The 57,671-nt window shown below is 43.8% G+C and carries 45 protein-coding genes (1 of these 45 only partly in view); 29 read left to right on the top strand and 16 right to left on the bottom strand.

Going from position 1 to position 57,671, the window contains the following annotated elements; genetic code table 11:
- A protein-coding gene (locus ACFFGT_RS03580) for a TonB-dependent receptor (protein WP_377021136.1) crosses the window boundary here: on the top strand, positions 1 to 2,244 show its 3' portion. The gene continues 246 nt to the left of window position 1, outside the view; only the last 2,244 of its 2,490 coding nucleotides appear in the window; its start codon lies beyond the left edge, outside the window; the stop codon is at positions 2,242 to 2,244.
- 133 nt (positions 2,245 to 2,377) lie between these two features.
- Here the strand turns inward: ACFFGT_RS03580 and ACFFGT_RS03575 are convergent, their stop codons facing one another.
- The gene (locus ACFFGT_RS03575) at positions 2,378 to 3,025 is read right to left on the bottom strand and encodes a DUF47 domain-containing protein (protein WP_377021135.1); all 648 of its coding nucleotides are present in this window, start codon (positions 3,023 to 3,025) and stop codon (positions 2,378 to 2,380) included.
- A gap of 293 nt (positions 3,026 to 3,318) precedes the next feature.
- Here ACFFGT_RS03575 and ACFFGT_RS03570 point away from each other — a divergent pair, with 293 nt between their 5' ends.
- The 6 genes from ACFFGT_RS03570 to ACFFGT_RS03545 all read left to right on the top strand — a co-directional run bounded on the left by ACFFGT_RS03570 (position 3,319) and on the right by ACFFGT_RS03545 (position 11,255).
- Positions 3,319 to 3,525, top strand: a complete 207-nt coding sequence (locus ACFFGT_RS03570) for a hypothetical protein (protein WP_377021134.1) — start codon at positions 3,319 to 3,321, stop codon at positions 3,523 to 3,525.
- Between the two features lie 120 nt (positions 3,526 to 3,645).
- The gene (locus ACFFGT_RS03565) at positions 3,646 to 6,057 is read left to right on the top strand and encodes an MG2 domain-containing protein (RefSeq protein WP_377021133.1); all 2,412 of its coding nucleotides are present in this window, start codon (positions 3,646 to 3,648) and stop codon (positions 6,055 to 6,057) included.
- 275 nt (positions 6,058 to 6,332) lie between these two features.
- On the top strand, positions 6,333 to 6,848 hold the full coding sequence (locus tag ACFFGT_RS03560) for a DUF2911 domain-containing protein (RefSeq protein ID WP_377021132.1): 516 nt from the start codon (positions 6,333 to 6,335) through the stop codon (positions 6,846 to 6,848).
- A gap of 190 nt (positions 6,849 to 7,038) precedes the next feature.
- Entirely contained in the window at positions 7,039 to 8,073 is a 1,035-nt protein-coding gene (locus ACFFGT_RS03555) for a DUF3810 domain-containing protein (protein ID WP_377021131.1), read from the top strand.
- A 461-nt stretch (positions 8,074 to 8,534) separates the two neighbouring features.
- Positions 8,535 to 10,739, top strand: coding sequence for a penicillin acylase family protein (locus ACFFGT_RS03550; RefSeq protein ID WP_377021130.1), 2,205 nt, complete (start codon positions 8,535 to 8,537; stop codon positions 10,737 to 10,739).
- Positions 10,740 to 10,766: 27 nt separating this feature from the next.
- On the top strand, positions 10,767 to 11,255 hold the full coding sequence (locus ACFFGT_RS03545) for a hypothetical protein (protein WP_377021129.1): 489 nt from the start codon (positions 10,767 to 10,769) through the stop codon (positions 11,253 to 11,255).
- A gap of 406 nt (positions 11,256 to 11,661) precedes the next feature.
- Here ACFFGT_RS03545 and ACFFGT_RS03540 read toward each other — a convergent pair whose 3' ends face one another.
- Complete coding sequence (locus ACFFGT_RS03540; protein ID WP_377021128.1) at positions 11,662 to 12,795, bottom strand: glycosyltransferase family 2 protein; 1,134 nt, start codon at positions 12,793 to 12,795, stop codon at positions 11,662 to 11,664.
- Positions 12,796 to 12,882: 87 nt separating this feature from the next.
- Between ACFFGT_RS03540 and ACFFGT_RS03535 the strand changes: the two genes are divergently transcribed.
- Together ACFFGT_RS03535 and ACFFGT_RS03530 are read left to right on the top strand one after the other, a co-directional pair.
- On the top strand, positions 12,883 to 13,866 hold the full coding sequence (locus ACFFGT_RS03535; RefSeq protein ID WP_377021127.1) for a sugar phosphate isomerase/epimerase family protein: 984 nt from the start codon (positions 12,883 to 12,885) through the stop codon (positions 13,864 to 13,866).
- A gap of 445 nt (positions 13,867 to 14,311) precedes the next feature.
- Positions 14,312 to 14,749 (top strand): DoxX family protein, encoded by a 438-nt coding sequence (locus ACFFGT_RS03530; RefSeq protein ID WP_377021126.1) that lies wholly within the window; start codon positions 14,312 to 14,314, stop codon positions 14,747 to 14,749.
- 117 nt (positions 14,750 to 14,866) lie between these two features.
- Here ACFFGT_RS03530 and ACFFGT_RS03525 read toward each other — a convergent pair whose 3' ends face one another.
- The 5 genes from ACFFGT_RS03525 to ACFFGT_RS03505 all read right to left on the bottom strand — a co-directional run bounded on the left by ACFFGT_RS03525 (position 14,867) and on the right by ACFFGT_RS03505 (position 20,395).
- On the bottom strand, positions 14,867 to 15,133 hold the full coding sequence (locus tag ACFFGT_RS03525; RefSeq protein WP_377021125.1) for a UBP-type zinc finger domain-containing protein: 267 nt from the start codon (positions 15,131 to 15,133) through the stop codon (positions 14,867 to 14,869).
- Positions 15,134 to 15,149: 16 nt separating this feature from the next.
- Positions 15,150 to 16,811 (bottom strand): FAD-dependent oxidoreductase, encoded by a 1,662-nt coding sequence (locus ACFFGT_RS03520; RefSeq protein ID WP_377021124.1) that lies wholly within the window; start codon positions 16,809 to 16,811, stop codon positions 15,150 to 15,152.
- Between the two features lie 53 nt (positions 16,812 to 16,864).
- On the bottom strand, positions 16,865 to 18,283 hold the full coding sequence (locus ACFFGT_RS03515) for an ATP-binding protein (protein ID WP_377021123.1): 1,419 nt from the start codon (positions 18,281 to 18,283) through the stop codon (positions 16,865 to 16,867).
- 298 nt (positions 18,284 to 18,581) lie between these two features.
- The gene (locus ACFFGT_RS03510) at positions 18,582 to 19,328 is read right to left on the bottom strand and encodes a LytR/AlgR family response regulator transcription factor (RefSeq protein WP_377021122.1); all 747 of its coding nucleotides are present in this window, start codon (positions 19,326 to 19,328) and stop codon (positions 18,582 to 18,584) included.
- On the bottom strand, positions 19,325 to 20,395 hold the full coding sequence (locus ACFFGT_RS03505) for a sensor histidine kinase (RefSeq protein WP_377021121.1): 1,071 nt from the start codon (positions 20,393 to 20,395) through the stop codon (positions 19,325 to 19,327). The genes ACFFGT_RS03510 and ACFFGT_RS03505 overlap by 4 nt, the downstream gene beginning before the upstream one ends.
- Before the next feature lie 283 nt (positions 20,396 to 20,678).
- Here ACFFGT_RS03505 and ACFFGT_RS03500 point away from each other — a divergent pair, with 283 nt between their 5' ends.
- Entirely contained in the window at positions 20,679 to 23,525 is a 2,847-nt protein-coding gene (locus tag ACFFGT_RS03500) for a TonB-dependent receptor (protein WP_377021120.1), read from the top strand.
- Positions 23,526 to 23,845: 320 nt separating this feature from the next.
- Here ACFFGT_RS03500 and ACFFGT_RS03495 read toward each other — a convergent pair whose 3' ends face one another.
- Positions 23,846 to 25,114: a hypothetical protein gene (locus tag ACFFGT_RS03495; protein ID WP_377021119.1), complete on the bottom strand. Its 1,269-nt coding sequence runs from the start codon at positions 25,112 to 25,114 to the stop codon at positions 23,846 to 23,848.
- Positions 25,115 to 25,247: 133 nt separating this feature from the next.
- Here ACFFGT_RS03495 and ACFFGT_RS03490 point away from each other — a divergent pair, with 133 nt between their 5' ends.
- The 10 genes from ACFFGT_RS03490 (at position 25,248) to ACFFGT_RS03445 (ending at position 37,204) form a co-directional block, all read left to right on the top strand.
- Positions 25,248 to 26,123, top strand: a complete 876-nt coding sequence (locus ACFFGT_RS03490; RefSeq protein ID WP_377021118.1) for an AraC family transcriptional regulator — start codon at positions 25,248 to 25,250, stop codon at positions 26,121 to 26,123.
- A gap of 189 nt (positions 26,124 to 26,312) precedes the next feature.
- On the top strand, positions 26,313 to 28,733 hold the full coding sequence (locus ACFFGT_RS03485; RefSeq protein WP_377021117.1) for an ABC transporter permease: 2,421 nt from the start codon (positions 26,313 to 26,315) through the stop codon (positions 28,731 to 28,733).
- A 376-nt stretch (positions 28,734 to 29,109) separates the two neighbouring features.
- On the top strand, positions 29,110 to 29,442 hold the full coding sequence (locus ACFFGT_RS03480; RefSeq protein WP_377021116.1) for an L-rhamnose mutarotase: 333 nt from the start codon (positions 29,110 to 29,112) through the stop codon (positions 29,440 to 29,442).
- Positions 29,443 to 29,453: 11 nt separating this feature from the next.
- Positions 29,454 to 30,806: an alpha-L-fucosidase gene (locus ACFFGT_RS03475; RefSeq protein ID WP_377021115.1), complete on the top strand. Its 1,353-nt coding sequence runs from the start codon at positions 29,454 to 29,456 to the stop codon at positions 30,804 to 30,806.
- A 47-nt stretch (positions 30,807 to 30,853) separates the two neighbouring features.
- Positions 30,854 to 32,515: a UxaA family hydrolase gene (locus ACFFGT_RS03470; RefSeq protein WP_377021114.1), complete on the top strand. Its 1,662-nt coding sequence runs from the start codon at positions 30,854 to 30,856 to the stop codon at positions 32,513 to 32,515.
- A gap of 150 nt (positions 32,516 to 32,665) precedes the next feature.
- On the top strand, positions 32,666 to 33,430 hold the full coding sequence (locus ACFFGT_RS03465; protein ID WP_377021113.1) for an SDR family NAD(P)-dependent oxidoreductase: 765 nt from the start codon (positions 32,666 to 32,668) through the stop codon (positions 33,428 to 33,430).
- 14 nt (positions 33,431 to 33,444) lie between these two features.
- The gene (locus ACFFGT_RS03460) at positions 33,445 to 34,734 is read left to right on the top strand and encodes an alpha-L-fucosidase (protein WP_377021112.1); all 1,290 of its coding nucleotides are present in this window, start codon (positions 33,445 to 33,447) and stop codon (positions 34,732 to 34,734) included.
- A gap of 12 nt (positions 34,735 to 34,746) precedes the next feature.
- Positions 34,747 to 35,598, top strand: coding sequence for a fumarylacetoacetate hydrolase family protein (locus ACFFGT_RS03455; protein WP_377021111.1), 852 nt, complete (start codon positions 34,747 to 34,749; stop codon positions 35,596 to 35,598).
- Positions 35,585 to 36,415: an amidohydrolase family protein gene (locus ACFFGT_RS03450; RefSeq protein WP_377021110.1), complete on the top strand. Its 831-nt coding sequence runs from the start codon at positions 35,585 to 35,587 to the stop codon at positions 36,413 to 36,415. The genes ACFFGT_RS03455 and ACFFGT_RS03450 overlap by 14 nt, the downstream gene beginning before the upstream one ends.
- A gap of 582 nt (positions 36,416 to 36,997) precedes the next feature.
- On the top strand, positions 36,998 to 37,204 hold the full coding sequence (locus ACFFGT_RS03445; protein ID WP_377021109.1) for a hypothetical protein: 207 nt from the start codon (positions 36,998 to 37,000) through the stop codon (positions 37,202 to 37,204).
- An 80-nt stretch (positions 37,205 to 37,284) separates the two neighbouring features.
- Here the strand turns inward: ACFFGT_RS03445 and ACFFGT_RS03440 are convergent, their stop codons facing one another.
- Positions 37,285 to 37,782, bottom strand: coding sequence for a DinB family protein (locus ACFFGT_RS03440; protein ID WP_377021108.1), 498 nt, complete (start codon positions 37,780 to 37,782; stop codon positions 37,285 to 37,287).
- A gap of 628 nt (positions 37,783 to 38,410) precedes the next feature.
- Here ACFFGT_RS03440 and ACFFGT_RS03435 point away from each other — a divergent pair.
- Both ACFFGT_RS03435 and ACFFGT_RS03430 read left to right on the top strand, forming a co-directional pair.
- On the top strand, positions 38,411 to 39,208 hold the full coding sequence (locus ACFFGT_RS03435; protein WP_377021107.1) for a HipA family kinase: 798 nt from the start codon (positions 38,411 to 38,413) through the stop codon (positions 39,206 to 39,208).
- Positions 39,195 to 39,569 carry a DUF3037 domain-containing protein gene (locus ACFFGT_RS03430; protein WP_377021106.1) on the top strand — a complete coding sequence of 125 codons (375 nt, stop codon included), beginning with the start codon at positions 39,195 to 39,197 and terminating at the stop codon, positions 39,567 to 39,569. Before ACFFGT_RS03435 ends, ACFFGT_RS03430 begins: the two co-directional genes overlap by 14 nt.
- A 370-nt stretch (positions 39,570 to 39,939) precedes the next feature.
- Here ACFFGT_RS03430 and ACFFGT_RS03425 read toward each other — a convergent pair whose 3' ends face one another.
- Complete coding sequence (locus ACFFGT_RS03425; protein ID WP_377021105.1) at positions 39,940 to 40,404, bottom strand: hypothetical protein; 465 nt, start codon at positions 40,402 to 40,404, stop codon at positions 39,940 to 39,942.
- A gap of 58 nt (positions 40,405 to 40,462) precedes the next feature.
- Between ACFFGT_RS03425 and ACFFGT_RS03420 the strand changes: the two genes are divergently transcribed.
- The 3 genes from ACFFGT_RS03420 to ACFFGT_RS03410 all read left to right on the top strand — a co-directional run bounded on the left by ACFFGT_RS03420 (position 40,463) and on the right by ACFFGT_RS03410 (position 42,683).
- A complete protein-coding gene (locus tag ACFFGT_RS03420; RefSeq protein WP_377021104.1) occupies positions 40,463 to 40,717 on the top strand; it encodes a hypothetical protein in 255 nt (84 codons plus the stop codon).
- A 49-nt stretch (positions 40,718 to 40,766) separates the two neighbouring features.
- A complete protein-coding gene (locus ACFFGT_RS03415) occupies positions 40,767 to 41,612 on the top strand; it encodes a ThuA domain-containing protein (protein ID WP_377021103.1) in 846 nt (281 codons plus the stop codon).
- A 219-nt stretch (positions 41,613 to 41,831) separates the two neighbouring features.
- Positions 41,832 to 42,683: an alpha/beta fold hydrolase gene (locus ACFFGT_RS03410; RefSeq protein WP_377021102.1), complete on the top strand. Its 852-nt coding sequence runs from the start codon at positions 41,832 to 41,834 to the stop codon at positions 42,681 to 42,683.
- Here the strand turns inward: ACFFGT_RS03410 and ACFFGT_RS03405 are convergent, their stop codons facing one another.
- A complete protein-coding gene (locus tag ACFFGT_RS03405) occupies positions 42,684 to 43,460 on the bottom strand; it encodes a polysaccharide deacetylase family protein (RefSeq protein ID WP_377021101.1) in 777 nt (258 codons plus the stop codon).
- Positions 43,461 to 43,658: 198 nt separating this feature from the next.
- Between ACFFGT_RS03405 and dinB the strand changes: the two genes are divergently transcribed.
- Both dinB and ACFFGT_RS03395 read left to right on the top strand, forming a co-directional pair.
- The gene (gene dinB, locus ACFFGT_RS03400) at positions 43,659 to 44,855 is read left to right on the top strand and encodes a DNA polymerase IV (RefSeq protein ID WP_377021100.1); all 1,197 of its coding nucleotides are present in this window, start codon (positions 43,659 to 43,661) and stop codon (positions 44,853 to 44,855) included.
- Positions 44,839 to 47,802 carry a DNA polymerase III subunit alpha gene (locus ACFFGT_RS03395; protein ID WP_377021099.1) on the top strand — a complete coding sequence of 988 codons (2,964 nt, stop codon included), beginning with the start codon at positions 44,839 to 44,841 and terminating at the stop codon, positions 47,800 to 47,802. The genes dinB and ACFFGT_RS03395 overlap by 17 nt, the downstream gene beginning before the upstream one ends.
- Before the next feature lie 294 nt (positions 47,803 to 48,096).
- On the opposite strand, the gene ACFFGT_RS03390 is transcribed toward ACFFGT_RS03395, so the two are convergent.
- The 4 genes from ACFFGT_RS03390 to rhaT all read right to left on the bottom strand — a co-directional run bounded on the left by ACFFGT_RS03390 (position 48,097) and on the right by rhaT (position 54,413).
- Complete coding sequence (locus ACFFGT_RS03390) at positions 48,097 to 49,485, bottom strand: FGGY-family carbohydrate kinase (protein ID WP_377021098.1); 1,389 nt, start codon at positions 49,483 to 49,485, stop codon at positions 48,097 to 48,099.
- Positions 49,486 to 49,489: 4 nt separating this feature from the next.
- Complete coding sequence (locus ACFFGT_RS03385) at positions 49,490 to 50,764, bottom strand: sugar isomerase (protein WP_377021097.1); 1,275 nt, start codon at positions 50,762 to 50,764, stop codon at positions 49,490 to 49,492.
- Positions 50,765 to 51,139: 375 nt separating this feature from the next.
- Complete coding sequence (locus ACFFGT_RS03380; RefSeq protein WP_377021096.1) at positions 51,140 to 53,260, bottom strand: bifunctional aldolase/short-chain dehydrogenase; 2,121 nt, start codon at positions 53,258 to 53,260, stop codon at positions 51,140 to 51,142.
- 55 nt (positions 53,261 to 53,315) lie between these two features.
- Positions 53,316 to 54,413: an L-rhamnose/proton symporter RhaT gene (gene rhaT / locus ACFFGT_RS03375; RefSeq protein WP_377021095.1), complete on the bottom strand. Its 1,098-nt coding sequence runs from the start codon at positions 54,411 to 54,413 to the stop codon at positions 53,316 to 53,318.
- 326 nt (positions 54,414 to 54,739) lie between these two features.
- Here rhaT and ACFFGT_RS03370 point away from each other — a divergent pair, with 326 nt between their 5' ends.
- Positions 54,740 to 56,233, top strand: a complete 1,494-nt coding sequence (locus ACFFGT_RS03370; protein ID WP_377021094.1) for a gluconokinase — start codon at positions 54,740 to 54,742, stop codon at positions 56,231 to 56,233.
- A 3-nt stretch (positions 56,234 to 56,236) separates the two neighbouring features.
- On the opposite strand, the gene ACFFGT_RS03365 is transcribed toward ACFFGT_RS03370, so the two are convergent.
- The gene (locus tag ACFFGT_RS03365; RefSeq protein ID WP_377021093.1) at positions 56,237 to 56,875 is read right to left on the bottom strand and encodes a phosphatase PAP2-related protein; all 639 of its coding nucleotides are present in this window, start codon (positions 56,873 to 56,875) and stop codon (positions 56,237 to 56,239) included.
- Between the two features lie 145 nt (positions 56,876 to 57,020).
- On the opposite strand from ACFFGT_RS03365, the gene ACFFGT_RS03360 reads away from it, so the two are divergent.
- On the top strand, positions 57,021 to 57,437 hold the full coding sequence (locus tag ACFFGT_RS03360; protein WP_377021092.1) for a MerC domain-containing protein: 417 nt from the start codon (positions 57,021 to 57,023) through the stop codon (positions 57,435 to 57,437).
- The last annotated feature ends 234 nt before the right edge of the window (positions 57,438 to 57,671 follow it).

Genomic DNA, 57,671 nt, shown 5'->3' with positions numbered 1-57,671 from the left:
GCCGAATTTTTAGGTTACCAAAAAGCAACTATCGAACACGTAATAGTTAAAGATGGTGTGGTATCACTGGGCGAGATTAAACTGGCGCCTGTTGCCAACGAACTAAAAGGGGTAACCATAACCGCTAAAGTGCCTACCGTTGAAAACCGGATAGATAAAATGGTTTACAACCCCCAAAATGATTTAAGTGCACAGGGTGGTGTGGCTATTGATGTTTTGAAAAAGGTACCACAGATCACTGTTGATATTGACGGTAACGTAGAGTTACAGGGCAATGCCAATATCCGCTTTTTGATCAACGGTAAACCATCCAGCATTTTCGGGGCCAGCCTTGCCGATGCTTTGGCCAGTATCCCGGCCAGCCAGATCAAAAGTATTGAAGTGATCACCAGTCCTGGTGCAAAGTATGATGCTGCCGGTACGGGGGGTATCGTAAACATCATATTAAAGGATAGTAAGGTAGAGGGTGTTAATGGCAGCGTTAACCTATCGGCAGGTACCCGCCGCGAAAACGGTTCATTTAACCTCAATGCCCGTAAAGGCAATTTTGGCGTGAATGCATTTTTTAGTGGTAACGCACAGATCAATACAAATGCTCCTAATACCCGTAACCGTGTATCAACAGACGGGCAGGGAAATCAAACTACTCTTTTTCAACAGGGTACAAACAATTTTAAACGTAACGGCTACGAATCGGGTATTAATTTTAACTGGGATATCAGCAAGCATGATAATCTTACCGCCGGGGTTGGCTTTAACCATTTTGGTAATCATGGTAATGGCGTCACCAATGAAAATTCGAGGATTGTTTCGGCGACCGGTGCATTTATATCAGATACAGCCGATATCCGTAACTCCAGCAGTAAGTTTAACGGCCGCTCAACAGATGTTAGCTTAGCCTACAAAAAAACGTTTGAAAAAGAAGGCCAGGAGCTTGATATACTTTATACCGAAAGTTTTGGTAACAATAGCTTTGCCTCTGCACAGCAAACAGATTATCTTAATGGTGTTAAGCCTTCCACTGGTTTAACAAATACCAATCCTGGTAAAGATCGTGAAACTAATATTTCTGTTGATTACACCCATCCTGTAAGCAAAAAATTAACAATAGAAACCGGGGGCAAGCTTGATTTTAATCATATCAATAATAATGTGGTTACAGATACGCTGGCAACCGATGGTATTTTAAACCTCGACCCCGGGCAAACTTATGGCTTTACTTATGATCGTAAGATATATGCTTACTATCTGTCGGCATCAGCATCCTTGTTTAATAGTTTTTTAGACGTAAAAGGAGGTTTGAGAGATGAGTACACCAATACCAAAGCTGATTTTCAGGGTGTGAACATTCCTAATTATAATATATTGGTGCCATCGCTGGTTTTTTCGCACAAGTTTGGCAGCAACGGTTCGCAATCGGTTAAACTTAGCTATACCCGCCGTATTGAACGGCCCGATTATGGTGATCTGAACCCGTTCCTGAACATCAGCGATCCGCATAACATCAACACTGGTAACCCAAACCTGAAACCCGAAAAAGGAGATAATTTTGAGTTTGGCTACAATAAAGGTTTTGACAAAGGAGCTAATATTAACATAGCCGCTTTTTATCGCCACAATACAGATGATATCCAGCAATTCACTACTTATTATGATTCTTTAAAGGTTAACAACAAAACGTATAAAAACGTATCGTTCAACCAGCGTTATAACATAGGCTCGGAGGATAGGATCGGTATCAATATCTATGCTTCAGTACCGGTAACCGACAAACTAAGCCTGCGCACCAACATGATTTTCAGCGACAGACGAAGCACTAACCCTGGTTTTGCCAATGTCAGCGCTTTTGCTTACCGCATTAACGTCAATGCACAATATAGTTTTGGTCATGACCTGAGCGCCGAATTTTTTGGCAATTACAATTCATCACAAAAAGGCATCCAGGGCACTAACCCTAAATTTGTGTTTTACAACTTTGCCATGCGCAAAATGTTCATGAACAAAAAGGCCAGCATCGGTCTTACAGCTACCAATCCCTTTGCAAAATATGTTAGTCAAACTTCGTCAACTTTTGGCAGCAACTTTTATTCAACCAACGTAAGGCTTGTGCCGATACAATCATTCGGCATAAGCCTGAGCTATAAATTTGGCAAGCTTGAGTTTAAGAAGGATAGGGAAAAAGACGATAACAAGAACCAGGATAATGGCGGTGACAACGGCCCTCAATCTGAAAAGGGGAAATAACCTCACCCAAACCCTCTCCGGAGGAGAGGATTTTGAAAAACGATCTTAAACTAAAAAAGCGATGATACTTCATCGCTTTTTTAGTTTTTTAAGCCTTCTCCTTTGGAGAGGACTTAGGTAAGTGCTGAGGCTCTTACCCGTTCTTGATCAAAATGCTTTCAATGATCAGGGTTGTATCTTCACAGCTGTCGGTAGCGGTTTCCATGGCTACAAAAACATCAGTGTATTTAATCAGTTCTATCGGGTCTTTCTCGTTATCAAGAAGATCGGCAAATGCTTTGTTATAAACTGAATCAGCTTGCGCTTCGAGTTTTTTGATGTTGCTGCAAAGCTCGAAGATCTCGGCCGATTTGCTGAGGTTATTCATCGCAATTACGGCTTTTTCAAGCTCGGTACTGGTTTTAAGGATCAGGGCAGCCAAATCTATTATTGGTTTGGTAATAGCAGGTACATTGTATAGGTTTATCCTGCGGGCAGCCATGGTAATACTATCTGCAACATCGTCAATTGCTGATGCCAGATCGCACATATCCTTGCGGCTAAACGGCGATATCAGCATCCTTCCCGATTCTGAAAATACCCTGTGTGTTATCTCGTAGCTTTTGAATTTTAGTTTGTCAATATGGGCAAAATTAAACTTTTGCTCATATGACGTTTGGGAATTAACGGCTTCGTTCAGCAGCCTGGCCATTTCAGTGACGTTGGCTACAGCAGTGTTGAACAAATCGTAAAAAACCTGGTTGGAGTTTGGAAATATTGATTTTGAGTTAGTGCTCTTCATTGATCTGTTTTATCAGTCGTGAATTTACAGTAGTTATATTAAGTGGATCTTTTAAAATATGTCACTATAAATTATTCAGCGGATAAAAGTAACCATTAATACAATGCCAATTGTTAAGTTAATGTTAAGAATGGTTAAGCCAATGTAATAAAATGGAAGTGTGGATGTTGTAAGTTGCTGATTTAAAGTAAAAAGAAACATGGTGGTTGGATAAAGAAAATTGTGTAACATTTAAGTATAATTAAAACAAACCGGGCTCTTGCTGTATTGTGTATATATTAGTTAATCCAATTATGAAAGCCGGGGATAAACATTATAAATGCGTAAACAGTAAAACTGGTTATGTCATTTATTACCATTCGCTGAACCGTGGGCTCAGCAATGAAGAAGTGAAGGCCGAATTAGATAAAGTACGCACACGTGTAGCTATTCAAAACGGCATTTACCTTGAAACACTTTACTGGGAAGAAATGAAGCAGGATGCCGAGCTGACGCAATAGCAGCTGAGGATGTTATGGAATGGTTATAACTAATTTAAAATGAGTATTTTATTTGTAAATAAATACTTATATTTAATCGCCTTTATATAACCAGTTTTTAACCTGTTATCATTCCCGCTTATGAAAAAAGTAGCTTTAGCGCTGTTATGCGTATTGTGCTTTTGCATGCCTGTTTTTTCACAAAATGATAAACCGGTTTCGCCTGTTACATCTTTAGATGGTGTAATATCCCGCCTGCAAACCTTATCGGCAGATAAAGCAATTGAAAAAGCTTACCTGCATTTTGATAAATCTCACTATAACGCAGGAGATACCGTTTATTTTAAAGCATACGTAACCCTTGGCGAACAGCATGAGCTTTCAAAGTTAAGTGGTGTGTTGCATGTTGACCTTATTAACCCTGCCGATTCGCTGCTGCAAACCATACCGCTGCAATTGGTTGGTGGTTTGGCCACGGGCGATTTTAGCCTTCCCAATACATTACCCGGAGGTACATACCGGATCAGGGCCTACACCAAATGGATGCTGAACAATGGGCAGGTTAACTTTTTTGACAGGCAGATAAATATTAATGGAAGGGTTTATACAGCTAACAAGCCTTTGGCGGTTAAAACGGGTAAGGCCGATATCCAATTTTTTTCTGAAGGTGGCAGTTTTGTGAACGGCATACCTACCAGGTTGGCCTTCAAAGCCGTAGGTACAAACGGGCTGGGGCTTAATGTTAAAGGTGTTGTTGTTGATAACACTAATGCCGAGGTAACCAAATTTGAATCAAAACACCTGGGCATGGGCCTTATATTTATTACTGCTGAAGCCGGCAAAACCTATAAAGCCAATTTAACCTATGCCGATGGTACCAAAGCAACGGTTGATTTACCAAAGGCAGATAACGAGGGTATCACGCTGCTGGTTAACAATGATAATCCCGATAAACTTGCTATTGAAATAAATGCCAATAAAGCTTATTACCTTAAAAATAAGAATAAAGAGATAGGGGTAATTATTTATTCGGCCGGTTCTGTGAGGTCGGTAAAAGCGGTGCTTGACAACCAGGTGCTTGATTTAAATCTCAACAAAAAAGATTTTAAAACGGGGGTAGTCCAGGTAACCCTGTTTTCGTCGCAGGGCGAACCGCTTAATGAGCGCCTGGTATTTATCCAAAACCCCGATTTGTTAACAATTACGCCCACCAGCAATAAACTTGTTTACGCGGCAAGGGAAAAAGTGCATATTTCCATCAATATCAGGAACAAAAATGGGGAGGCTGCAAAAAGTTATTTATCAGCAGCTATTGTTGATGCCGGCAGGGTACCCATTACCGAAGATGATGAGAGCACCATATTATCAAACCTGTTGTTAACTTCTGATTTGAAAGGGGCAATTGAACAGCCAAACTATTATTTTGCTAATGTTACCAATGATACCCGCTCCAACCTGGATATATTGATGCTTACCCAGGGCTACCGCCGGTTTGAATGGAAACAATTACTGAACGATACTAAGACGGGACTTGCTTATAGCTCCGAAAATGGTTTCGATCTGTCGGGACTGGTAAAAACGGCAGATGGAAAAATTGTTGATGGTGGTATAATTACCCTGATGCCGCAGGCAGGCGGGCCTTTGTTAACTCAAACTACCGGTCATGATGGTAGCTTTACTTTCAGGAATTTGGTTTATGAAGATAAAACCCGGTTTGTGATCCAGGCCAAAACAGCCGAAGGGAAAAATAACACCAGCATATCTGTTTATCCGGCACCGGCATTAACAACTATTAAACCAGGTGATTTTACAGGCCCGGTAAAGGATTTAAATAACAGAGGTTATGATAAAACAGCAGAACAGCCGGTGTATATGGCCGATGTAAACGGTAGGGTATTAAAAGAAGTAATTATTAACGACAGAAGAGTTAATGACGGCAAACTCAATACCGAAGTTTTGGGTAAGGAAAATCTGAAAGATAATCAGGGCTCGTTGGCTAACGGGTTACAGGGGCGCTTAAACGGTGTTATTTTAAGAGACGGTATACCATACCTTACCGATAAAGTGGATCCGGCGATGCAGGGCGGGCCGATGCTGATCATAGTTGATGATACCGCCTTACCAGAAGGTACAAGCATTGATAATTACAGCGCTGCTGATATTGAAAGTGTAAGTATCCTCAAAAATACGGATGCAGCTATATATGGGGTAAGGGGGGCAAACGGGGTAATGATACTTAAAATGCGTAAAAATGCAGGTAGTGTTGCTATAAATAAATCAATGTCGCCGGGCTTGTTATCTTTTACTGCCAATGGTTTTTATAAAGCGCGTACCTTTTATTCGCCTGTTTATGAAGGTTTTCAACAAACAGGCAATAAGCCCGATACCAGGAGTACCATATACTGGAACCCTGATGTAATGACTGATAAAGATGGTAACGCTTCGTTTGATTTTTTTAATGCAGATAGCAAGGGGACTTACCGTTTGGTGATAGAAGGTATTGATGAGGCCGGTAATATAGGCCGCAGCGTATTTACTTATAAGGTGCAGTAATGTTGGTGCATAAAAAACCCTGCCATGGTTAGGCAGGGTAAAAAAACCACAACAATTGTTTAACCTTTGGGCTATGAACCCCTCCGGTCTATTCCTAACTGCAATATGATCTTTCAATTAATCAGACAATATAAAATTCAAATAGTTTAAACACCAGTTGTTTATTTTTCAGTGTTTTATATGTTAAAATCACCTGTTGCAGGTATTTAAACGAATAGTTGTTTTTAAACCAAATTTCAATCTATCTTTATACTTAAATAATTATGAGAAATCTTATGAAAAAATCATTTCAGCTTAAGGCAGCGTTCCTGTTTGCTTTTGCCTTATTGGTATCAAGCTTAACTTTTGCCCAGGACAAACCAGCAAGCCCTCGCGATAGCGTAAGTGGTAAAGCTGCAGGTTCAACCATTACTATTAACTATGGCAGCCCATCGGTTAAAGGCCGTAAAATTTGGGGCGGACTTGAAGCTTACGGTAAAGTATGGCGTGCAGGTGCTAACGAAGCCACAACTTTTACAACAACAAAAGATATTAAAGTTGAAGGTAAACCACTGGCAGCAGGTACTTATGGCTTTTTCCTGATCCCAAATGAAAACGGTACCTGGACAGTTATTTTTAACAAAGTGGCTAAACAATGGGGCGCGTTTAAATACGATGAATCAAAAGATGCCCTGCGTGTAGACGTAAAAACAAAGGCAGCACCAATGCATGAAAGGCTGGCTTATACAGTTGATGCAAAAAGCTTTTGCATGTTCTGGGATAAGATAGTGGTACCTGTTTCTGTAAAATAAAGATATTCAGTAACCTTGTTTTTCACAATTTTGAAGGCCTCCTGTCAGGGGGCCTTTTGCATAAAAAGGTTTTTAGTATGCTAAAGCATTCTTTTTTTAACCTGCCTTTAAAGCGCTATATTTACCCCATATAATGCGCCGCCAAACCAATAAAAAACCTGTACTAAAAAGGATCATCGCAATAATATTAATGGCATTGGCTATTTTTTTGCTAATGTTGTTTGCTGATCATCCCGCTGCTGTTGAACGTTACTATGCCAATGGTTTTTACATTATCATTTGCCGGGTTTTCCATTCCGTTTTAAATATATTTCCGTTTAGTGTTGGCGATATTTTATATATAGCCGTGGTTATTTATTTGATTTATGCCGTAATCAGGTTAATTGCCCTGTTGTTTAAAAAGCAGTTTCAAATAGCTGGCAGGCTTTTTTTAGGGTTGGTTATAGGCGTACAGGCAGGCATTGTGGCATTTTATCTTTTGTGGGGGATGAACTATTTCAGGCTGCCGGCCTCCGAGCGGCTTGGGCTCAGGGATACGGCTTTTACCACTGCCGATCTTAAAGCTGTAACCCGGATCCTGATTGATAGCGCCAACATTACCCGTGCACGCCTCACACCTGCAGATCTTGCTCAAAGTAATTCGCATATTTACAATACAGCCCGCCACGCCATCGGCACGCTTGGTAAAGATTCTGCCAACTTCAAGGCTTACAGTCCTGATATAAAGCCTTCTATATTGACCCCTTTGTTAAACTACATAGGCACATCGGGCTATTATAATCCCTTTACTTCCGAAGCGCAGGTAAATTACCAGATGCCCGTTTTTAACCGGCCTTTTGTGGTTTGTCACGAAATTTCGCACCAGATGGGATACGGGGCCGAAGACGAAGCTGATTTTGCAGGCTTTGTCATCGCCGTAAAATCGCACGACAGGCTATTGCGCTATTCGGCCTACCACCTTGCCGTGCAGGAGTTCATGCATTCGCTTGGTGCCCGTGATACTGTTGCCCATAAGGAACTTAAGGCACTGATCAGTAAAGATGTACGCAGCGATTATATCACCGAACGAAACTATTGGCTGGCCTACGAAAACAAGCTGAGCGCCATCAGCAGTGTTTTTTACGATAACTTCCTGAAAGCCAATAACCAGCCCCAGGGTCTTGAAACCTACAACCGCATGGTGTTACTGGCCATGGCCTGGTACAGGGATAAGTGGGTTCATTAGTTCATTTGTTCACTGGTTCATTGGTGAATAGTTTGTGAATTATAGTTGATGACGGTAATGCAAATCATCACCATGCCAAGACTAATGAACCACTGAACAAATGAACCACTGAACCAACAAAAAAAATGCGTTCCGTATCTCACCCCGGAACGCACACAATATCACGTCTCAAATGATATTGAATCAACTAAATCTCAGATATCATATTAAATGCATACCCAAGCTCTTTATATTCGGATACCGGAATAGGAACCGGTATTGAATTTATTAACTGTTAACTATACGGTTTTAGCAGTACAGCAAATAATTACCTCAAAAAAGCCGATTGTAAATATTTGAATAAAAACGGCGATGCGATGTAATTATTATGAATTAATCTCCAAATTTACCTCAAAATCTTTAAAAAGCCTCGTTTACTTCACATTTATATGGATAATTTACGTGGTAAAATTACTGTTACTATGAAAGTTAATTTAGTTATCACTTTAATATTTCTTCCTGCTTTGGTTTTTGCTCATAAAATTAATCAGAAGGAAATAAAACGGGAGGAAATATTAGCAAAGTCGGTAACCATTATTCGTGATAATTGGGGAGTTCCGCACATTTATGGTAAAACGGATGCAGCGGTTGTTTTTGGGCTGATGTATACCCAATGCGAAGATAACTTTAAAGGCATTGAACGCAATTACCTTTACCAGTTAGGCAAGCAGGCCGAGGTTGATGGCGAAACTAATTTATATACCGATGTGCAACTGCAGTTGATTGCTGATAGCGCCGATGCTATTAAGGATTACAAAACCAGTGCGCCCTGGTTCCGGAAGCTTTTAGATGCTTTTGCCGACGGCATCAACTATTACCTGTACAAGCATCCCGAAGTAAAGCCACGGGTATTTAAACATTTTGAGCCATGGTATGCGTTGATGTTTACCGATGGCAGTGTTGCCGCTACCGAAACAGGAAGCCTTAAGCTAAGCGAAACCCGGGATTTTTACAGCACCAGTCCCGAAAAGCTGGGTATGGTAACCAGCCAGCCCGAAAAAAATATTTATGATATGGTGAATGAGCGCGAAACAGGCTCAAATGGTTTTGCTATAGCTCCCTCCAAATCGGCATCGGGCCATGCTTTGCTGTATATCAACCCGCATGTGCCGTTTTATTTCCGTAGTGAGGTTGAGCTGGTAAGCAACGAGGGCCTTAACGCTTACGGCGCGGTTACCTGGGGGCAGTTTTTCATTTATCAGGGCTTTAACCAGCATTGCGGCTGGATGCATACCAGCGCCTATGCCGATGTGGCCGATCTGTATGCCGAAAAGGTGAGTAAAAAGGATGGCAAATGGTATTACGAATATGATGGTAAACTACGGCCGGTTACTACCCGCAAATTATCATTCAACATAAAAAAAGGCGATCAGGTTGAACAGCGTTCTATAACGGGTTATTATACTCATCATGGCCCGGTGCTTGGTGCAAGGGATGGTAAATGGCTGGCGCTTAAAGCCAACAATCGCTCATACAATGCCCTGGTTGAATCATGGCTGATAACCAAGGCCAATAACCTTGCCGAATATAAAAAGGCCATGAACATGGTTTCAAATGCTACAAACAGCACTGTTTATGCCGATGATAAGGGAAACACCATTTTCTGGTATGGTAACTATATCCCCAAGCGCAACCCCAAATATGACTGGAGTTTGCCGGTTGATGGCAGCACATCGGCCACCGAATGGCAGGGTGTTCATCAACTCAGCGAGATTATCACCAATACAAATCCCGCCACCGGCTGGATCCAGAATTGTAACTCAACGCCATATACAGCTTCGGGCGTATCAAGTCCGGATAAAGACAAATATCCTGTTTATATGGCCCCGGATGGTGAAAACTACCGGGCCATAACCGCTATCAGGATCCTGAAAGATGCAAAAAGCCTTACGCTTGATGACCTGATCGCCAAAGGGTATGATCATTATCTTGCCGCTTTTGATGATCTGCTGCCTTCGCTGTTTAAAGCTTATGATGCCGCTCCCGATTCGGTTAAACAATCACTGGCCGAACCAATAAAGATCCTGCAGCAATGGGACAGGAACACAGCCGTTCACTCTGTAGCCAGTTCGCTTGCCATTGAGTGGGGCACATTGATGATGAAGGCCCTGCCGCCACCTCAAACCGATCAGGAAAGTACCTTTATTACCCGGCGTTTTCAAACACTGGTTAAAACCGTAAGCCCGGCGCAGCAGTTGGCCTGGTTAAATGATGTGCTTAAAAACTTGCAAGGCCGTTTCGGTACCTGGAAAGTGGAGTGGGGTGATATGAACCGTTACCAGCGCCCCGATGATGGCATTACCTTTGATGATAATAAACCCAGTATCCCCGTAGGTTTAACCGGATCGGGCTTCGGACAGCTGCCATCGTTCCAAAGCCGCACCATGAACACTAATAAGCGCTATGGATATTCGGGCAATAGTTTTATCGCTGTTGTGGAATTTGGTACACGGTTAAAGGCTAAAAGCATCGTAAACGGCGGTAGCTCTTTTGATTCTGCATCAAAAAATTTTACCGATCAGGAGCAGGGCATTATTGATGGTAAATTTAAGGATGTGTTGTTTTATAAAAAGGATGTTTTAAAACATGCGCAGCGCACCTATCATCCCGGTGATTATTTTAAATAGTAAAAAGTATATTTGGTAAGTTAAAAAATGAAGAGAACCCTGTTAATTGCCTTATTGTTGTTTTGCGGTGCAACGGTGTTTGCCCAAAGCGTAACCATTAATGATCTGGCAAATATCTCCAACCTTTCAAACGCCGAAGCTCATAACTATCTCACCCTTGGTAAAAAATTCAAGCGCCAGTATATCCAGGATGTTGATGGCAACAGCATTGAGCACCTGAACCGGGTAGGGCCGGATAAGAAGGAAGAAACCGTTGTAATAGGTGTTGGCAGCAAACTTAGCAGCGGGGCTGTATTGCGCACTGTTACCTATACCACTTCCACATCGCAGCACATTATTAATTTAATTGGCCAGGCAAAGCACATGGGCCTGATCATGAAGCTGCAGGGGGCCGATATTAAAAACGATATCTATCTCTTCGATAACGATTTTTTCCATATCGTTATATTCCTTAATCACGATAATATCTCCGGCTCGGTAGAGGTGCACCAGAAGGAATATTTAGGGTTTGATTGAGGATGGGATTTTGTCTGAACCTGAATTTTTTGAATTCAGGAATTAACCGAATGCTAAGCAAATTCCATAAATTTTTTAATTCGTTTAATTTCGGTTAAGATTATGGGCATTGCCTTCGGCCCGTACTATCCGCTTATACACGAGGCATTAACCACAAGGCCGGTATCCCATGTCATTATTTAAGGGAAATCCCCCAGAGGGGGAACAGGTTTGTAGCAGCATATATACCGGAAATAACCGTGCCAGAGGTACGGAACACCGGAGTTGTGTACCTCTGGCACACTAAAAACTCAACCACCTTATTTCTACAAACCTTTTGCACCTCTGGTGCAACCTGTCAACTCCTTAACTTAATGACATTGGCCGGTATCCGCTACTATCACTAATGCGAAAAATAGAAATCTTATTATTCCTCCCCCTTCAGCATCTTCAACGAATAAAAACTTTCCCGCCAGTAAATACCGCCCTTTACAACCGTTGTTACCGAGGCCTTTAAAAAATGCCAGGCCAAAAAGAACCCCGAAAAAGGGATCATAAATGCATACCACCATTTATTTGGCGGCACTATTTCCATATAAATCATATGAAATATCAGCATAACAGTGGCCATGATCCGGATAGCAGTATTGCCGAAAATGAACATCAAAGGCATAGGTAAGGCCACTGTTAGTAACATATTTAACACATTGATAATGACTTGTACCAGGCTATATTTGGCAACAGCAAACGAGTTTTTCTGAACGCCGCGCCCCAGTTCGCCCAGGTTTTTATACCATTCCAGGCAAACGTAACCTTTGCCGGCTAAAACATCCTGTCGTAAGCCTTCCTTTTTTATCAGTTGACCGAGTTGCAAGTCATCATCCGGGCGCAGTTTTATGCGTGCATGAGTCCCGATTTTTTCATAAGCCGTACGCCTGACTAAATTGAATGCCCCAATGCCCGATGACGCTTTTGATTTGGGATTTTTAGCTTCCCAGGGCTTCATGGAAGTCATGAGCATAATGCTTAAGGTAGCAAATACACTGTTTAAAATAGCCGACCGGGATATCAGCTCCGGCAACATGGTTAAATGATCAAGCTGCTGCTTAACCGCATAGCCAACAGCTTTGTTGATGGCATCGGGATGAAAAACGATATCGGCATCGGCAAAAAGCATCCATTGTTCCGTGCTGCTTAGGTAACCCTGGTAAAGTGCGTTGTTTTTACCAAGCCATCCATCAGGCAAAGTAGTTATTGTGGTTACCCGGATCTGCGGATAGCGTAAGCTGAAATTCTGTAATATTTCGGCAGTGCGGTCGGTTGAGCGGTCGTTAACAACAATGATCCGGTGATTGGTGTAGTTGATATGGCAAACACTTTGCAGGGCTTTTTCAAGGTCTTCCTCCTCGTTGCGCACGGCTATAATAATGGCAAGGGGCGGGAGATTATCTACTAAAGGCTGCCGGCTTACCTGTTTAATTTGTTTGAATCCGATAAGCAGGTAAAAGTTAAGCGCCAGGGTTGTTACAAACAGTATCACACTGTACCAGAATAGTATCATGATAAATAGGTTTGGATAAAGGTGAGTAAAAATCAGGAAATAATAACAGCGAAAAATGGCATATTGCATTACCAATTTTAACACCTTATGGAAAATATCAGCCGCAAAAAATTTATCGCCTCGGCCGCGTTGGCTGCCGCCGGTTTACCTTTTGGTTTGAGCGCTTTGGCTAAGCAATCAACCTCATATCCCGATGATCCTGCAGACAATCCATCCCCGGGTGGGAAAATAAAGGTGAGCATATTTTCCAAGCATATGCACTGGCTTAATTATACCGATATGGCAGCTTTAACGGCACAGCTTGGTTTTGATGGTATCGACCTTACCGTAAGGCCCGATGGTCACGTGCTGCCCGAACGCGTTGCCGATGATCTGCCTAAAGCGGTTGAATCCATTGAAAAAGCCGGGCTCAAGGTTTATAGCATTGTAACCAATATCAAAACCGCCGACGAAAAGGATGCCGAACCAATCCTGAAAGCAGCATCGGCGCTTGGTATAAAATATTACCGTACTGCCTGGTTTAATTATGATAAAGCCGTCAGTGTGCCGGCAAATATTAAGGTTATCAATAAGCAACTGGCCGGCCTTGCCGCCCTCAACAAAAAGTACGGGATGCACGGCGGTTATCAAAACCACTCCGGCGATCTGTTCGGCGCCTCACAATGGGATTTGTGGCTGGGTCTTGAAGGGCTTGATCCTAATTATATCGGTTGCCAGTACGATGTAAGGCATGCTACTACTGAAGGTGCCGATACCTGGCCTGTTACGCTTGACCTGTTAAAAGCCTATTCCAAAACTATCAACGTAAAGGATTTTTACTGGGAAAAGAAGGGCGACAAATGGCAGGTGAAAAGCGTACCGTTGGGGGAGGGGATGGTGGATTTTAAAAAATACTTTAGTTTGCTTAAACAATACAATATCAATGGCCCTATGAGCCTGCACTGCGAATATCCATTGGGTGGGGCAGAGGATGGAACACGGAAGCTAACTATAAGCAGAGATGATTTTTCGGCTGCCTTAAAAAAGGATTTGACTAAGTTGCGGGGATGGCTGGCGGAATATGATCTGTAGGCTTCTATTTAAACTCTCGTTGCAAATTGATAAAAATATGTCATTGCGAGGAGCGAGCCGGGGGTGAGCTTTGGGGCGACGCGGCAATCGCATGCTATACAGGGCGGCTCTGCCTATGTGCGATTGCCGCGCTGCGCTCGCAATGACATGGGTTTTGATTAGAAAAAAATTAAAATATGTCATTGCGAGGAGCGGCGCCGGGAACGAGCCTGGGGAGCGACGTGGCAATCGCATGCTATACAGGGCGGCTATGCTTCCGTGCGGTTGCCACGCTGCGCTCGCAATGACGTTTTTTTAGCAGGTTAGCCACCAATTTTTTCCTTCCTCTAAAACTTGTTTTATAACAAATTTGTTACTAAATTTAGTAATAGCATCCCGATCGTTCAATCTCTCAGGTTTACCCCGGGCTGCTGATAACCAATTATTAAACTAAAAGGAGGGCTTTATGAATCTGGTTCATAAAATTGAACACTGGGGCGATACTCATCACCCTAAAGTTTTGGATATTGTGCGTATAGTTCTTGGCGTGTTTTTGTTGGTGAAGGGTATCACCTTTATGGAAAATACCTCATACCTGCGCGGCATCATTATCGATCAGAATGTTATTGATGTATCGCCTGATATGCTGATGATACTGGTGTATTATGTGGCATTTGCCCATATGGTTGGCGGCATATTGATAGCTATGGGTATCCTAACCCGCCTGGGCTGCATTATCCAGATCCCGATATTGGTTGGCGCTGTATTTTTAACAGGTATTTTCCAGGAACCTATCAATGCCATGCTATGGCCATCGGTTACAGCCCTGGCATTGCTTATACTATTTACCATATTAGGCTCCGGGCCCTGGTCCTTAGATAAGGTATTGTCCTTTAAAGGATAGTTGTTGAGGAGAGGTTAGAGATTGGAGACCAGAGATTAGGCTGCCATTAATTTCTATAAGAGAAATCGGAGGTCTTAAGTTTGACTTATGACTCAAACTTAAGACTTCCGACTTAAATTAATATCCTTTAACGGCTTCATCCACATAGCACCATAACCAGCGCTCACCTGGTTCGGCAGATATAACCACCGGGTGACCGGTAGCCTGAAAATGTTTGGTCATATGTGTATTGGGCGAACTATCGCAGCAAAGTGTAACGCCGCATGTCTGGCAGGTACGCAGGTGCATCCATGGGCTATGAATTTTTATGCATTCTTCGCAAACGTAATCCTTCGGCTCAGTTATGTTTTCAATAGCTTCAATGTGGGCGCAGGTTTCTTCCATAGGTTGGTATGATTATTTAAACTTCGGCCAGGTATTTATGTACAAAACTTATAGCCATTGAACCTTCGCCTACGGCAGATGCCACGCGGTTCATAGCTCCAGCACGCACATCGCCGGCGGCAAAAATGCCCGGACAGCTGGTTTCTAACAAGAAAGGGTCACGTTTAAGCTTCCAAACTTTGCCAAAATTTTCATAGCTGCGCAGCTCGCGGCCGGTTTCAATAAAGTCTTTATTGTTTTTGATGATATCCAGCTTTATCCAGTCGGTATAAGGTTTGGCCCCAATGAATATATATAACGCGTTAGCTGTTTTAACCTCGGTTTCCTTGGTTTTGCAGTTTTGTATCGTAAGTTTTTCAAGGCAATTAGTTCCTTCGGCCTCAATCACCTCGGTATTTGGCATTACCTTTATATTAGGCGTATCGCCTATTTGGGTAATAAGATAGGCCGACATGGTAGCCGTCAAATCATCCCTGCGGATAATGATATGCACATTTTTTGCAAATTTAGAAAGGTACATAGCTGCCTGCCCGGCCGAGTTGCCCCCGCCAATCACAAACACCTCTTTACCTGTACATGCCGAAGCTTCGGTAGTGGCAGCGCCATAGTAAATACCTGCACCGGTAAAGTTATCAACGCCTTTAACTTCCAGCTTACGGTAATCAACGCCGGTAGTAATCACTACTGTACGGCTGATGATCTCGGGCCCGTCATCCAAAATAATAGTTTTGTAACCATCCTTTTGTTTGATATCACTAACCGACTGCGGCGATAAAAACTCTGCACCCAAACGCATGGCCTGGCTTATAGCGCGGCGGGTAAGATCGGCACCACTTAAACCTGCCGGGAAACCCAGGTAATTTTCAATACGCGAACTGGTACCGGCCTGCCCGCCCGGAGCCTTGCGCTCTATCAGTAAAGTTTTTAATCCTTCAGACGAACCATACACAGCAGCCGCTAATCCTGCAGGGCCGGCACCTATGATCACTACATCGTAAACGTCGGTAAGCTGAGTAGGGTTTTTGCCCATTTTATCGGCAATATCCCTTATGCTGGGTTTTGTTAAACAACTGCCATCCTCAAATATCACCATTGGCAAATCTTCGGTTGTACGGTTATTGATAGTAAGTAAATTGGCCGAATCGATATTTTTTTCGATGTCAAACCAACGGTAAGGGATCAGGTTACCGGCTAAAAAATCTTTTATCAGGTGTGATTGCGGCGAAAACTGGTAACCCACCAGCTTCATGCCCACAAATTCGGGGATGTAATGGCTGTGCCAGTCGTCGAGCAAATCGTTTATTACCGGGTAAAGCTTTTCCTCGGGTGGGTTCCAGGGCTTCATCAGGTAATAATCAAGCTGCACATCGTTAATGGCTTTAATGGCAGCATCAGTATCGGAATAGGCAGTAAGCAATACCCGTTTAGCTTCGGGGAATACTTTTTTCGCTTTTTCCAAAAATTTAACGCCTTCCATTTCGGGCATGCGCTGATCACACAAAAATAAGGCAACTACTTCCGAACTGTTTTTTAGTTCAATAAGGGTTTCATATGCCTCATTTGCCGATGTTGTGCTTAGGATCTTATATTCTTTGCCATACTGCGTTTTTAAATCGCGGCTTATTGACCGCAATACCTGCGGATCATCATCTATGGAAAATATTATCGGACGGCTCATAGGGGTAAATATGCAGGCAAATTAACTAATATTTTTGGTAAAATCAGTTTTTGCTATCCATTTATCGGGAAGCAAACGATAAACTCGGTATGCCCGGGTTTTGATTTTACCTTTATCGAACCGCGGTGCTGCTTCACTATGCGATGCACCACTTCAAGGCCCATACCGGTACCTTTGCCCATTTCTTTAGTAGTAAAAAAAGGATCGTAAATCTGGCTGATGTTATCTTCAGGGATACCTGGGCCATCATCAATAATGGTTACTTCAACAAAATCGTTATCTTTTTTAGTACGGATGATCAGCGTGCCTTTTTCGTTTATCTCCATGGCATCAAGGGCATTATCAACCAGGTTGGTCCACACCTGGTTAAGTTCGCCGATAAGCGCTTTCACTTCGGGCAGGGTATCATCAAACTCCTCAATAACGGTGATGTTCTCTTTCCTGATCTTGTAACCCAGCATAGTAATTGTATTGCGGATGCCGATGTGAATATCGGCATACTGTTTATCCTGCGCACGGTCCATATGGGTAAATGTTTTAACAGAGCTCACCAGCTCAGCTATACGGCGCGCCGATTCCTGAATGTCCTCAATCATCTTTTCGCCCATGAGTTTGGCGCTAAGCCAGTTCAGGATTATAGAAGTAGCATGTGGGGGGATGTGGCTTTTTAAGGCCTCCAGGTTATCAGTAGTAAAGCTGAAATCAACAAAGCTTTCGGCAATATCATAGCTGTTTTCAACATCGTTATCATCCAGCCATTCGGTAATTTCATCTTCAAGCTGGGTGCGCTGTTTTAGGGTGAGGCGGGTATAGCACTCTTTTTTATTCAGGATCTGAAAAAGCTCGTCGGTTAAACCGTCAACTTGTTCGTCGGTAGCCCTTATGGCAAACATGTCTTTGAGATGGGAAGGTACCATGCGCAAATGTTTGCGCAATGACAATGAATCGCGTACAATAGCCGAAGCCGGGTTATTAAGCTCATGCGCCAAGCCTGCCGATAGCTTACCCAAAGCCATCATTTTATCGTTTTGCTGCTGCATGGCTGTAAAATCACGGACGCGGGTGGTCATGATGTGAACCAGTGCCTGGGTAAGCTCAAAATGGTTTTGGATCATCTCCATGATCTCGGCCGTAGGGTAGCTCAGCAGTATTAACTCGCCAACAGCCTGGGCATAACCTTTGGCTATAAGGCCGCGGGAATAAGGCATATAGCCGGTGATGCTTCCTTTTTCAACCAGTGTATAATCACGGCGTGATCCCTGCTGCATCATGAAAAAGCGCATGTTACCTTCCAATATAAAATGAGGGCCTGACAAGTCCTGTCCTGGCTCCATCAGGTACTCACCATCTTCAAATGTTAAAATCTCGCTTTTATCAATCAGCCATTGCAGCTGATCATCGGGTATATGGGCCAAAGCTTCAAAAGCTTTTAAGTCTGATACGCTTACCTGTAGTTCACTTACCTTTTGCATAATTTAAAAGTAGGGAATATTATTCAATGATGTAAAAATGAGGTGAAAAATTGCAATAAAGTGAACCTGGATTAGGTGGGTTTTGTTTGTCTGAACCGGAATTTTGTCAGAACCGGGATTTGGGGGATTATTGGATTCCCCGATTCGTGTCCTCACGAATCGCTTTGTGATTTGAAGGGAGGCTTGTCCTGAATGCGATCGTGAGGACACGATCGCAGGGAAAAATATCGAATGTCTAAGTTAATCTTCTGGCAGCATTCAAAAATCCCGAAATCAGAAAAATCCGTTTAATCCCGGTTCAGTTCCACTTACTCAAAAAAGCTCCAAAGGCTTCCTTATACTGATCACCAACGGTAATGTTCACTTTGCCTATCTGCAATGCATTACGGGTAATGGAATTGATTTTATTGAGCGATACGATGAACGAGCGGTGCACGCGCATAAACCGCTTGGAAGGCAATTTTTCTTCCAAAGCCTTTAAGCTGGTGAGGGATAACAGTGGCTTTTCTTTATCCTGCAGGTAGATCTTCACATAATCCTTCAAGCCTTCAATGTAAAGAATGTCATTAAGGGCTATCCGTACCAATTGGTATTCTATCTTTAAAAACAGGTATTCCTCTTCCTCAACAGGTTCGGCGGCAACTACAGTTGCCGGGTTATTTGAACGGGTTACCAGTTCAAAATAACTTAATGCTTTGTTTGACGCATGCAAAAACTCTTCATAATTAAAAGGTTTAAGCAGGTAGTCCAAAGCATCAACCCGGTAGCCTTCAATGGCAAACTGGTTGTATGCTGTGGTAAAAATAATACGGGGTTTATTGGCCCCGCGGCTGTCAAGCACGCGGGCCAGCTCCATGCCGTTAAGGTTAGGCATCTGGATATCCAGGAAAATAAGATCAACTTTTTGATCCTGTAAGCCTACCAATGCCTCAACAGCACTGCTGTACCTGCCGGATAGTTTCAGGAACGGTGTTTGCTCAATAAAAGCGCAAACCAACCCCAGCGCCAGCGGTTCATCATCAACAGCTATACAGTTAATTATCATGACAGGGTAAGGGTTAAATGAACGGTATAGGTATTTGCAGCAGTATCTTCGTTAATATCCAGTTTGTATTTACCAGCATAAAGCAAATCAAGCCTGCGAATGGTGTTGGTGAGGCCGATGCCTTTGTTTTCGCCAATGTTTGGGTTATGATCTTTATAGATGCCGTTCTCAACCCTTAGCTCCAGTAAATCGTCATGCTGATTTACAGCGATCAGGATAGTGCTTGCTTCCGTAGCGCTGATGCCGTGTTTAAAGGCATTTTCTACAAAGGGTAAAAAAAGCATGGGGGCAACGGTTACGTCGTTAGGCTGTTCGGGCGGGGTAAATGTAACGGTTACTTTGTCGGTAAGCCGCAACTCCATAAGGCTGATATAATCTTTAATAAAAGCTATCTCCTGACTTAATAATGCCGTACCGTGCTGTGTATCATACAACACATATCGCATCATGCGCGATAGCTGGTGCAATGCCTTGCGCGATGTTTCGGCATCAACATGGGTAAGCGCATATATGTTATTAAGTGTATTGAAAAAGAAGTGCGGGTTGATCTGGGCTTTCAGGAATGAGAGCTCTGAACTGATTTTGTCCTGTTCAAGGGCGGCACGCAGCCTGATATCGGCTTGCCATTTTTGTATGGCGGTAATACTGGTACCAATGCCCAAAACTAATGCTATAATAATTGTTCCGAAAATATCCCAGCCACCGCGGCCTTTTTGTTTGGGCGGGCGGTGTTCTTTGTGAAATATAGCATCCATGTGTTCATGCATATGAAGCGCTTTATCGGCCCATTGGTTAAGCATTAAAAAAACAATCACCACGGCCACCACGGTAATTAAGTACATGGCAGTGCGGTCATGCAGTAAAAAGCGCGGAACAAGCACACGGTTGTTAAAATAGTAGGCAGCAACAAGCAGGAAAAACGTAATTGCCTGCTTAACCCAAAACTGGTAGGGAAACTCCACATTCCAGGTGAGTGGCTGGTAAAAAAACAGCAGCAAGCCAAAAACTATCCATATCAATAAATGGATAAGTATGGTTATGGTATTACTTTTTGATTTAAGGCTCATTGAACTTGTTTATATCCGTATGCCGGAAGATAAATTTACATATATAATTCAGCAATAATACAAATCAGTAAAGCTTTGGGGCAACCATAATCGCCGGAGAGGCAAAAAATACCGATGAGGGCTTTGATCTGCTCTTTAAAGCGATACATTAACCTTATAACGGTCAATACCCCATCTTTATAGGTAAAAATGGGCATCCCGTCTATATATTAACAATGCCGGTCTATTGTGTTTTTTACACTAAAAATAATGCTATTGTTTTGTTGCTGTTAATCAGCATAAAATGAAAATCCTATACTCCTTAGTAATAATTGCCATAGCACTTGCAATACCATTTAACGTAAATGCCGAAACCGGTCGTACGGTTAAAGGCATTGTAAAAGACTCGACCGGGTACCTGATTGCCGGTACCAGTGTAAAAATGCTTACCGGTACCGATAGTATCACAGTTGTTACCGGTGCCGATGGCGGTTTTACCTTTAACAATGTAAAAGTGAGCCAGTTTAGCCTGGTGTTTAGCTCAATAGGTTATCAGCCGCTCAGGCGCAGGTTTGTGCTGGCTAATGATAATAAGCCGGCCAATTTGCCGCCCGTTATCCTGAAAATAGAAACTACGATGCTTAAAACTGTTGTTATTGCCGATGTAAACCCGGTAAAGCTTAAAGAGGATACCATTGAATTTAATGCCGATGCCTATAAGGTGCGTGACAACGCCCCGGTTGAAGATGTGATTAAAAAACTGCCGGGCATGGATGTTGATAAGGACGGCAATATTACTGCCCAGGGTAAAAGTGTAACCAAAGTAAGGGTTAACGGTAAAGATTTTTTTGGAGGCGATGTTAAAACGGCTACCCAAAACCTGCCCGCCGATATTGTACAAAGTATCCAGGTTATTGATGATTACGGCGATCAAGCCAATCTCACCAAAATAAAAACCGGCGAACCCGAAAAAGTACTGAACATTACCATTAAACAAAATAAAAACTATGGTTACTTTGGCCAGGCCAGCGCAGGCGGCGGGCGTGACGCCATTCCCGGTGTATCAAGCGATAAGGAGGGTACAAGGTATGTAGCATCGGCCAATGTGTTTAGCTTTAACGGCGACAGGCAGCTGGCCTTTTTGGGTAACGTTAACAATACCAATACCAACCTGTTCACTTTTGGCGCCGGTGGCCCAAGGGGTGGCGGCCCGGGTGGGCCACCGGGTTCAAACAGCAGTTCATCAAACGGGATCACTACTGCCCGCTCGTTCGGCTTTAATTATCGCGATAGCTGGGGTAAAAAAGTAACAGCTTACGGCAGCTACAGCTTTGCCGATAATTCGGTGAACACCATCAGCAGTACTATTCAAAACAACCTTTCGTCAACTAATTCCAGTACCAATACGCAAACTAATAACCAGCAGAGCGAAAAGCTGAACCATCGCGTTAATTTCAATATCGAATACAAACCCGATACAGTGAATTATGTAAAGATTACCCCGACATATGCTTACGCCAGTAACAATACTACAGCCGATGGGAGCAGTTTGCTGGTCAGGAATGCGCAAACGTTATCAAACTATACTTTCAACACCCTGAGTAAATCAACCGAGCCAAATTATGGCGTTAATGTATTGTTCAATCACCGTTTTAGTAGCCTGGGGCGCAACTTTAGCGTAAATGTGGGAGCAGGCAGCTACAGTATCAACAAATATCAAAACCCTGTTTATACTTATATTGATGGCGCCAGGAACGCTCCGCTTAACCAATTTATCAATACCGACAGCCGTACCGACAGCGTGGGGACTACCGTATCATACATGGAACCCATCAGCAAAAAAGGCTACCTGGAGCTGAACTATGCGTATCATTATGCTTATACCACGGCCGATAAAGCAACGGATACTTTGGCCAATGATGGTGCAACAAACAGATATGATTTGTTGAGCAATAACTATGCTTCAACCTTTATTACCAACCGTTTCGGGCTTAACTATCGCTTTATTGAAAAGAAATATAATTACACTTTAGGTATAGTTGCACAGCCAACAATTTTACGCGGATCATCGGTTGTTGATGCACTGCCTTTTAAAACCAATAACAATACCTTTAACTGGGCGCCAACCGCAAGGTTCATTTACAATTTTTCGCGCAGTCAATCACTTAGTTTAAACTACAACGGCAGCAGTAACCAGCCTACGTATACGGAGCTGCAGCCGGTTACTGATTTCAGTAATGCATCGTACCCGGTACAGGGTAACCCCGATCTGAAGCCGGAGTTTAATAACACGCTGTCGTTAAAATACAACAAGTTCGATTTTGCAAGCGGTAATGTGTTTTTCAGCAACCTGTCGTTCATTAAAACTGATAATAAAATAGTTGCCAATACCATTACTTACCCTAAAAATTATGCACCCAACAGTAAGCTGGCAGGGAGTATTTTAACCCAGTATTTGAATGCCGACGGCTATTACTCGGCACAGGGATTTTACGTGTTTGCTAAGCCCTGGGAAAAAAGAAAATATAATTTGTTCATGATCGGTAACATTTCGTACAATAACAACGTCTCATATATAAGCAATGTCGATTCTGTTACCTATAACATGACAACCGAGAAAAATATAGCCAAAAATTTGGTGTTATCTCAAGGCGCGCGCTTTAGGGTGAGCATTACTGATGTTATTGATGCCGAAGCAAGTACTACTTACAGTATTAATACCTCAAGTAATTCCATTAAACAGGCAAACGTTAACAACAACTTCCAGACCCTTAACCTGGGTGTTAACGGCAAAAGCTATTTTAAAGACTGGACAGTGAGCTATGATTATTCAAAAATGATTTATTATGGCTATACTGGTGCAACCAACCCTAATATATTGAATACTTATGTAGAGCGCCGTTTTTTAAAAGGCAACGCAGGTACCATACGTTTTTCGGTAATGGATGTGTTTAATGAAAATACCGGGTATACAACTACTCAAAACGGCAGCTATGTAACCCAAACTAACAGTAACCGTTTGGGCCGTTATTACCTGTTAACCTTTACACTTAAGCTCCAGAAATTTGCAGGCAAAAGGCCAACCAATGAACGTGGCGGGCCGGGTGGTCCCCCTCCGGGTGGCGGCCCTGGCGGACCGCCACCGTTTTAAAGAACGGCAAGGTTCATAAAATATTAAAAACCTTCCCATCCCTGAGAAAGATGGTGAGTTCAGATCAAAAACATGATGATCTGAGATTTAGTTGATGTTATCATCAGATAACTGCAGGGCGTTCCGGGGTGAGATACGGAACGCCCCTTTTTATTAATTAAACGTTAAATAAGCTGTTCGGGTTGTATTATTTTTAGATTTTTTTGTTGAAATAAATAAAGGTCTGAGTATAAATAATATAGCTTAATGTTTAATATGCTGTGCCTTTACAGATTAATATGTATTTTAATCATAGATTAATATTGTTATTGTTTAACCTGTTAAAAATGATAGCTTAAACCACCCTTGATACTGCTCACTTTAAGGGAATAATTACTAACCGAGGTTGCACCTATGCCTGTTATTGATGAAGGAAAAGTATATGATAATGCAATCTCCAGCTTTTTATTCAAAATCAAACCTGCTTTAACCGGGTATGACAGCCATCGTTTATCCAGGATAAGCACGTTTACCAATTTCTGTGAGGGGTCGGCATTATTGGTTGTAGCGTTGTCGCTATAACTGGTTAAATTAACCATAACACCGCCCCCGATATAAACTTTAACCCCATTTGTATTGTACACATAGTATAAAACCTGCGGACTAAGACCTATTTCGTGTTGTTTAAGCCGGTATGTGGCCTTAGGCTTTTCGGGCTGTGCATAGTAAAGGTCAACCTGGGTTTCGTATGAGCTTGATGTATATAAAACTTCCCCTCTTAATACGAACCTGCCTACAGATGCATCGGGGTAAAAGTTAAAGCCGGCAGTTATAAAGGGGGCAACAGATGTTTTATTGGGTATGTTTTCATAAAAAGGGCCGTTGCCCGAAAAACTATAGGATGTGGCATCAGCACCTGCGCCAATAAAAAAATCAATGGATGTTGATGTGCCATAGTGAGTGTTATCAACAATAAGGTTATTGATCTTTTCCGAAATCTTCTTTAAATCAAACATATTATAACGCGAGTTTTCAATCAATTGCTTCAATTCGTCCGAACCCGGGTTATATTTTGTAGCGAGGTCATATAATTGTGATACATATACATTTTCGCTGTGTGTAGCCGTACCCAGTTCCGGAATAAAATATTGCCTGAATATCAGTTCAACAGTTTTCTCCGCTTTATTATCTGCTATAAAATACCGCATTTTAATGGCATCGTTATAGGAGTAAAGAGAAATATTGGGGCCGTTTTGCTGTAGTTTTAAAAATATGATATCCTGTCTTTGGCTTGAATCCCGGCCGGTTGGCAGTCGTGCAGGATTTGTTTCATCAGTACTGACAAAACCGCTATAACGCTTGTAGGCTACCGAGTTGCTCACCTCAAAATAATTAATATCATTGGCTGTATAGTTTTTTATTTCAGCAGTATTTAATGAAGTTTTAAAATTGATACTTGCCGGGTTGGTATCCCACTCTTTTTCATTAACAAAACCTTTGATAGTTTGGCCGTTAATAGTAATTACATAACCGGGTTTGAAGTTGCTTTGAGCCTTTAAAAAAAATGGAAACAGAACAAATAATAAGAATAGAAGGGATTTAGGTTTCATTGTGAATTGGTTTGAGTTTAATTGGTATTTCAATATAATCCTAAAAAACAATAAACGTCATGCTTTTTTTAAAAAATGAGCAATTTTTACAGTTTTTAACTACATTTAGCCCGTTGTTTGTAAATAAAACTGAATGAAACCGCTTTTACTCAAAGTATCTGCCGACCCAGCACATTCCTTTAGCGTAAGGCATGATGTACTGCCGGATATCAATAACCGCTGGCATTGCCACCCGGAACTGGAGCTTATTTATTTTACAAAGGGCGGCGGAACACAATTTATAGGTGATAGCATTAAACAATTTGAAGCCGGGGATATGGTATTGGTTGGATCAAACCTGCCGCATTACTGGCGCTTTGACGATATGTACTTTAATAATGGCGGTGCCCAGGTTCCTGTTGATACTACTGTAGTGCATTTTTGTGAAAACTTTTGGGGCGATCAGTTTCTTCAGCTTCCTGAAAATAAGCTGATCAAGGTATTGCTTGAACGCTCCAAGCGCGGTTTGCAGATAACTGGCGAAACAAAAAAGCAGGTGGCTGCTATTTTAACTGCCATGCTCAACACCGATGGCGCCGAGAGGATCATCATGCTGCTCAAAGCATTGAATACTATAGCAGGCAGTTCGCCGCTTAACTATTTAACTTCAATTGGGTTTAAGTATGATCACAATGAATCGGAAAGCGACAGGCTCAATAATATTTATGAATACTCGGTGCGTAACTTCCGCAAAAAGATCTACCTTGAAGAAATAGCCGATATAGCCGGTGTAAGCGCCAACTCTTTTTGCCGGTACTTTAAATCCAAAACCCGCAAAACCTATTCGCAGTTTGTGATTGAAATAAAAGTAGGCTACGCCTGTAAGCTTCTTATTGAAAACAAGCTGAACATCAAGCAGCTATGTTACGATAGCGGGTTCAATAACTTCTCCACCTTTCATAAGCATTTTAAGCAGGTAACCGGTAAAAGTCCGCTGATGTATCAGAAGGAGTTTACGAAGAAAGCCTGAACCGGGATTTGGGGGGATTTACCTGATTAATAGGATTTCGCCTTGCATGCTGTAATTCTATAAATCCGAAATTTTCAGATAATAAAGAATCCTGTCATACTACATTTTCCTAAAAGAATCCTGCCCATCCCTATAATCCACCCAAATCCCGGTTCATTTCCCTATATTGTAAACCTCAACCTTTACAATATGATCCGCAACATCCTGCTTGTTACCTGGCGAAATCTTGTTAAAAACAAAACTTACACGTTTATCAATATTACCGGGCTTGCACTGGGTATGGCTGCGTTCATATTAATATTCGCTTACGTAAATTTTGAGAAGAGCTTTGACCGGATCCATCCTGATGCTGCCAACATTTACCGGGTTGAGAGCCAGTTTTACCGCGGCGATAACCTGACCGATAGCTGGGCGACCAGTACCAACGGGTACGCTACAGCTATGAAGTCTAACTTTCCCGAAATTGCATCATTTGTACGCGTTAACTGGCATAATGCCGAACGGGTGGTGAAGTACAACAATATCAAATTCAGGGAGGAGCATGTTGCATTTGCCGATAGTAACTTCTTTGATTTTTTTGCATACCCTTTATTGAAAGGCGATAAGCTCACCGCGCTTAACGAGGTTAACTCAATAGTTATTTCGCAGGCTGCAGCTAAAAAGTATTTCGGTAATGATGAGCCAATGGGCAAGTACCTGGATGTTACCACCCTGGGCGATAGTTATCATTGTATGGTTACAGGTGTGTTTAAAGATTTGCCGGCCAATTCAACCATGCAGTTTAACTTCCTGCTGTCGGGAGCTACAACGCCAAAGTTTGAAAAGGATTTTTGGTACCTGCATGAAAGCTACACGTTTGTAAAGCTGAAACCGCATGCAAGCCCGGCCACGGTTGAAGCTAAATTTCCAGCATTGGCCGAACGGTACAAAACAGGTCTTTCCTTAAAAGATCTTAAATGGACTATCAAGCTTGTGCCGCTTACCGAGATCCATCTAAACCCCGCCAAGCCCAACGAAATTGAAACTAAAGGTAACCGCTTTGCGGTTGATTTTCTGAGCATCATCGCCTATATTATCCTGCTCATCGCTTGTATCAACTATATCAACCTCGCTACCACCAAATCGGTAGACAGGGCGAGGGAGGTAGGGATCCGAAAGGTGAGCGGCGCGCGTGCCCCGCAACTTATTATGCAGTTCCTTACCGAATCGGTTATTATCAACTTTGCTGCTCTGGCGGTAGCTTTGATATTGGTATTGGCGGGTAGATACGGTGTCATGAACTATTTATATGGCGAGGGTACTTACGGTTTACTGTTTGATGACGCTTTGTATTTGAAACTGGCAGTCGTTTTTGTTGGCAGTATCCTGCTTTCGGGTATTTACCCGGCAACGGTGCTGGCCCGAATGAAACCTATAGCCGTGCTTAAAGGGCGCTTTGCTTTTTCAAAAAGCGGGGTGCTCATGCGCCGTGGAATGGTGGCATTTCAGTTTATGGCTTCGGTATTGCTTATTGCGGGCACCTTTGCGGTTTACAGGCAGATAGTTTATATGAACAGCCAAAATACCGGGGTAAATATTGATCAAACCATTGTAGTAAAAATGCCGGTTAACACGCCCAATTACAACCAGAAAACAGCCAGCTTTAAAACCACGCTGCAAGCTTTTGCGGGTGTTAAGGCAGTTACACTTTCCGGCGCAGTACCGGGCAAGGAAGTTGGCAAGTTTTTAGCCGACAGGCGCTTTGGAGCACCTAAGTCAGAAGAACGTACCTATGAAATGCTCCGTGCTGATCATGATTTTATTAAAACTTATGGTTTACAGGTAATAGCCGGCAGGGCTTTTGATAAAAGCCGTCCGACCGATTCTGTTGGTTTGGTGATGAACGAAGCTGCTGTAAAACAATTCGGTTTTGAATCGCCGCAGGATGCTGTTGGTAAAAAGGTATGGATTGAAACGCTGGATAAAGAACCCAATGAGATCATCGGCATAGTGAAGGATTATCACCAGCAATCGCTTCAAAAAAATTATACCCCGGTTATCTTATTTATGGACCCCAAACTTCCGTGGATCCCTGCCGATTATATTTCGGTAAAGGTAAACGGCAGCAACATGCGGCAAATGGTTGATAACATCAAGGCAACCTGGAACAACACTTTCCCCGAATCATCGTTCGATTTCTTTTTCCTTGACGATTTTTACAACCGCCAGTATGCCCAGGATACCCAGTTTGGCCATGTGTTTACGCTGTTTGCTTCACTGGCCATATTTATTGCCTGTATTGGCCTGTTTGGCTTAACGGCGTATTCGGCCGCCCGCCGTACCAAAGAAATTGGTGTACGCAAAGTGCTTGGGGCATCGGTACAAAATATCATCTCCCTGCTCACCTGGGATGTGGTAAAGCTCATTTTTATATCAAGTTTGGTGGCTATCCCGCTGGCATATATTTTCATTAATCAATGGCTTAACCGCTACGCTTTCAGGGTGCAGTTAACCTGGTGGCAGTTTGTGCTCCCTGTTTTCGCGCTGGTGGCCATAGCTGTGGCAACTACGTTTTACTTAACCTTCAGGGCTGCACTGGCTAACCCGACGAGTTCGTTGAGGAATGAGTAAGCTGAACCGGGATTTGGGGGGATTTTTCGGATTATACAGATTTTTATCGACTGCTTCGGTTTGATCTGTATACCTGAATAAGTTTATAAAGAGACAAGAAATCCCGCCCATCCAACTAATCTCCCCAAATCCCGGTTCAGACAAAAAATCCTGTCCATCCGATCAATCCCCCCAATCCCGGTTCAGACAAAAATCCTGGCAATCTCAAAATCCTAAAAATCAAGGTTCAGAAAAAATCAACGCAATCAGCGTAATCAAAATCCATCAACGGTCCCATGCCAAAATAGTTGAACGTTTTGGTTAATTTCAGCTAATTATTTAGCCTCAAACCTTATTTCTTTGTATTACCGATATAAACTTTTTTGAGAGCTATTCTATGAGCCAACGATACTGTTTAACCCTCGACCTGAAAGACGACGCGGCACTCATTGCCGAATACGAAAAATATCACGAAGCCATCTGGCCCGAAATTCATGATAGTATTACTGCCAAGGGAATCACCAATATGGAGATCTTCCGTTTTGATACGCGCATGTTCATGATTATGGAGGTTGATGACACGTTCAGCTTTGAGAGATCGGCAGCGATGGATGCGGCGAACCCTAAGGCTAAGGAGTGGGAAGATTTGATGTGGGGCTACCAATCGCCGGTGAAAAATGCACCCGAAGGTGTTAAATGGGTGTTAATGGATAAAGTTTTCTCATTATAAACAGAATAGCTATGCTAAAGAAACTACAATTAATGCTGATGTTCGTGGTGCTGATGGTACCATCGGTATTTGCGCAAAAAATGATAGGCACCGAAACCGATGCCCAAAAGGAGAAACGCATGGAATGGTGGAAGGACGACCGCTTTGGGATGTTCATTCACTGGGGCCTGTACTCGCAGGCCGCAAGGCACGAATGGGTAAAGCATAATGAAAAGATAGATAATGCCGGTTATCAGAAATATTTCGACCAGTTTAATCCTGATCTGTTCGATCCACAAAAATGGGCCAGGCAGGCGAAAGCCGCAGGGATGAAATACGCAGTACTTACCACCAAGCACCACGAAGGTTTTTGTCTTTTCGATTCAAAGTTTACCGACTATAAAGCACCAAATACCGCTGCCAAGCGTGACCTGGTACGCGAGTATGTGAACGCTTTCCGCGCACAGGGTTTAAAGGTTGGTTTTTATTATTCCCTATTGGATTGGCACCACCCGGATTATTTGATAGATGATTATCACCCGCAATCGCCTGCCGATAAAAGCGATGCCTCATACGCCAGGCTGAACAAAGGAAGGGATATGGCTAAATATCGCCAGTATATGCGCAACCAGATCACCGAGCTGTTAACTAAATATGGTAAGATCGATATCCTTTGGCTTGATTTCTCGTTTCCCATTAAAAACGGCCACGGTAAGGGTAAAGATGACTGGGGATCGGTTGAGTTGCTAAAACTGATCCGAAAATTACAGCCGGGAATTATTGTAGATAACCGCCTGAACCTGGAAGAATATAAAGACGGGGCCGATTTTGAAACCCCCGAGCAGGTGAGTACCGCCGAACTGGCCAAATACCGCGGCAAAACCTGGGAAACCTGCCAAACCTTTTCGGGTTCATGGGGATACTACAGGGATGAAAATACCTGGAAAACCCATCGCCAATTGCTCGACCTGTTAATTACTTCGGTAAGTAACGGCGGCAACCTGATCCTGAACGTCGGGCCAACTGCCCGCGGCGAGTTTGATTACCGGGCAACCCGCGCGCTGGATAGCCTGGCTTACTGGATGCACGCCAATAGTAAATCTATCTACAATTGCACATTTGCGCCCGATACCTATAAAATACCCGAAGGAAGTAAACTTACTTATAACAAAGCCGCCGGTAAATTGTATGTACAGTTGTTCAGCTATCCGCAGGGTAAATTGGTATTGCCCGGGTATAAAGGCAAGATCAAATACGCGCAGTTTTTGAATGATAGCTCGGAACTTTTATATAAAGAAACTAACGGAGATGACCTGGAGATAACGCTGCCGGCGCAGAAACCTAATTTTGAGATCCCGGTAATTGAACTTACGCTTCAGCAATAAGCTAAAAAATATTGTCCTTGTTAAAAAAGGACTGATCATATAATATAATGTCAACACAAAGAGAAACATATTTAAGGATCCATCCGCATGATAACGTACTGGTAGCCCTTCAGGACCTGCCACAGGGAACCGTTGTTGCGTTTGATGGACAAACTTTTGCATTGGTAGATAAAATAGCAGCAAAACACAAATTTGCCATTAATGAACTGCCTGTAGGTAAGGAGATTTACATGTACGGTGTACTTGTGGGCAAAGCCTCTGCAACTATATCGCAGGGTGGTTTGTTAACTACTGAGAACGTACACCATGCAGCCGAAGGCTTTCATTTGGGCGAACGTAAACTGCAATGGCACCAGCCCGATACAGGTAATTTTGAAGGCAAAACCTTTATGGGTTACCACCGTGCCGATGGTTCGGTTGGTACAGGTAACTACTGGATTGTAGTACCGCTTGTTTTTTGCGAAAACAGGAACATCAATGTGCTGAAAGAGGCATTGGTTGATAAGCTGGGTTATAAAAAAGCCAAAAGCTATGAGGGCGATGTGGAGCAACTGATGGAGCTTTACCAGGCCGGTAAATCGGTTGAGGAGATCCTGAATGCCGATATCCTGGCATCTGAAGATAAGCCTAACTCCAAACGCCTTTTCAAAAATATTGATGGTATCAAATTTTTAAACCATAGCATGGGCTGCGGCGGCACCCGCGAAGATTCGGATACGCTTTGCGGATTGATTGCCGGATATATCACGCACCCCAACGTAGCCGGTGCAACCATATTAAGCTTGGGCTGCCAGCATGCGCAGGTGAGTATTTTACAAAATGAAATTGCTAAACGCGATGCTAATTTCAACAAACCCCTTGTAGTGCTGGAGCAGCAAAAAGTAGGTACTGAGAGCGAACTGTTGAAACAGGCTTTGAAACAAACTTTTGCCGGTTTGGTAAAAGCCAATGAAACTGCACGCCAGCCTGCACCGCTGTCGAAATTGTGTGTTGGTTTGGAATGCGGTGGTTCGGATGGTTTTTCCGGGATCTCGGCAAACCCGGCATTGGGCTATTTGTCCGACCTGCTGGTTACGATGGGTGGCTCGGTGATCCTTTCAGAGTTTCCGGAGCTTTGCGGTGTGGAGCAGGAATTGAGCGATCGTTGTATTGATGTAGATACCGCCAATCGCTTTATGCAGCTCATGACCACCTACAATGCCCGCGCTGAGGCCGACGGTTCTGGCTTCTATGCCAACCCATCACCGGGTAATATCCGTGATGGATTGATCACCGATGCTATTAAATCGGCAGGCGCAGCAAAAAAAGGCGGTACATCGCCGGTAACCGCGGTGTTAGATTATCCTGAGAAAGTAACCAAGCCCGGTCTGAATTTATTATGTACCCCCGGCAGCGATGTGGAAAGCACCACTGCCGAAGTGGGCGCAGGTGCCAACATTGTATTGTTCACCACCGGTTTGGGTACGCCTACAGGCAATCCCGTAACGCCGGTTATCAAGCTGTCAACCAATACGGCCATGTTTGAGCGCATGCCCGATATTATCGATATCAATTGCGGAACCATCATTGAAGGTGCCGAAACCATCCAGCAGGCCGGCGAGCGGATCCTGGATTACGTAATAAAAGTAGCCAGCGGCGAGGCCGAACCAAAATCGGTAAAACTTGGCCAGGATGATTTTATTCCGTGGAAGAGAGGGGTGTCGTTGTAAGCAGCCCCACCCAACCCTCCCCGGGAGGGAGGGCTTTTGATTGGAGTAATTTAAAACTTCATTCTTCTAATAAGAGAATTATTATTAATAACCATAAAACAAAAAGTATCCCCTTCCGGGGGAGATTTAGAGGGGGCTCGGCCTGACTATATGTTCAAACTAACCAATAAATCAGTAATTGTAACAGGCGGCGGCAGCGGCATAGGCAAAGCTATGGCTGTATTATTTGCACAACAAGGTGCCGAAGTTCATATCATCGAACTAAACGACCAGGCAGCAGCCGATACCGTGACCGAAATAACTGCCGCAGGCGGTAAAGCCACAGGTTATGCCTGCGATGTAAGCAGTCAGCAGCAGGTGGTTGACACGTTTGCCAAAATAGGTAAGATAGATATCCTGATCAATAACGCAGGTATAGCGCATATAGGCCGTGCTGATAATACCAGTACCGAGGATTTTGAGCGGGTATTTAACGTGAACGTTAAAGGCGCATACAATTGCCTATACGCAGCTCTCCCGGTGTTGAAAAGCAATGGTGGTGGTGTTATCCTCAACACAGCATCAATAGCGGCCAGTGTGGGTATTACCGACAGGTTTGCTTATTCTATGAGTAAAGGTGCTATCCATGCCATGACTTTATCCGTAGCACGCGATTTTCTGCACGATAACATCCGTTGTAACTGCATTTCGCCGGCAAGGGTGCATACACCTTTTGTTGATGGTTTTATAGCCAAAAACTATGCTGGCAGGGAGGATGAGATCTTTGAAAAACTATCTAAAAGCCAACCTATAGGCAGGATGGGTAAACCAGAGGAAGTAGCTGCTTTGGCACTATACCTCTGCTCGGATGAGGCCGGTTTTATTACCGGTACCGATTATCCTATTGATGGCGGCTTTATCACGCTGAACAATTAAAAACCTGATTTGATATGATCAAAAAGCTATTATTAATGGGGATGCTGCTTGGCGCTGTACGCGCGGGTGCCCAAACCTACACCCCAACGGCCGATAACCTTGCTGCAAGGCAAAACTTCCAGGATATGAAGTTCGGCCTGTTCATTCACTGGGGGATTTACAGTGAGCTGGGTGCGGGTGAGTGGGTAATGAATGAAAAACACATCCCTTATGATAGCTATAAACGTTTGGCCGATTTTTTTAACCCGCAGGCATTTAATGCCCATGAATGGGTAATGTTTGCCAAAAAAGCGGGTATGAAGTACATCACCATTACTTCGCGCCATCATGATGGGTTCAGCATGTTTGGCACCAAGGCATCGCCATACAATATTGTTGATGCCACGCCTTACCATAAAGATCCCTTGATGGAGTTGGCACAGGAATGTGTTAAAGAAGGCATCGAACTGCATTTTTACTATTCGCTGCTGGATTGGGGCCGTAAGGATTATGCTTATGGTAGCCCGATAGTTGATGGTAAACCTGCAAACGGCGACTGGGACAGCTACATCAATTTCATGAAAGCCCAGCTTACCGAATTGATTACCAAATATCCCGGCGTAAAAGGCATTTGGTTTGATGGCCATTGGGAGCGCGATGTTAACTGGCATTATGATGAGATCTACGGATTGATCCACAAACTGAACCCTGCAATACTGGTGGGTAACAACCATCACCTTGAACCAAAAGAGGGTGAAGATTTCCAGATGTTTGAAAAGGATTTGCCGGGAGCAAACACCACCGGTTTCAGCGGCAAATCAAAAATAGGTGCCCTGCCTTTGGAAACCTGCGAAACCATCAACAATAGCTGGGGCTTTAACATTACCGACAGGAGCTTTAAATCATCCAAACGCATTATCCATTATTTGGTGAACGCGGCGGGCTTAAACGCTAACTTTTTATTGAATATAGGCCCAATGCCAAACGGCAAAATTCAGCCTGAATTTACCGATACATTGGCTATTGTTGGCGCATGGATGCAAAAGAATGGTGAGGCCATTTATGGCACCCGTGGCAGCGGCATCCCGGCACAGCCATGGGGCGTTGTTACCCAAAAAGATAAAAATCTGTATGTGCATGTAATGACACCGCCGCAACAGCCATATGTTTTTATCCCGCAGCTTAAAGGAAAAGTGACCAAAGCTGTATTATTGGGCGATGGCAGCGCGGTGAAATTTAAACAACAAACCGAGGGCGTATTTGTATACCTTAACGGCGTAACAACCGACCCTAACGATACCATTATTAAACTGACAACTAACTAATACAACGAAAATATGAAGCTTATACGATTTGGCGAAAGCGGTAAAGAGAAACCGGGAATTATCCTGAACGATAAAAAATACGATGTATCAGCCTTCGGTGAAGACTATACCGAACAGTTTTTTGAAACCGACGGACTTAACCGCCTTGCTGATTTTATAAAAGATAACCTGCTGCCCGAAGTTGCAGATGGTGTGCGTTTAGGCAGCCCTATTGCCCGTCCGTCAAAACTGGTTTGTATCGGTCTTAACTATGCTGATCATGCCAAAGAGACCAATGCTCCTCTGCCACCCGAGCCGGTGATCTTCATGAAATCAACTACTGCTATTGTGGGTCCGTTTGATGATATCATGATCCCTAAAAACTCGGTAAAAACAGATTGGGAAGTAGAGTTGGCCGTGGTTATTGGCAAAAAAGCATCATATGTTGAAGAAGCCGAAGCGATGGATTATGTTGCCGGTTACGTATTACATAATGATGTAAGCGAGCGCGAGTTTCAACTGGAGCGCAACGGTACCTGGGATAAGGGTAAAGGCTGCGACACCTTTGCACCGCTTGGCCCGTTTTTGGCTACGCCGGATGAAATTGCCGATCCGCATAACCTGCGCCTTTGGCTAAAAGTAAACGGCGAAACCATGCAGGATGGCACCACATCAAACTTTATATTTAACCTGCCTCACCTCATTTCATACACCAGCCAGTTCATGACTCTGTTGCCGGGCGATATTATCTCGACAGGTACTCCTGCAGGCGTTGGCTTAGGCATGAAGCCGCCGATTTATTTAAAAGCGGGCGACGTGGTTGAGTTAGGTATTGAAGGTTTGGGCGAATCGAAACAAAACCTGGTAGCATATGCTAAAAATTGATGCGCATCAACATTTCTGGCAATATAACCCGATAAGGGACAGCTGGATCACTGAAGATATGCAGGTAATAGGTCGGGATTTTTATCCTGAAGACCTGTTACCTGTATTGCAAAAACACGGCATGGATGGCTGTGTTGCCGTTCAGGCCGATCAGTCGGAAAAAGAAACTGAATTTCTGCTCGATCTGGCATCTGTAAACCCTTTCATCAAAGGTGTAGTAGGCTGGATTGATTTGAAAGCTGATGACCTGGAAGACAGGCTGCATCATTTCAAAAAATACGAAACACTCAAGGGTTTCCGGCATATTTTACAGTCGGAACCCGATGAGCAATATATGCTTGATCCTGCATTTAAAAAGGGTATAGCTGCTTTGGGTAAACATGGATATACCTATGATATCCTGATTTTCCCCAATCACCTGCCGTATGCAGCACAATTGGTAGCCGAATTTCCGGATCAAAAGTTTGTGCTTGATCATATGGCCAAGCCCTATATCAAAGCCGGTAAAATTGACGGCTGGAAACAGGACATTGAAAAGCTGGCAGGCTATCAAAATGTGTACTGCAAAGTATCAGCCCTGCTTACCGAAGCCGACTGGAATAATACCCCGGCTGCCGATTTTATTCCATATATCGATATCGTATTCAACGCCTTTGGTATTAACCGGGTAATGTTCGGTTCGGATTGGCCGGTATGTTTACTGGCTGGCGGCTATGAAAAAACAATAGAAGTAATGAACCTTTATGCTGAAAGACTCTCTGTCACAGAACAGGAACTGTTTTTTGGCGGGAACGCGACGGTATTTTACGGTTTGTAAATGGATGATGCGATCCGTGGAGACACGGGTCGGACGATAAAAATAAACTACCCGCGGCTGTGTCCTCACGGCCGCTTTTTATCAAAGCAAAGCAAACTTATGTCATTGCGAGGAGCGGGCTGGATCATGAGCATCGGGGCGACGTGGCAATCGCATGCTATACAGGGCGGCTATGCTTCCGTGCGGTTGCCACGCTACGCTCGCAATTACATAGTTTTAGAACTAAAGCTTTTTGTTCATTTTTTATTATTCCCGGTTTCCTGATTTCATCAAATCCCGCCTTTTAACGATACTTCGTCACTGTACTAAAATCACTAAACTGTACTGTATATTATTTATTTCAAAACGATAGGCTCTATTATCAATATGATAGCATAGTGTTTAGCTCATTTCGTTATAAATCAATTAAATATCAACTTAAGTGTAATATTAAGGTAACATACAACGTCAGATATAAGTATGGCACACATTTAGCTATAGGTATAAATGATGGGTATAAAATATAGCTAAAAAGGTGAACCATTTCGCTCTTGATAACGTTATATAGGTACCAATCAGACTTAAATTTTTATGTTAGACGTTATGTACACAACCCTGTTACAAGTTGTAGTCCTGCTTGCGGTTTTCATTTTGCCGATATTCATATTTGGCAAAAGGATCAGGAACAAAAAAGTAAAGACCGTTAATTACAAAATAGATACCGATACCTCTGAGGCCCGATATGCTATTAACGAAAATGGCTTCCTTGAAGAAATTAATTCAGGAAAACTATCAAAGCACCGCAGTTGAGTGCAAAAGAACTACAAAAGCAAAGCGCGCCTTTGCCCGCTTTGCTTTTGCATTTTAACTGATCTTATTACTCCCGTTTTTTAAAAGCCCTGCTCATCAGCACTCGGGCCATAGCTGCCCGGGATAGGGATATCCAGCAAACGTAAATAAACTCCTAACTGCGCCCTGTGGTGCACAATCTGGCAATAGGTCATCCTGATCACTTCTGCCTTTGTACGTTGGTTAAGGATCTGTTCGCCGTTACGCAATGTCCAGATCTTATCAAATGTACTGATATCAGCTTTTTGAAGGTTTGAATAACCATCAGCCAGCGAATCCTCAAACAGCTTCAGCAAATCGGCAGTACCGCTTACCTTTTTAGGTTCATAAGGTACAGTGGCAAAATCCAGTTCGTCGGTGTTCAGGGTGATAGTAACCCAGGTAGGTAGTTCGGCAATATGGGTAGAGAGTTGTTCAATGGTCATGCTTTTTGCGTGCGGTTTCCATTGGTATTTATCGTCGGGGATGCGGCTCAGCATTTTTTCGGTGGTTTGAGCTTCCTGCTCCATCTCTTCCAATAACGATTTCAAAGTGTCCATAAGTGTTATGTTTTTGTTTTCTGATGTAAAGTAACGGCAGGGTAATGACAGCCCTATGTCAGCAGGGACCGCTGATTGGAAAAAAATGATTTCGCTGATTTCGTTGATTTTTTTCTGAACCGTGATTTTGGGGATTTGAGGATTTATCGGATTCTCTTTTTAGACGAATGATTGTTTAAAGCGGCGGGCTTTTCCGTCAGCAGAAAAGTTTCGGGCGAAAATGGGTAAAACGATGGTGGGCGGTGCGGCTGTAAGGGCATAGCAAATATTTGCAGAAGGATTGGGTATGAGCGAACGAAGTGGGGCAACTGTTTGCAGCCCGTGGTTTTACCCATTTTGCGGGGCAAAGGCCAGCGAGGGTGCCGTGGGCTGGCCAGTGCGGCAAAGAAACCTCTCTGCTGACTTGATTTTTTGGTTACTTTTGTATCAAGACAAAAGTAACAGCCACCGCGGCAATTGAGCGGCGAATGTATGTTGGTTAATACCTAAGCCCAATCAAAGAATAATTTGGGCGTTGGCCGGGCTTTTCGCTCATACGCCTGCAGGGCTTGTCCCGATATTTATCGGGACATTAGCCACAGGCCGGTATCCGCTGCAATCTAACGCAGGCTTTTGCTTAAATAAAACTATGAACTATACACCACCACAGCTCCGCACCGTTAACGTGATCCGTTACGTAACGCCATTGCGCGAGGGCGGATCATTGCCGGCCATTGCCGAAGCTGATGACGAGTTTTTATACGTATTGAAATTTCGCGGGGCGGGGCAGGGGGTAAAAGCCCTCATTGCCGAATTGATCGGCGGTGAAATTGCCCGTTTACTTGGATTTAAAGTGCCCGAGTTAGTTTTCGCCAACCTCGATGTAGCTTTCGGTCGCTCGGAAGCCGACGAAGAGATCCAGGACCTGCTTAAATTTAGCGTGGGGCTTAACCTTGCACTGCATTACCTTTCAGGTGCCATTACGTTCGACCCGGCAGTTACTGTGGTGGATGCCAGACTGGCTTCGCAAATCGTTTGGCTCGACTGCCTGCTTACCAATGTCGACCGTACCGCCCGCAACACCAACATGCTCATGTGGCATAAAGAACTTTGGCTTATTGACCATGGCGCCGCCCTGTACTTCCATCATTCGTGGAACAACTGGCAGGAGCAGGCCGTACGCCCCTTTGCGCAGGTAAAAGAGCATGTGCTGTTGCCTCGTGCTACCCGGTTAGATGAGGTTGATGCCGAATTTAAAGCGATCCTGACACCGGATAAGATCCGTGCTATTGTTGGACTTATCCCCGACGAATGGATAACGCCGGATAACTTTGAGGAAACGCCTGATGAGGTACGTAAAGTTTATTCCGAATTTCTGATAGCAAGGATAGCCGCATCCGAAATATTTGTTACAGCCGCAAAACAAGCCCTATATGCAGGTATTTGAGTACGCCGTGATCCGCGTTGTACCAAGGGTAGAGCGCGAAGAGTTTATCAACATCGGGGTGATCCTGTTTTGCCCTAAACAAAAGTTTTTAAAAGTATTGTTCAAGCCCGACGACGAAAGATTAGCAGCCTTTTGCGGTAGTTTGGATCTGGATTGTTTGAAGGATAATATCAAATCCCTTGAGCGCATCTGCAATGGCGAAAAGGATGCAGGCCCCATTGCTTTGCTTGACCAGCCATCACGTTTCCGATGGCTTACGGCTACAAGAAGTACGGTGGTGCAGGCGTCAAAAGTGCATCCGGGTTTATGTGTTGATGCAGAGGCTACACTGAACCGGTTGTTTGAGCAGATGGTGTTATGATTGTTCCAGGGTTGTCAGTGGGAGGTGGGAAAGGAGGGTAATAAAAAATAAAGGAGCCTTGTGCTTGTTATAAACGAGCACGAGATGGTAAGCTCATTATCTTAGCAGTATTAATTTCCATTTTTAATATGTTTTGGACTCCTATAAGAATTACAATGGGTATTTTTATACTCGCATTTATTATTTTGGCAGGACTTTATTTTTTTCTTACACAGTATCCTATTCTTTAAAAAAAGAGACGAGTACAAGAATACTCTCTCAGCTCGCGCTCGTTTGTAACGAGTGCGTTGCTGGGTTTGCGTTTATAACGCAACGGGCGATAAAATCGCCAAACCATGTTAAGCGCTCGTTACAAACGAGCGCAAGAAGGTTAAACCGGTATCTTTTCCCGGTTTCTTAACCTTATAAAAATCCAGTCTTTCACGAATATTAGAACTATAATTACGGATACATTGTTCAAAGAGCGAATATCAATATCGATCCCTTGCCTTGAAAAAAGATTGTAGTAAGTGATCATCAACAGGTTTGAAGCAAATAAACAGATGAGGTCGGTAGCTAACAAGATCAAAATTTCAATTTCCTTTAATTGAAGCCTTTTAATGATCCCGAAATTGGTGAAGTAGCAACCAACGGTAAAAATCAAAATATCCACAAAGGCATCTTTAGTAGCATCGATTGAATTAACATAAGCCACCTTTGAAAAGCTGTCAATTAAAAAAGATTGAAGAAAAAAGTAGCATCTATCGGTAATCAAATAAAAGACGAGGAATAGGATAACATGAAGGCCTATCCGGAGCAGGGACTTAAGCACAAAAGTAATGTCGGAACGTTCCATAGATTTAGGTAATTGGCTGGCTTGAGGAAAGCGCAGCACAAACAAATATAAATAAATAATGAAACCGGCAAATCGTCAAACCATATTAAATGCTGCTTTCAAACGCACGCAAAATAAAAAATATGTCATTGTAAGCGAAGCGTGGCAATCTCGTAGCCAACGCATGTCCGATTTGCATAGCTACAAGATTGCCACGTCGTTCCTCCTCGTAATTGACATGATTTTTAGTGTGGTTTTGCCGATGTTGGTGACAACACCGATATCTAACCGCCCCTACATCTCCTCTCATTGCATGGTTTTCTTAACACCATAAAATCAAATCTCTTAGTTTTATATCACAATTATAACCACAGGGATATATTATGATTAACCAAACCAATATCAGGAAAGCAGCAATGTTTGTCGTAGTGCTTTGTATGGCATTTTTTAGTTTAAGCAGCGTCAACGCCCAAAGCCACAAAAAATTTAAAGTAATAGCTTTTTATACCGGCCGGAATGACCTGGCGCATATCAGCTTTATGCATGAGGCTAACCGCTGGTTCCCGGCGATGGCTAAGAAATACAATTTTACTTACGATAGTACCAATAACTGGGCAAACATGAACCCTGAGTTTTTGGCTAAATACCAGGTGGTGATATTTTTAGATACCCGTGCCGATAATCCTGAGCAACGTGCGGCTTTTGAGCAATATATGAAAAAGGGCGGTGCCTGGATGGGTTTCCACTTTTCGGCCTTTGCGCTTACGCCGTCTGATTTTCCGCAGAACTGGGATTGGTACCATAACGAGTTTTTGGGTTCGGGTCAATATGTAAGCAATACCTGGCATCCAACACCTGCTATCTTACATGTGGAAGATCCAAATCACCCGGTAACCAAAGGTTTGCCAACCACTTTTAAAACAAACCCTAACGAATGGTACCGCTGGGAGCATGATCTTCGCAAAAATCCCAATATCGATATCCTGCTGGCGGTTGATTCAACAAGTTTCCCCTTAGGTACCGGCCCAAAACTCTATGAGATCTGGCATAGCGGCTACTATCCCGTAGCCTGGACTAACAAAAACTACCACATGGTGTATTTCAACATCGGTCACAATGCTATGGACTATGATGGGGGCACTAACAAAGAACTTTCCCAGACTTTTGAAAATGTCGATGTAGATAAATTGATCATCAACTCGCTGCTTTGGTTGGGGAGAGGGAAATAACGCCCCGGGTTTTAGTACTATGTGCTGAAAATTGTTCTACGGCATAAGCTGTTTTCTCGCAAAGACGCGAAGACGCAAAGTTTTTTCTTCGCGTCTTCGCGTGCTATATAAATTGCGGAAGCTGCTCTTTTTTTCCGTCGGGATAATGTAAATAAAAATACCTTTCGGTATATTTAAAAATACTATTGTTTATTTTGCCGACGAAATTCTGCATCGCCTATGAAAAAGTTAAAAACGGTATTTAACCAGTTGAAATCTCTCAATGGAGGCGAACCTTCTGACATGATCAACCTATTGTGGCAATTGATCTGTTATTCGCCTAAAATGCCGGTGCGCTTGCAGCAGCAGCAATTGCTTGATGAAGCCAAACCTTTTACCCTTGAAGTCGATGATCCGCATTTTGCCAAATCGGCCTTAAAATTCAATGGTTTTGTTTGGGGGGATGGGCAGCGCAAAATACTCATTACTCACGGCTGGGGCTCAAAAGCCGCCGACTTTGCCGAACTCATCGCCGCTTTAAAAAATATTGATGATACACAGATTATAGCTTTCGATGCACCGGGTAACGGAAGCTCGGAGGGGGAGCTGTCCAACCTGCTGCTCTTCGCTAAAGCGGCCGGGGCGGTGATCAAAACTTTTGGTGCGCCTGATGTGATCATTGGGCACTCGTTAGGAGGCATGGCTAATGCCATTGCTATAAAAGAAACCGGGATCAAGCCCGCTTTGCTTATCAGTATCGCCCCGCTGATGAATCTGAAAGAAAACTTTATAGCCAGCCTGAACGCGGCCGATGTAGCCGCGAGCGCACAAGATAAGTTCTTCACTGATTTTGAGTCCTTGTTTAATATGGATGCCTCGGGTTTTACGCTCAATAATTTATATCCTGCCGGTTCGGTTACGCGGCATTGGTTAGCCTATGACCCGGAGGATAAAATTGCGCCTTTTCCGTTTCTGAAAAGTTTTCTTGCAGCTCATCCCGAAGTTGAAACTTCAGTTTATGAGGGCTTAGGGCACGAAAAGATCATTAAAGATGAAAACCTTATAGCGGATCTGGTTAGGTTGATTGCTTAATTATTTCGCCGGCATAACTTCGTCCATTGCCTTCATAAAAGTGGTTACTTCAATTTCGTTGCGGTGCGCGCTCAGGTAAGCTAACAGCTTCCGGTGTGCATCGGCAGGGGTAATCAAATAATCGCCGCCTACGCCGTGGAACATGAAAATGCCCAGGCCACCGCTTTGCTGTACTTTCTTTACAAAATCCATCAGGGCTTCGCCGGTTACCGGGTTGCCTGTTACAGCCCATGAGGGTACTTTTAGCGGGTCGAGATTTTTAAAGTCGGTGATCACAGCGTCCGGGCCGCCGCCTATGCGGGCGTATTTGGCCAGTCCGGCTTTACGGAGGGTGTCAACATAGTTTATGCCGCCAACTTCAACCTCAGTGCAGGGATAGGCATAGGTACGGCCGCCTGTTTTACCATCAAGCGCAAAAAGCAGCGTATTCATTTCATTGATTTCCCGCAGCATCATGTAAGGTGTATAAATAGCCGAATTATTGGCAGGATTAGCTTTTACACTGGTCAGCAGGCAAGGGTGATATAAAGTATGATTGGCCAGCTCATAACCTTTCTTTCCCACCTCGCGCCAGCGGGGTAATGTAGTTTCGGTCATGTTGCCCATTAAAAAGAAAGTGGCGGTAAGATGTGCCGAATCAAGCTGGGGGATGGCGATGTTTAATTGCGAATTGATGCCATCGTCATAAGTAAGCACAATGATCGCCTTTTTATGTGCCGGTTGCTGGGCCATGGCTATGCGGCTTATCAATAATAAAAGCAAGGTCAGTTTTTTCATAAAGGCTGGTTGGTTAGCTGCTACTAATATAAGTTAAGGTTTTGAACCTTGATTAAAGTAAAGTTTTTTTATGGAAGGTGATTTTGGTTGTAAAATTTTTAATAGCTAATAGTCAGTTGTTTATGTTAAAAAAATGTTATTGCTTATAAAGTATTTGCTAAAAATATTAGTATTTTAGCGTGGTAATTTAATTTGAGTATGACATCACTGGCTAACCGTCGTTTTATATCGCACCTTGACCTCGACACATTTTTTGTGAGTGTTGCCCGGCTGGATAACAGTGCGCTGGCAGGTAAGCCGGTAATTGTTGGCAGCCTGAGCGACCGTGGGATAGTTGCATCATGCAGTTATGAAACCCGTTCCTATGGTGTTCACAGTGCCATGCCCATGAAAATCGCTATGCGCCTTTGCCCCGAGGCCGCTATTGTTAGGGGGGATTTTGACAGGTATAGCCGGCTTTCGCGCGATGTTACCGATATTATAAAAGAGGAAGTGCCATTGTACGAGAAAGCCGGAATTGATGAGTTTTATGCCGATTTAACCGGTATGGACCGCTATTTTGGCTGCAGCCAGTTTATGAATGAGCTTAAACAAAAAATAACCAGGGAAACCGGTTTGCCTATTACTTATGCGCTGGCATCAAATAAGCTGATATCAAAAGTAGCTGCCAGCGAAAATAAGCCTAACGGGCAAACTGAAATTGAATTTGGGGCCGAAAAAGGGTACCTGGCACCGCTGGTGATCCGCAAGCTGCCCGGCATTGGCGAACAAACCTCGTCCCTGCTGCGGCAAATGGGGGTAAATACCATTAAAACCCTTAGTGAGATCCCCTTGCCTATGCTGCAAACCCGTTTTGGTAAACCTGGTGTTGAAATGCACCGCCGCGCACAGGGGATTGACGAAAGCCCGGTAGTGCCATATTCTGAACAAAAAAGTATCGGCACCGAAGAAACCTTCGAAAATGATACCATCGATATCAACCTGCTGTACCGCCACCTGGTAAGGATGACCGAACAAGTGGCCTTTCAGCTCAGGCAGCAAAAAAAGCTGTGCGGGTGCATTACCATCAAACTCCGCTATTCTGATTTTAATACCGAAACCAAACAGGCTGTTGTGGGCTATACATCATCAGATGATGTGCTGCTTGAAACGGCCAAAGAGCTGTTTAAAAAGATCTACGACCGCCGCCTGCTGGTGCGCCTGCTTGGTGTACGCCTGAGCCATTTGGTGCAGGGGCAGTACCAGATAGACCTGTTTAGCGATACCGTTGAGAATATCCGCCTGTACCAGGCTCTGGATCATATCCGCAGCCGTTTTGGTGAAGATGCCGTACACCGCTCTGTAGCCCAGGAATTAAATGCTGTAGAAAGGAATTACTATGCACCTAAACTGTAAAACATATTTCAGCTACCGCTACGGTACCTATGGCACCGAAGAACTGGTGAAACAGGCCAAGGCTATGGGCATACAGGCGCTTGCACTTACCAATATTAACGGCACGCCCGATGCCTGGGATTTTGTTCACTTTTGCCGCGATACCAAAGAGGACACATTGCCATCAATAAAGCCCATAATAGGCAGCGAGATCAGGAACGATAACCATTTTTGTTACCTGCTGATAGCCCGCAACGATGCAGGCATTATGCAAATAAACCGTTTTATATCCGGCTATAAAATGGCCGGAACGCTCTTCCCCGAACGGCCCTGCTTTGGTGATGATGTATTTGTGGTTTACGCGCTGGGCAGGTATCAGCCGCATGAATTAGCAAGCAATGAGCTGATTGGCGTACAGGCCCATGAGGTTAATAAATTATACAATGTACCGGTTAGTCAATACTCTCAAAAATTTGTGATCAGGCAGCCGGTAACTTTTCAAAACCGTACCTATTTTAACCTTCACCGCCTGCTGAGGGCTATTGACCTTAATACGCTGCTGTCCAAGCTTAGGCCTGATGATTTTGCATCGCCCGATGAAGTATTTATGACCAGGGAAGAATTGGAGCTGAAGTTTAAGGCATATCCCGAAATTATAATCCGTACAAATGAGCTGGTGGAGATCTGCGGTACGGCTATGAACCTCGATCCAAATTCGGACAAAAACCGGAAAACGTATACCGGCTCATTGGATGACGACAAGTTGCTGCTTGAAGAGCTGGCTATGAAAGGCATGGAAAAACGCTATGCAATAAATACGGAGGTAAAGGAGCGTGTGGAAAAGGAACTGAAAGTGGTTAACGATCTTAAATTTAATGCCTACTTTTTGATTGTGTGGGATGTGGTGAACTTTGCCCGCAAAAAAGGTTTTTACTATGTGGGCCGGGGGAGCGGCGCCAATTCCATCATTGCCTATAATTTAAAGATAACCGATGTTGACCCTATCGAGCTTGATCTGTATTTTGAGCGTTTCCTGAACAAATTTCGCACCTCGCCGCCCGATTTTGACATGGATTTTAGCCATAAGGACCGGAACGAGATCATCAGCTATATTTTTGAAAAGTACGGTAAAGATCATGTAGCCCTGCTGGGGATGCACAGCACCTTTCAGCGCCGGGCGGCTATCCGCGAGCTGGGGAAGGTTTTAGGGTTACCCAAGGAGGAAATAGACGGACTGGTTAAAAATCGTAATGCTACTTTTAAGGAAGACGGTATTCAAAAAGTGATCCTTAAATATTCACAGCTCATGGTGAACTTTCCCAACCACCTGAGTATTCATGCCGGGGGAATGCTGATTTCGGAAGAGCCGATTTATCAGTATACGGCCCTTGAACTGCCGCCAAAAGGCTTTGCCACTGCCCAGCTTGATATGTTTGCTGCAGAAAGGGTAGGCCTCATTAAGTTTGATATTTTAAGCCAGCGGGGATTGGGCCATATTAAAGATACCCTGCAGCTGGTAAAACAGAACAGGGGGATTGATATAGATATTGACAGGATAGATGATTTTATACACGACCCAAAAGTTGCCGATCAGATCCGCAAGGCCGATACCATAGGCTGTTTTTATATTGAAAGCCCGGCCATGCGGCAGCTGCTCATGAAATTAAAGTGCGATGATTACCTCACCCTGGTGGCCGCAAGTTCCATTATCAGGCCGGGGGTATCGCAATCGGGGATGATGAAGGCCTATATTTACAATTACCATCATCCCAATGATGTGCAATATCTTCACCCTAAAATGGAAGAATTGCTGAAAGATACCTATGGCATTATGGTGTACCAGGAGGATGTGATCAAGATAGCCCACCATTTTGGCGGTTTGGATATGGCCGAGGCTGATATCTTACGCAGGGCAATGTCGGGCAAATACCGGGGTAGGGAGGAGATGATCAGGATAGAGGATAAGTTTTTCGCTAACTGCCGTGAAAAAGGATACCCTTACAGTATCAGTCGTGAAGTTTGGCGGCAGATAGCCAGTTTTAGCGGATACTCGTTCAGTAAGGCGCATTCGGCCAGTTTTGCGGTGGAGAGTTACCAGAGCCTCTACCTCAAAACCTATTACCCGATGGAGTTTATGGTAGGGGTGATCAATAACTTTGGCGGTTTTTACCGCACACCTTTTTATTTTCACGAGCTTAAAAAGGCCGGTGCTACCCTGCATCCGCCCTGCGTAAACCGGAGCGATACCTATACCAATATCATGGGCACAGATGTGTACGTTGGCCTGGTGCATATTGAACGGCTTACTTCCGATCTGCTAAAACGCATCATCGGCGAGCGTGACAATAACGGCCCTTATCTCGGTATGGAAGATTTTATTGCCCGCACCGAAGCCGGCATGGAGCAGCTGAATATACTTGTACGCATAGGGGCGTTGCGTTTTACAGGCATGACTAAGCAGGAACTGCTATGGCGGGCTAACTTTTTTCAGAAAAAACTGGAAACCCAGCCGGTAACAACATCTTTATTTAATGAACCTCAAACAGATTTTAAACTCCCCGGCTTTAGCAGCAGGCCCATGCAGGATGCTTTTGATGAAATAGAGATCATTGGTTTTGCCCTGCAGGATATTTTTCACATGGTTGATGACCATCAGCAGGGGCTTAGTTATGTGAAAGAGTTACCGGCTAAACTGGGTCAAAATGTAACGATGCTTGGTCAGCTGGTTACCATCAAGGAATCGGGCACTATAAAAGGCGAGCTTATGAATTTCGGTACCTTTCTTGACCCCAACGGCGATTGGCTCGACACCGTTCACTGGCCCGAATCACTGAAAAGGTACAGCTTTCAGGGCAATGGTTTTTATAAGATGAGGGGCAAGGTAGTAGAAGAATTTGGTGTATATGCCGTTGAAGTTTGGGAAATGCGAAAGATAGGGTTTAAGAAAGAAGCGCTGGAATGGGTGTGATGATACGAAAGCTGAAAGCAGAATGCGTAAAGCTAAAAGCGAATGAATGGGGATCATGAATAAAAGAAGATGTCATTTCGAACGAACCAGCCGGGGAATGTGTGTCGGGGGTGAGGAGAAATCTTCTACACCATAAAAGCCGCTTTGTAGAGTTTGCCCTGTATGTCGTATAAGATTTCTCACCCTTGCCATGCAATTTCCTGCCCTCCAAGGGTTCGAAATGACATCTTCTTTTATTAATAACAGGTAAACAGTAAATTGAATGGACATAGAAAGATGATATTTTTGATATACCTACACTACCTCGCTCTGCACTCCCGAATAATATTTCAGTTCAATCAAATCATGCGGCAATGTTTTGGTATTCCAGGCATGATGAATGGCCAACGCAGTCCCTACAGCGGTAGCCTGCGCCATTGATGCGGCATAAACCTCCAGGTAAGGGAAGGCCAGCGCCAGCAGGTGCATGAATACGCTGTTTTTGCTAAAGCCGCCGTCTACAAAAATGCGCTTTACTTTGCAGCCATTTAAAACATAGTTGGTTGATACGGTTTGCTGGGCAATAATATCAATCATGAGCTGGTGATAGGCTTCAACATCATTGATAAAACTATTCAGGTCGCGTTGCTCAAATGCCGATTTTTGTAACTGTCCATCATTTTCGTTTGCCTGTAATGATGGTTGGTTACTTAACCGACTGGCAATTGCCGGATCATAATTTATAGTACGGTACCTGATCTCGTCCTGGTTAAAATGGGCTGCTATCCGTTTTACCTGTTGTTCATATTCATAACCCGTAAACAAACGCGATGCTTTTACCGGGCTGCCTTTATATTGCAGGTAGTTAAGGCAGTCATGTTTCAACTCATCGGCCGTAAGCGGCGTTTGGTTAAATGGGTTCAGACTGATTGACCAAGTGCCCGTAGAGATCAATACGAAGGGCATGTTAAAACTTACCAGGTAGGGGATCAGCGCTGCCGAACTATCATGCAGCCCGATACCAACTTTATAAGTGCTGCCCGGAAACTCGGCAGGAAGCACGCTGTCTGCCGGATGAAGAGGGGCCATTTTGGGAAGGATCTCCTCATCGCCAAGCCAGTTATGATAGGCGTTCTTACCAAAATCCCATAGAGCGGTATGGCAGCCAATACTGGTAAGGTCGCTCACCATTTGCCCGCTGATGAGGTAGCTCATATATTGGGGCAAATGCAGGGCATATTTTATCCGCTTAAACACTTCGGGCTGTTCATATTTAAGCCTGTAAAGCTGTAAGCCCGAATTAAGGTTGCCCAAAACGGGCGAGGCGGTTTCTAAAGCAAACCTGGCTTCATCGCCATAGTTTTCATAAAACTGCCTGCCCAGTTCCGGCGGATATGGTTTAAGGTAATTATACAATGGGGTGAGGGGCTTGCCGTATTCATCAACATAAACAAAGCTGGCCCCATAAGTTGAAAAGTTGACCGCTTTAAGGTCGAACTCTTTGTGCTTGAATATCTCACGCAGGCTGTCAAACACCGATAATCTCAGACTGTCGAGGTTTTCGCATGCGTCGCCATCTTCGTCGTGGGTTTCCAGGAAGCGGGCCGTCCGTTCAAAAACTATTTTGTAGTTCTCGTCGAACAGGAACAGCTTCTTGTTGGTTTTACCCACATCAAAAACGGCTATAACAGGTATCGGCTCCATAGACTTACAATCCGGTTGATACTGCTTTAGCGCCGCGTTCGCCAATTAATTGCTGCCTGATGGTTTGCTGCCTGTAAACAGCTAACGGGTTCAATGCACCGCCCGCGCGCAGGCGTGCTTCGGCCAATAACGGGCGAACATCGGTACGATAAGCTTGCTGTAAAATTTCCTGGGCTAACACTACATCATTGTCTTGTTGTGCCTGTACCAGAGCCGGTGTATCAACCAGTAAAGCCTGAGCGTATGCTATCTTAATTGCCTCTACGGATTGTAACAGATCTTCAATCGGGTCTTTTATATTGTGCGATGCATCAATCATCCAGCCTATTGAAGTGGCATGTGTCATACCGCGGGCATCCATTCCTTCAACCAATTCATTAAATATCAGAAACAATTGGTATGGGTTGATGCTGCCTACGGTAAGGTCGTCATCACCGTATTTTGAATCATTAAAATGGAAACCGGCCAGCTTGCCTTCCATCAGCAATAATGAAACTATCTGCTCGATATTTGCACCCTGTAAATGGTGACCAAGGTCAACTAAAGTCTGCGCCTTTTGGCCCAATTTGGATGATAGCAGGTACGATTGTCCCCAATCGCCAATGGTGGTTGAGTAAAAGTTTGGCTCGTAGGGTTTGTACTCTACCCAAACTTTCCAGTCATCGGGCAGGGCCTCGTAAATTTCTTGAAGGCTTTCTAAAGTACGCTCAAAAGCGCCACGCATATTCAACTGACCAGGGAAGTTTGATCCATCCGACAGCCAAACAGATAATGCTTTTGAATCAAGCTCTACGCCGTATTTGATCACTTCGATATTATGGGCTACAGCCTGCTTGCGCACCACTTTATCCACATGGTGTAAAGAGCCAAATTTATAACTGTATTCCTGCGATGCCTGATCCTGGAAGGTGTTGGAATTAACGGCATCAAAATGCAAACCTAACTGTGCTGCATGAGCTTTAATAGCCGAAGCATTGGATGGGATATCCCATGGGATGTGCAGCGATATGGAATTGCTGCTCCTGTTTAAGGCATGGATCAGGCCTACATCCTCAATTTTTTCTTCCAGGCTGCGCGGTTCGCCACCGCCTGAAAACCTGCCGAAGCGTGTACCGCCGGTACCTAATGCCCAGCTTGGTATGGCAATATTAAAATCAATCAGTTTTTGCAGGATGGTATCCAATCCTTTGATATCACCGGCAACAAAATCAAACTTACGCTGGTGATCTTTTAGCTGCTGATGATTGGCTTCATCTATTTTATATTTTTCTAACTGCATAATTGGTATTGGTTTGTTAGTATATCGTAAGTTCAAGCGTCCACGCTTGAACTTGCTAAGTTTATATTTATGTCATTGCGAGGAGGAACGACGAAGCAATCTCGTAGCTCTGTATATTCGCTATGCATTGGCTACGAGATTGCCACGCTATCGCTCGCAATGACATGGTTTATTTGTTAGTATTTAAAAGTTTCAAGCGCAGACGCTTGAACTTGCAACTTATTTTAAATTATGTCATTGCGAGGAGTCGCAGGGGGCATAAGTCCCGGGGCGACGTGGCAATCTCGCCGCTATACAAATTCGATAAGCACATTCGCTTTGCATAGCTACGAGATTGCCACGCTATCGCTCGCAATGACATATATTTATATCTACCTATCTCACAAATGCCATCGCCACACCACCATCAACATTTAACACGTTTCCGGTTGATTTGTTGAGCAGGCCGCCGGTAAAGGCGAAGCAGGCGTTAGCGATATCGGCAGGTAAAATTACCTCGTTTAATAAAGTACGTTTTGCGTAATAAGCAGGTAATTCCTCAACGGTAACACCATAAGCTTTAGCACGGCCTTCGGCCCACCCGCCGGCCCAAATGTTGCTGTCGCTGATCACAGCATCGGGGTTAACCACGTTTACGCGGATCTTATCTGTACCTAACTCAGCAGCGTTCAGCCTGCTCAGGTGCAGCTGGGCTGATTTTGCAGAGCCGTAACCAGCGTTGTTTGGTCCGCTAACCAAAGCGTTTTTGCTTACAATGTTAATGATATCGCCACCGATGTCTTGTTTTTTCATAACGGCAACTGCCGCCTGGGTAATGAAGAACTGACCTTTCACCAATACATCATATAACAGGTCCCAGTCTTTTTCGGTATGGTCGGCAATTGATTTGGAGATGGATAAACCAGCATTGTTCACCACTATATCAACACCACCGAAAGCTAAAGCAGCAACTTCTAATGCTTCGTTTATCTGGTCGGCTTTGGTTACGTCAAGCACAGCAGTGGCATATGAATCTTTTCCGTATTGTTTTTTGAACTCTTCGCCAGCGCTATCTAAACGCTCGGTGTTCATATCATTAAGGATAACTACAGCACCCTCGTCAACAAATTTTTTGGCGATGGCTTTACCGATGCCGCCCGCGCTGCCTGTGATGAGGGCGATTTTACCTGATAGCGCTTTTGGCTTAGGCATGCGCTGTAATTTTGCTTCCTCCAGTAACCAGTATTCAATATCAAAAGCTTCCTGGCGTGGCAGCGAGGTATATTCAGAAATTGCCTCGGCACCTTTCATTACGTTGATGGCGTTGGTGTAAAATTCGGCAGCAACACGGGCAGTTTGTTTGTCTTTTGAAAAAGAGAACAAGCCTACACCCGGATACAGAATGATCACCGGGTTGGTATCCCTGATAGCCGGGCTGTTATCATGCTTGCAGGTATTGTAATAATCGGTATACATTTGGCGGTAAGCCTCAAAAGCAGGTGCCAAACGTGCTTTCAATGCGGTAACATCGCTCAGGTCTTCACCCGGTGCAAGGTCAAGCACCAACGGACTGATCTTGGTGCGCAAAAAGTGGTCAGGGCAGCTGGTACCCAACGGCGCCAAACGGTTAAGATCATTTGAATTGATGAACTCCAGTACACGGGCATCATCAGTAAAATGACCTATCATATGTTTATAGCTTGAGCAAAAGCCGCGCAATACAGGTGCAAGGGTCGCCGCCTGTTTTTTGCGACCGTCCTCATCCAAACTTTCAATTTTTTGACCACCAAAAACAGGGCCTTTTTTGCCATAGTTTTCTTCCAGGTATTCGGCACAGCGCTCAATGACCTCAAGGGTATTGATATAGCTTTCGAAAGCAGTATCGCCCCAGGTAAATAAACCGTGCGAGCCCAGCATAATACCACGGATACCCGGATTTTCATCCAAACATTGTTTTAATTGCAGGCCAAGCTCAAAGCCCGGTTTTTTCCATTCAACCCAGCCAATGGTACCGTTAAAAAGTTCCTGGGTTATTTTTTTACCATCTTTTGCTGCCGCGATAGCAATAGCCGCATCAGGGTGCAGGTGGTCGATATGTTTAAAGGGCAAAAAACCATGCAACGGGGTGTCAATAGACGGCGCTTTTGAATTAAGATCGTAGATGCAATGGTTAAAAAGCTCAACCATTTCGTCCTCAAATTCCACACCGCGATAGATGTTCTTCAGGCTGCGCAGGCGATCGACATAAAGGGCTGCCAGTCCGCTTTTTTTAAGCGTGCCGATATCACCGCCTGATCCTTTGATCCACATTACTTCAACATCATTACCGGTAAGCGGGTCTTTGCTCATCAGTTTACATGATGTGTTACCGCCGCCATAGTTGGTAAGGCGCAGATCGGCACCTAAAAGGTTGGAGCGGTATATCAGCAGGGCTACTTCGTCGCCTTCCAGTTCGGCGGCTTTTGCTTCATCCCACAAATAGCTTACATGTTTAAATTCAGTTGTTTTCGACGACATATATTTTAATTGTTGAATTATTGAGTTAATGAATTATATGATCTGTTTTAATTGTTTACTTAATTGAATTGCCATATCCTACAACCAATACCGATAGTACAATGACTGCTATACCGGCTATTACCGTTGCAAATGCTTTTTTGCTTACACCTTTCCACTCTTTAAGCACCAGGCCCCATGTATTGGCTATCAGGATAATGAAGGCCATGTGCAGGATCCATGAGCTGGCGCCGTTACCCATTTTGCTTTCGCCCATGCCGTAAAAAAAGAACTGTAAAAACCAGGTTGTACCAGCCAATGCGGCAAACAGGTAGTTTTTAAGCAGGGGCGTTTTCTTGTCGGTATAATTATCAAACGTTTTATTGCGGGTGTTTAGCACCATACACCATATAAAGTTGGTAGTAAGGCCGCCCCAGAGTATAATAATATAGGTTACATTGTTTGAAAACAGGAAGTTACCCTGCCCCGGATGCGCCGCCTGCCAGATGTGATTGGCTGTATCGGCCATGGTTTTTCCTGCTTCGATACCGAAGTTGAAACAGGCGCTCAATATGCCGGATACTATGGCTACCACTATACCCAAACCGAAGCGGTAATCCTTGTTTTCCTGTGCTATTGTCTTATCTGCAGAGAGTTCTTTCTCCTTCATCATACCTGCCTTACCACATATGATGATACCGACCACGCAAAGCAAAATGCCTAATAAAACCATCTGTCCCCATTGGGTGTGCAGCATCATCGTAAAAGTGTCTTTCCCTTCTTTAGGAAAAAAATCATAATACACCGATGGGATTATCGACCCGAAAACCGAGCATAAGCCTAATATAATTGTACTGCCTAAGGATACCCCAAGGTAACGTACGCCTAATCCATATGTCAAACCTCCGATGCCCCATAATAAACCCATAAGGTATGTCCAGCCTAAGGTGGCAGTATCCGTATGACTTATAATATCGGCGAAGCCCGGAATGGTTAGCCATGCTGCCAGCGGTGGTACAATGAACCACGAAAAAATGCCGCCTACTATCCAGTAGCTTTCCCAGGCCCAGCCTTTTATTTTTTTGTAAGGGATATAAAAGCTCCCTGAAGCAAAGCCACCGATAAAATGGAAGATGACTCCGAGAAGTACCTGGGCACCGAAAAATACATTCATACTCTTAATTGGTTATATTGGTAAGGCTAATGTAGATAATATATATACTGGAACTGTCCCCTGCTGTCGGGTCTGAACTGTTGATTAGATGTAATGACATTGATTTCGCTTATTTTATCTGAACCGGGATTTGGGGGATTTATGGGATGGACAGGTTTTTTTTTCTGAACCGGAATTAAACGAATTCGGGGAATTTATGGAATTTTAAAATTCTGCCCATTCACTAAATTCTTCAAATTCCGGTTCAGACAAAGAAAAATCCCATAATCGGGTAAATCCCCCCAAATCCCGGTTCTGTTTATTATTTTGGCATCAAATACATCACCATGCAGGCATATATTTTAGGCATTGATATAGGCACGGGCAGTACTAAAGCCGTGGCTGTAAGTTTAACGGGCGAACCACTGGGTACAGTATCCAATCATTATCCTATTAACAGCCCCGAGCCCGGTTACAGCGAACAGGATCCGTTGTTAATATGGGATGCTTTTATAAAATGCCTTGCCGGTATTACGCTGAAACTGGGTTCGCCTCCGCAAGCCGTGAGCCTGAGCAGTGCCATGCACAGCATTATTCCGGTTGATGAAAGTGGGGAGGCATTGTTGCCTATGATAACCTGGGCCGATGCCCGGAGCGAGAACATTGCCCAGGCTTTAAGGAAAACAGAGCATGGGGCATCGCTTTATCATAACTGCGGTACTGCTATCCACGCCATGTCGCCTTTAAATAAGTTGCTGTGGCTGCGAAGTAACCGAAGCGGTATTTTTGAAGCTGCTCATAAATTTATTTCGATAAAGGAGTTTATTTGGTTCAGGCTTTTTGGAGTTTTTGAGGTGGATTATTCCATTGCTTCGGCAACAGGATTGTTTGATATTGTTAAAAAAGAATGGAATGAAGAGGCAATTACGCTAACCGGTATTACGCTTTCAAAATTATCAGCCCCGGTTAATACTACTTATTACCGGACTGATACGAGGCCGGAAGTTGTTGCATTAACCGGAATAAATGCAGATACCCCCTTTGTTATTGGCGCCAGTGATGGTGCCTGTGCCAATTTGGGTAGCCATACTACCGGCCCCGATGTGGCGGCACTTACTATTGGAACCAGTGGAGCAGTACGGATTACCAGTCCGAAGCCCGTATATAACTACGAGGCCATGATCTTCAATTACCTGCTTGATGAACAAACTTATGTTTGCGGCGGTGCTGTGAATAACGGGGGTATTGCAGTTAACTGGCTGCTTAAAAATTTTCTAAAAAAAGACAACCTTACTGCTGCCGACTATGATGCTTTATTTAAGGAGATAGCAACCGTGCCGGCCGGTAGCAATGGATTGATATTTTTACCTTACCTGTACGGCGAACGCGCCCCGCTTTGGGATACCAAAACAAGCGGAACATTCTTTAATATTAAACCCGCTCACACCCGGTCACACTTTTTACGGGCAGGGCTTGAAGGGATCTGCTTTGCGCTGAATGATGTGCTTAAAACATTAGAGGATGCATCGGGCGATATCAGGCAGGTAAATATCAGCGGCGGTTTTACCAGCTCGGCAGTATGGACACAGATCCTGGCCGATATCACCGGGAAAAAACTTGCAGTGCTTCAATCTGAAGATTCATCGGCACTGGGCGCTATTTACCTTGCTGCACGGGTATTATTTCCTGAAAGTTACAACGCACTTACTAAGGTTGAACAACAGGATTTTATCGAACCCAATACAATAAATCATGAGGTTTACGGCAGAATGTTCCCGGTATTTAAAAAGCTGTACGGTGATTTAAAAGATAGTATGCATTTGGTGGATGGGTGGGAATAGCAATTACTCCAACCCCAGCCACTTTGCCAGCCTCCAGCAACCATACACGATAACAGGAGCGGCCAGTACATCAATAGTATAGTGAATATGCTGAATCAGCAGCATCACTACCAGTATTAATGCAGCAATAAAAGCTATGATCTTGTCTGTCCGTTTTTGAAGGTGCAGGTACACTAACACCATGGTTGCCGTATGGCCCGAAAAAAACAGGTCTTTAGTGATAAAGGTATGGCCGTAAAAAACACTGGTGCTGGGATCAATAAGCGGAACAAGGCCCAGCGGTGGGTTAAGTTTAATGAGACTAATAGTAATAAAACGGGCAATACATACAAAGTTCAGCGTCCAGATGTAAGTGATGCATACCCTTGGATTGTATAAGGCCCGCCACATCATAAGCAGGCCCATCGCCCAGATGAGTATAAAAATCGGGACTGAAAGATCATAAGATGGCAAATGGGCCAGGATCCAATCGTTAAGTACAATGCCATCCTGCCTTTTTTCAATATACTTGAAAAAGGACGGCAGCAGGTTAATGATGATGACTATGACAATGGTAGCACTCAATAACTTAAGCCTGCTGGCCCGGGTATTGTAGGCATTTTGCCAAAGTTGTTTTATATGGTAAATGGGGTCTAAATTCAATCTGTGTTTTTTTATAAAGCCTGCAAAAATACGGTTTGCTGATTAATATTAAGTAATTGTCAGGTGTTTGTTAATTTAATAAGTCCAAATATATATAATAAAAACAAATGCAATCATGTTGCATTAACTTATTTATATTTGCATTATGGATTTTCAAAAGCTTTCGCCCCGGCTGGATAATATTGGTATAACCGCATCAACGCTTTGTGCTGTTCACTGTGCAGTAGTGCCTTTGCTGTTTACCAGTTTGCCCTTGGTTGGTCTTGGTTTTTTGGCCAATGCCTGGGTAGAGTGGGGGATGATCATCTTCGCCCTGGCTATAGGTGTGTATTCAATTGGCTTATCCTACAGGCGCACACATCATCGTTTGGTGCCATTAATGATGCTTGTATTGGGTTTCGCCATCATTATGGGCGGACACGGATTTGCAACAGGAAAAGCCGAGGTTATGATAGTTCCTTTTGGCGGATTGCTGATAGCTGCCGCGCATTATGTAAATTACAGGTATACCGGTGCCTGTAATCATGATCATAAAACATATAAACTTAAAAAGGTTGAATAATGGATAAGCGCCACAGGAAATTCTTTTATGCATTTTTGCTGTTTAATTGCTTTTTAAGTCCGGCTTGTAATCATGAAAATCATAATCATAAGCATAGTGTGCGGCATAATATTGTCAAAGTGCATAATTGACTCACCCGGTCTGCGCTACGCTGGACCACCCTCTTTACGGCGAAGCTGCAAAGAGGGTAAGAAAAAAAGAAATCCCCTCTTTACGCTTGCGTAGAGAGGGGTG

This window comes from Mucilaginibacter angelicae (assembly GCF_042434235.1).
Lineage (GTDB): Bacteria > Bacteroidota > Bacteroidia > Sphingobacteriales > Sphingobacteriaceae > Mucilaginibacter > Mucilaginibacter angelicae.
The sequence above is the reverse complement of the archived record's forward strand: the minus strand, read 5'-3'. Positions and strand labels throughout refer to the sequence as shown.

Coding starts and splice junctions, on each gene's coding strand:
- ACFFGT_RS03575 (WP_377021135.1), bottom strand. CDS start 3,025: ATGAAGAGCACTAACTCAAAATCAATATTTCCAAACTCCAACCAGGTT.
- ACFFGT_RS03570 (WP_377021134.1), top strand. CDS start 3,319: ATGAAAGCCGGGGATAAACATTATAAATGCGTAAACAGTAAAACTGGT.
- ACFFGT_RS03565 (WP_377021133.1), top strand. CDS start 3,646: ATGAAAAAAGTAGCTTTAGCGCTGTTATGCGTATTGTGCTTTTGCATG.
- ACFFGT_RS03560 (WP_377021132.1), top strand. CDS start 6,333: ATGAAAAAATCATTTCAGCTTAAGGCAGCGTTCCTGTTTGCTTTTGCC.
- ACFFGT_RS03555 (WP_377021131.1), top strand. CDS start 7,039: ATGGCATTGGCTATTTTTTTGCTAATGTTGTTTGCTGATCATCCCGCT.
- ACFFGT_RS03550 (WP_377021130.1), top strand. CDS start 8,535: ATGAAAGTTAATTTAGTTATCACTTTAATATTTCTTCCTGCTTTGGTT.
- ACFFGT_RS03545 (WP_377021129.1), top strand. CDS start 10,767: ATGAAGAGAACCCTGTTAATTGCCTTATTGTTGTTTTGCGGTGCAACG.
- ACFFGT_RS03540 (WP_377021128.1), bottom strand. CDS start 12,795: ATGATACTATTCTGGTACAGTGTGATACTGTTTGTAACAACCCTGGCG.
- ACFFGT_RS03535 (WP_377021127.1), top strand. CDS start 12,883: ATGGAAAATATCAGCCGCAAAAAATTTATCGCCTCGGCCGCGTTGGCT.
- ACFFGT_RS03530 (WP_377021126.1), top strand. CDS start 14,312: ATGAATCTGGTTCATAAAATTGAACACTGGGGCGATACTCATCACCCT.
- ACFFGT_RS03525 (WP_377021125.1), bottom strand. CDS start 15,133: ATGGAAGAAACCTGCGCCCACATTGAAGCTATTGAAAACATAACTGAG.
- ACFFGT_RS03520 (WP_377021124.1), bottom strand. CDS start 16,811: ATGAGCCGTCCGATAATATTTTCCATAGATGATGATCCGCAGGTATTG.
- ACFFGT_RS03515 (WP_377021123.1), bottom strand. CDS start 18,283: ATGCAAAAGGTAAGTGAACTACAGGTAAGCGTATCAGACTTAAAAGCT.
- ACFFGT_RS03510 (WP_377021122.1), bottom strand. CDS start 19,328: ATGATAATTAACTGTATAGCTGTTGATGATGAACCGCTGGCGCTGGGG.
- ACFFGT_RS03505 (WP_377021121.1), bottom strand. CDS start 20,395: ATGAGCCTTAAATCAAAAAGTAATACCATAACCATACTTATCCATTTA.
- ACFFGT_RS03500 (WP_377021120.1), top strand. CDS start 20,679: ATGAAAATCCTATACTCCTTAGTAATAATTGCCATAGCACTTGCAATA.
- ACFFGT_RS03495 (WP_377021119.1), bottom strand. CDS start 25,114: ATGAAACCTAAATCCCTTCTATTCTTATTATTTGTTCTGTTTCCATTT.
- ACFFGT_RS03490 (WP_377021118.1), top strand. CDS start 25,248: ATGAAACCGCTTTTACTCAAAGTATCTGCCGACCCAGCACATTCCTTT.
- ACFFGT_RS03485 (WP_377021117.1), top strand. CDS start 26,313: ATGATCCGCAACATCCTGCTTGTTACCTGGCGAAATCTTGTTAAAAAC.
- ACFFGT_RS03480 (WP_377021116.1), top strand. CDS start 29,110: ATGAGCCAACGATACTGTTTAACCCTCGACCTGAAAGACGACGCGGCA.
- ACFFGT_RS03475 (WP_377021115.1), top strand. CDS start 29,454: ATGCTAAAGAAACTACAATTAATGCTGATGTTCGTGGTGCTGATGGTA.
- ACFFGT_RS03470 (WP_377021114.1), top strand. CDS start 30,854: ATGTCAACACAAAGAGAAACATATTTAAGGATCCATCCGCATGATAAC.
- ACFFGT_RS03465 (WP_377021113.1), top strand. CDS start 32,666: ATGTTCAAACTAACCAATAAATCAGTAATTGTAACAGGCGGCGGCAGC.
- ACFFGT_RS03460 (WP_377021112.1), top strand. CDS start 33,445: ATGATCAAAAAGCTATTATTAATGGGGATGCTGCTTGGCGCTGTACGC.
- ACFFGT_RS03455 (WP_377021111.1), top strand. CDS start 34,747: ATGAAGCTTATACGATTTGGCGAAAGCGGTAAAGAGAAACCGGGAATT.
- ACFFGT_RS03450 (WP_377021110.1), top strand. CDS start 35,585: ATGCTAAAAATTGATGCGCATCAACATTTCTGGCAATATAACCCGATA.
- ACFFGT_RS03445 (WP_377021109.1), top strand. CDS start 36,998: ATGTACACAACCCTGTTACAAGTTGTAGTCCTGCTTGCGGTTTTCATT.
- ACFFGT_RS03440 (WP_377021108.1), bottom strand. CDS start 37,782: ATGGACACTTTGAAATCGTTATTGGAAGAGATGGAGCAGGAAGCTCAA.
- ACFFGT_RS03435 (WP_377021107.1), top strand. CDS start 38,411: ATGAACTATACACCACCACAGCTCCGCACCGTTAACGTGATCCGTTAC.
- ACFFGT_RS03430 (WP_377021106.1), top strand. CDS start 39,195: ATGCAGGTATTTGAGTACGCCGTGATCCGCGTTGTACCAAGGGTAGAG.
- ACFFGT_RS03425 (WP_377021105.1), bottom strand. CDS start 40,404: ATGGAACGTTCCGACATTACTTTTGTGCTTAAGTCCCTGCTCCGGATA.
- ACFFGT_RS03420 (WP_377021104.1), top strand. CDS start 40,463: ATGAAACCGGCAAATCGTCAAACCATATTAAATGCTGCTTTCAAACGC.
- ACFFGT_RS03415 (WP_377021103.1), top strand. CDS start 40,767: ATGATTAACCAAACCAATATCAGGAAAGCAGCAATGTTTGTCGTAGTG.
- ACFFGT_RS03410 (WP_377021102.1), top strand. CDS start 41,832: ATGAAAAAGTTAAAAACGGTATTTAACCAGTTGAAATCTCTCAATGGA.
- ACFFGT_RS03405 (WP_377021101.1), bottom strand. CDS start 43,460: ATGAAAAAACTGACCTTGCTTTTATTATTGATAAGCCGCATAGCCATG.
- dinB (WP_377021100.1), top strand. CDS start 43,659: ATGACATCACTGGCTAACCGTCGTTTTATATCGCACCTTGACCTCGAC.
- ACFFGT_RS03395 (WP_377021099.1), top strand. CDS start 44,839: ATGCACCTAAACTGTAAAACATATTTCAGCTACCGCTACGGTACCTAT.
- ACFFGT_RS03390 (WP_377021098.1), bottom strand. CDS start 49,485: ATGGAGCCGATACCTGTTATAGCCGTTTTTGATGTGGGTAAAACCAAC.
- ACFFGT_RS03385 (WP_377021097.1), bottom strand. CDS start 50,764: ATGCAGTTAGAAAAATATAAAATAGATGAAGCCAATCATCAGCAGCTA.
- ACFFGT_RS03380 (WP_377021096.1), bottom strand. CDS start 53,260: ATGTCGTCGAAAACAACTGAATTTAAACATGTAAGCTATTTGTGGGAT.
- rhaT (WP_377021095.1), bottom strand. CDS start 54,413: ATGAATGTATTTTTCGGTGCCCAGGTACTTCTCGGAGTCATCTTCCAT.
- ACFFGT_RS03370 (WP_377021094.1), top strand. CDS start 54,740: ATGCAGGCATATATTTTAGGCATTGATATAGGCACGGGCAGTACTAAA.
- ACFFGT_RS03360 (WP_377021092.1), top strand. CDS start 57,021: ATGGATTTTCAAAAGCTTTCGCCCCGGCTGGATAATATTGGTATAACC.